Genomic DNA, 52700 nt, shown 5'->3' on the forward strand with positions numbered 1-52700 from the left:
CGGATCGTGTGGGCCTGGATCTTGACCATTCCGGCGGCGGCGGTGATCGCGGCGGTCGCCTACTTGATCACGCACGCGCTCGCACTCTAAGCGCAGGGAGGTCGGCCATGGCGGTGAAGCTGAGCGACGACGAGGTCGGACAGCGCCTCAAGGCCCTGGCGGGCTGGGCGCGCGAGGGCAATGCGATCCGCAAGAGCTTCAGCTTCGGGAAGTTCGCCGAGGGGATCCGGTTCGTGGACCGGGTGGCGGTGGCGGCCGACGCGATGGACCACCACCCCGACGTGGACATCCAGTACACCACGATCACGATGACGCTCTCGACCCACAGCGCCGGCGGCCTGACCGGCAAGGACTTCGACCTGGCGGAGCGGATCGAGCAGGCGGCGCGCTAGGCGGTCCCGCCGCTCTTGGCCGGGCCGTCGGCCGCGTCGAGCTTCACCATCATCGTGTCTCCCACGTAGCTCGTCACCGGCGCCTCGTCGAGGGTGGACAGGCGCTTCAGGTCCGCCCCGATGCGGTTGGCCATCTCGAGGATGGTCTCCACGCCGGCGCGATCTTCCGGGGAGAGATGGCTGGCGCCGGCCCGGAGCAGGCCCGCCTCGCCGATGATCGCCGCCAGCGCGTTGTTCACTTCGTGGCGGATCGTCACCGCCACCTCGCCGATCGCCGCCAGCCGCTCCGCCTTGATCAGGCGCCGGTAGAAGTCGTGCAGCTGCTGCGACAGCCACCCCACCGCGATCGCGAGCGCGCCGTAGGAGATGTAAGTCGGCAGTATGATGTCGGGGTTGACGGGCATCAGGTTGAGCTGCAGCACCAGCTGCACGGTGATGTAGAGGAGCGTCCCCGCCACCAGGCCCGACAGCGCCCCGAGCATGCCGTAGTGGAGCGAGAGGATGAAGGCCGGCGCCAGGGTCGTGAGCCACGAGAGCTCGCGGTACAGTCCCTCGCCCGGCGGCAGCCATTCCGTCACCACGATGGGGATGATGTAGGCCAGGGCGCAGTACAGCGCCCACCGCCGCGGCAAGGGAGGCCGGTGCGCCATCTGCGGGAAGCCGATGACGAACACCGGCCGGAGATACCAGGGCGTATGACGCGGGGCGTCCATCATCGTCACTCCGCGTGAAGGGTGAGCAGTCGGAGTTCGGTCATGTCCTCGATCGCGTAACGGACACCCTCCCGGCCCTGCCCGCTGGCCTTGGTGCCGCCGTATGGCATGCGGTCGATCCTCCACGTGGGAACCTCGTTCGCCATCACGCCGCCCACGTCGAGCCGGTCCCACGCCCGCATCAGTCGCCCGACGTCCCGGCTGAAGACGCCGGCCTGCAGGCCGTACGGCGACGCGTTCACGATCTCGAGCGCCTCGTCGAACGACCGGTACGCCGTGACGGTGGTGACGGGGGCGAAGACCTCCTCGCAGTTGACGCGGTGCTCGGCCTTGGTGCCGGTGAGCACGGTCGGCTGCAGCACGGCTCCCCGCCGCTCCCCACCCGCGACCACCGAGGCGCCGTCGTGCGCGGCCTCGGCGATCCACGCCTCGGCACGGCAGGCAGCGGCCTCGTCGATCATCGGCCCCACTTCCGTCGCGGGGTCGAGCGGGTCGCCGACCACGAGCTGCCTGACCCGCGCCGTGAAGCCGTCGAGGAAGTCGGCGTACACCCGCTCGTGCACCAGGATGCGTTGCACCGAGATGCACGACTGCCCCGCGTAGCCGTAGCCGCCGGCGGCGCACGACCGCACGGCGCGGTCGAGGTCCGCGTCCGGCTCGACGATGACGGCCGCGTTCCCGCCCAGCTCCAGCGTCACCCGCTTGGTGCCCGCGTCGGCGCGGATCGCCCAGCCGGCTCGCGCGCTGCCGGTGAAGCTGATCATCCGTATCCGCGCGTCGGTCACCAGCCGGCGCGCGACCGCGAGCTCGCAGGGCACGACGTTGACGCCGCCGGCCGGATAGCCCGACCGGGCCACCAGGTCTCCGAGCGCCAGGGGCGAGAGCGGGTCCTGCGGCGGCGGCTTCAGCGTCAGGGCGGCGCCGCAGGCGATGGCCGGCGCGATCTTGTGGGCCGCCAGGAGGACCGGGAAGTTGAACGGAGTGATGGCCGCGACCGGCGACAGCGGCCAGCGCCGCGTGAAGCCGAGCCGGCCGCGGCCACCGGGCAGCGCGTCGAGCGGCAGCACCTCGCCGCCGATGCGGGTGGCCTCCTCGGCTCCATCGCGGAACACGAAGACGGCGCGGTCGATCTCCAGCCGGGCCTGGGTGACGGGCTTGCCCGCTTCGCGCGCGACCAGCGTCGCCAGCACGTCGCGCTGGCGTTCCAGCCCGTCCGCGATCGAGCGCAGGCAGGCCGCCCGGTCGTACGCGGGGAGGTGCCGACACTCGGACGCCGCGGCCAGGTTGGCCGCGATCGCGGAGTCCAGGTCGGCCGGTGAGGCGAGAGGATGGGTGCCGACGTCGCTGCCGTCGTACGGAGAGCGGACGGTCGCCGTCGCGGTGCCGGCGCGCCGCTCGTTCCCGATGATCACCCTGCTACCATAGGCTCGCCGCCGGGCCGCGTCAACGCGATCGCGCCGCCCGGCGCGCGCGCCGGCGACGGGAGAAGCCCTACTCCACCGTCACGCTCTTGGCCAGGTTGCGCGGGCGATCCACGTCGCAGCCCCGGAGGACGGCGATGTGGTACGCCAGGAGCTGAAGCGGGATCACGGTGATCACCGGCGACAGCAGCCGGTGCGTGGCTGGTACGCGCAGCTGGCGCTCCACCAGCTCGCCGAGGTCGGCCGCGCCATCGCAGGTCACCGCGAGGATGCGTCCACCGCGCGACCGGACCTCCTGCATGTTCGAGCGGACCTTCTGGAAGATCTCGTCGTCGGGCGCGACGAACACGACCGGCATCTTCTCGTCGATCAGCGCGATCGGCCCGTGCTTCATCTCGGCGGCCGGATAACCCTCCGCGTGGATGTAGCTGATCTCCTTGAGCTTCAGCGCGCCTTCGAGGGCGACGGGGAAGTTCACGCCCCGGCCCAGGTACAGGGCGTTGGGCGCCTGCGCGTACGACCGGGCCAGCTGCTTGATGCACGGCTCGAGCGCCAGGGCCGCGCGCACCTTGGTCGGGAGGTCGGCCAGCGCGTGCACCAGCGTCCGACCCTCCTCGAGCGGCAGGCCGCGGTGGCGGCCGATGTACAGCGCCAGCAGGAGGAAGGCGACCACCTGGGAGGTGAACGCCTTGGTGGACGCCACCCCGATCTCGGGCCCGGCGTGCAGGTAGATGCCCCCATCGGTTTCGCGCGCGATCGTGCTGCCGACCGTGTTCACGATGCCCACGACCCGGGAACCCGCCCCGCGCGCGGCGCGAATGGCCTCCAGCGTGTCGGCGGTCTCGCCCGACTGGGACACCGCGATCGTGAGGGTCCCGGGCACCTTGAGTTGACGCCGGTAGCGGTACTCGGAGGCGTACTCCACCTGCGTCGGGACCCCGGTCAGCTCCTCGAGCACGTGCCGGCCCACGAGCCCGGCGTGCCACGAGGTGCCGCACGCCACGATCACGATGCGCGAGACCGCCCGGCACTCCTCCGCCGGCAGGCCGAGGCCGTTGAGCCGCGCCGTGCCTTCCTCGAACAGCAGGCGGCCGCGCAGCGTGCTGTGGACCGTCTCGGGCTGCTCGCAGATCTCCTTGAGCATGAAGTGGGCGTAGCCGCCGAGCTCGATCGCCTCGAGGTCCCATTCGATGTCGTCGACCGAGCGTACCTGCTCCCGCTCCTCGTGGTCGAGCACCCGGTAACCCTCGGGCGTGAGGACCGCGACGTCGCCGTCGTCGAGGTAGACGACCGTCCGCGTCTGGCCGAGCACGGCCGAGGCGTCGGAAGCGACGAAGTACTCTCCATCGCCCACCCCGATCAGCAGCGGGGACCCCTTGCGGGCCACCACGACCTTGTGCGGCTCGCGCGACGACATGACCGCCAGCCCGTAGGTGCCCTCGACGTGGGCCAGCGCGGCGATCACGCGCTCTTCGAGCTTGGCGCCGGGGGCTTCCTCGATGAGGTGCGCGAGGGTCTCGGTGTCGGTCTCGGACGCGAATTCGTGGCCACTGCGCTCGAGCCGGGTCCGCAGCGCGTCCGCATTCTCGATGATCCCGTTGTGCACGACGGCCAGCTCGCCCGAGCAGTCCTGGTGCGGGTGGGCGTTGCGCTCCGTAGGCGCTCCGTGCGTGGCCCAGCGGGTGTGCGCAATGCCGTTGACGCCCCGCACCGGCTCGGCGTTCAGCCGCTCGCGCAGCTTGACGACGCGCCCCGCGAGCTTGGTGACGATCAACCCCTTCCCGTTCTGGATCGCGACTCCGGCCGAGTCGTAGCCTCGGTACTCGAGGCGCGCCAGGCCCTCCAGCAGCAGCGGGCCCGCCTCGCGCTTGCCCGTATAGCCGACGATGCCGCACATGGATCAGGCCTCCTCGGGAGAGGTTTCGAGAAGGAGGCGCGTGTCGGAGGCGAGACCGAACCGCGCGAGCATCCTGAGCTTGTCGCGATACAGCGCAGCCGTCTCGTCGGACGGGAGCGTGGCTCCGCATCGCTCGCACCGCGACGGCGTCCCGTGGTAGACGGCCCCGACGCTCGATGCGCCAGCCCGGCCGGTGGATGTCATCGCCTCGAATCCGCACCAGCTGCACGGCATGATCGGCCTCCGTCCAGACCCGGGGAGTGGTGCCGCGCCGCGCCTGGAGGGGCACGTCACCTTGGCGCCGAGGGCATATCAAGAACGGGGCCGGGGGTCGCGGCCGGCCCGGAACGCCGGTCGCGAGCTTGTGGCTGAGCAACGACTTACCTGTGGTTCATCACGATCGCGGCGGGGCCGCTTGCGGGTCCCCGCGCGTTGCACGGTCGCGTCAAGAGAGCGACGATGTGTTGTCCCAGCGCAGCGATCCACCGTCCGGCAGGACGGATGGTGACATGGCAAGATGTTGGGATTCAACGACTTCCAAACATCGTCAAGCCGGCGCACGCATTCTGCTCCGTAGACACCCAACGGCCGGCGCCTTGTGTGGAGGCGCCTGCCGCCCCATGTTCGGGGCCCGAAAGGCCAACTTGTGGGACAACCGATGCCTGAGCGCATGCCGCATAGTCATCCTCCCCTCGTGCTGATCGCGAGCAGCCAGGAATGGCACGCCCGTTCCCTGGAGAGCATTCTCGGGCCGCATGGCTACGCGGTCGTCCGGGCCTATACGGGGAAGCAGACGCTGGAGCGCGCGCGCAGCGCGCGTCCGGATCTGGTGATCGTGGACGCCGACCTGCCGGACCTGGACGGGATCGAGGTCTGCCGCATCCTGCGGGACGAGCCGGCGATGAGCGCGAGCACCCCCATCCTGGTGACGGGCTCGGGGCAGCCGACCCGGCAGCAGCGGCTGGCGGCGCTGCGCGCCGGCGCCTGGGATTACCTCACGCTTCCGTTCGACGGACAGGAGCTGCAGTTGCGGCTGGACGCGTTCGTGCAGGCCAAGTTCGAGGCCGATCGCGCCCGCGAAGAGAGCCTTCTGGACGAGCTCACGGGGCTGTACAACATCCGGGGCCTGGCGCGGCGCGCCCGGGAGCTGGGGTCGCAGGCGTTCCGACATCACGAGCCGTTTGCCTGCGTCGTGCTCGCGCCGCACGTCGAGGGGACGGACGCCGCTGCCTCCGAGCTGGCGGTGACCGCCGCGGTGAGTCACATCGCCAAGACGCTGCGCACCAACGGCCGGGTCGCGGACGCGATCGGCCGGCTCGGTCCGACGGAATTCGGCGTGGTGGCGCAGGGCGCGGACGCCGAGGGCGTGCTCAAGCTCGCCCAGCGGCTGGTGCAGTCGCTGGAGTCTGGTGCGCTCGAGTCCGGCGGGGCCATACCGCCGTTCAAGGTGCGGGCCGGCTACGATGCGGTGTCGAACTACCACGAGGCCCCGATCGAGCCGGAGGACATGCTCGTGCGCGCCACCATCGCGATGCGGATGTCGGAGGGTGACGCCGGCGGCAAGTGGATTCGGCCGTTCGAGGGGCGCTTCAACAACTAGCGATCACTTTCGGGGCTGACCGCCGGACCCGATCCCAACGGGTCCGGCGTTCGTTTCGTTGGAGATCCTGCCCGCGCCAGATCGGCGGCCCATCGTCGAGGCACGTGGCCGGCGCCCTAGCGAAATCCCGCAAAAACCCTTATGGTGACTGTTGCGATGGCGCCACAGCCGCGCCGATTGCTCGCCGTCTGTCGTACCGACACAACAGAGTGCTGAGCGAGCCAGCATCCGGAGGAGCGCAGAATGGCCGCTTCGCTCAGAGCGCCCCAGTCACCAGCTGAAGGCACGGGAGACACCAGCCCCCTCGTCTCCGCGGATCTCTCGATCGGTCCGGCGGACAAGGCGAGTGTCCGCATCCTCGTGGTGGATGACGAGCGGACGCTGCGGGAGAGCTGCAAGAGCGTGCTCGAGGTGGACGGCTACCGCGTCGAAGTCTGCGGTCGCGGTGGCGAGGCGCTGGAGCTGGTGCGGCGCCAGATGTTCGACGTGATTCTGGTGGACCTGTACATGACCGAGGTCTCGGGCATGGAGCTGCTCGAGGCTGCCCTCGCCGCCCGCCCCGAGACCATCGTCATCGTGATGACGGGCAATCCCAGCGTCGCGTCCAACGTCGACGCGCTGCGCGCCGGCGCGTGGGATTACCTGCCCAAGCCGTTCTCGGCGACGCACCTGCAGATCCTGGTCGGGCGGGCGACGCACACGATCCTGGTCGGGCGGGAGTCGGGCGTTCGGACCGGGGCGCAGGAGGTGGAGGACGAGGGCGGCTCTCGCGACAAGCCCGCCGTCATCGGCGTGTCGCCGGTGTTCCGGAAGGCCATGGACCTGGCCCGGCGCGTGGCCCCGACCGATGCGTCCGTGTTCATCACGGGGGAGAGCGGGACGGGCAAGGAGATGATGGCGCAGTTCATCCACCAGCACAGCCGCCGGCGGAGCCGGCCAATGGTCGCCGTGAACTGCGCGGCGTTGCCCGAAGGGCTGCTGGAGTCGGAGATGTTCGGCCACGTGAAAGGCGCGTTCACCGGAGCCGTCAAGGACAAGCCGGGCCTGCTCGAGGCGGCCAATGGAGGCACGCTGTTCCTGGACGAGCTGATCGACATGCCCAAGTCGATCCAGGCGAAGCTGCTGCGCGTCATCCAGGACGGTGTGGTGCGCCGCGTCGGCAGCTCCGCCACCAACACGGTCGTGAACGTGCGGTTCATCGCGGCGGCCAACCGCGACCCGGAGCAGGCCACCAAGGACGGCCTGCTGCGCGAGGACCTGTACTACCGGCTCCGCGTCGTGCCGGTGCATCTCCCGTCGTTGCGCGAGCGCCAGCAGGACATCGTGCTGCTCGCCAATCACTTCCTGCAGCTGTTCTGGCGGCGCCATCGCGAGCCGTTCGCGGCGGCGCCCCGGCTCACCGAGAGCGCGGTCAGGGCGCTGTGCGCCCATCCGTGGCAGGGCAACGTGCGCGAGCTGCAGAACGCGATCGAGCACGCGGTCGTACTGCTGGAGCCCGGGCAGGACATCCAGCCCGAGAACATCCCCTTCATCAGCAGCCAACAGGCCGCCGACGCCGCCGAGGGCGTGGTCCCGGTCATGGCCGAAGGCATCCTGGAGGAGAGCTATCACGCCGCGCGGGAGCGCGTCATCGCGTCGTTCGAGCGGCGCTACCTCACCTGGCTCGTCAACCACGTGGGGGGCAACATGTCGAAGGCGGCGCGCGTGGCGGGCGTCGACCGCACCACACTTTACCGCCTGATGGAGCGGCACGGCTTGCAGCGCGAGACCATCACGGTGCTGCCCGAATGACGGGAGTGCCTCACCTGCGGCGCTCCGAACGCCGCGACGGCGCCGGGCACGTGCTGCCGGCCCGCTCGACGGAAACCGAGACCGCGGGCGCGGACCTGCGCCCGGTGCTCGAGGCGGCGGCCGCGCGGGTGCTGGGCGGCTGGCGCGACGACCGGGCCGACGCGCTCGACGCGAAGGACGTATCCGAGACAATCCACTGGCTGGTCGATGCCACGGTGGCGGCGCTCGCGGGCGAGGCGATTCCATCGCAGGGGCCGGCAGCGACCGTGCTGGGTCGCCGGCTCCTCGAGCTGTTGCGCGCCGCAGTCCTGGCGGAGCCGCGCGAGCCGCAGGCTCAGCTCGATCCCAAGGTGCTGGTCCTGGTCCTGCGCGCCGTCGAGCAGGTGCGCGAGGCCGTGGACCCCGATTGGTCGCAGGCGCTGTCGTCGCGCCTGTCGGCGCCGAGCGGGCTGGACCTGGTCGTCGAGGTGGCCCACGACCTCCGCTCGCCCATCACGTCGATCCTGTTCCTGGCCGAGACCCTGCAGCGCGGCCAGAGCGGGACGGTCAACGAGGTGCAGCATCGCCAGCTCGGCCTGATCTACGCCGCCGCCCTCGGGCTGAGCTCGATGGCGAGCGACGTCATCGAGCTGGCGCGCGGCGGCAAGCAGCTGGTCGAGAAGGAGCCGGCGCCGCTGTCGGTCACGGCCATTCTCGAGTCGGTGCGCGACATCGTGCACCCCATCGCCGAGGAGAAGGGGCTCTCCATCCTGCTGGTGCCGCCGGTCTCGGACCACCGCATGGGACGGCAGCTGGCCCTGAGCCGGGTGCTGCTCAACCTCACCACCAACGCGCTCAAGTTCACCGACGAGGGCTGCGTGGAGATCGCGGCCAGGCCGCGGGGGCTGACGCAGATGGAATTCTCGGTCCGGGACACCGGCCACGGGATCAGTCCCGAGGCCATGGACAACCTCTACCAGCCGTTCCGACGCTCGAGAGCCCGGGCCGGACGCAGCGGCTACTACTTCTCGGGAACGGGGCTCGGCCTGGCCATGTGCCGGCTCATCGTCGAGGCGATGGACTCGGAGCTCGAGTTCGAGACGGAGCAGGGCCGGGGAACCCGGTTCTTCTTCAAGCTGAACCTCCCGCCCGTCACCAACCTGTAGCGCGCTGTAGCGGCGATCCAACAGTAGCGGATTCCCCGCTACAACTTTAATCACAATCAAGAAACTCGTAAATTAGCTAAGCGTATTATTGACAAGTAGTTATAGCACTTTGGCGGGGTGCTCGGCAGCGCGCACGGTCCTTGCCAAACCAACGGCTACAGATGACCTCCCTCAGGATCAACGACCTACTTCTGCAGTGGCGCGAGCAGAGCGTCACGTACGGCATGTCCCGGGTGCGCCGCTACGAGGACAGCGCGCGTCGGGCGCTGAACGTGGTGGTGGCGAGCGTCGGGCTCGTCATCAGCGCCCCGTTGATGCTGGTGGTCGCAGCGCTGGTGAAGCTGACCTCCAAGGGGCCGGTCTTCTACCAGCAGACACGCGTGGGGCTCGACCGCCGTGCGCCGGACAGCGACCGCGGCAATCACCGCCGGGTGGCCGACCTCGGGGGCAAGCCGTTCACCATCTACAAGTTCCGGACGATGAAGGCGCGCGACGACGGGCGGCAGGTGTGGGCGGCCCCGGGTGACGCGCGGATCACGCGGATTGGCCGGGTGCTCCGGCAGTTCCGGCTGGACGAGCTGCCGCAGCTCGTGAACGTGCTGAAAGGCGACATGAACGTGGTCGGCCCGAGGCCCGAGCAGCCGCGCATCTTCGCGGACCTGCGGACCCAGGTCCACCGGTACACGGAGCGCCAGCGGGTTCGGCCCGGGATCACGGGGTGGGCGCAGATCAACCACCACTACGACGAGTCGATCGAGGACGTGCGGCGGAAGGTCGCCTACGACCTGGACTACATCTCGCGCCAGTCGCTGTCGCAGGACCTCAAGATCATGCTGCTCACCGCGCCGGCGATGGTACTGCGAAAGGGCGCCTGGTAGACTGAGAGCCGGGAAGCTCCCGGCTCATGAGGATGGAGTTCGTGGGGGAGAGCGCCGGCCCGAAGTGCATAGGGGCCGGCGCTCTTCGTTTCGGTATCCGGGGAGGTGGGCCCAGGCGGCGCTGCAGAGGGCCATCGTCGGGCCCGGTGGGCGATCCCGGCGGGCTCCCCTAGCCGATCGGGCCGGGCAGCGCCTCTCCCACGCGAGCCAGGGCGGCCTCGAGCTCCGTGGCGGGCGGACCGAAGCCGAACCGGATGAAGTGATCCATGCCGAACTGGTCCCCCGGCACCACCAGCACGCTTTTGGAGCGGCGCAGGCGCTCGGCCAGCGCGGAGGAGTTGACGTTGGACGTGTAGCGCGCGTAGCAGATCGCGCCCGCCTCCGGTGTGCGGTAGCGGAACTCGCCGCCGCGCGACGCGAGCCAGCGCTCGAGGGCCGGCCAGTTGGCGCGCAGGATGGAGCGGGTACGTTCGAGGATCCGGTCGCGCACGCCGGGTGCGAGGGCCCGGGTCGCCAGCCAGTCCGAGATCACGCTCGGTCCGATGGTCGTGTAGTCCTTGCGCGCCCACAGCTCGGCGACGAGCGGCGGGGGCGCGACGCACCAGCCGATCCTCAGGCCGGGCAGCCCGTACGCCTTCGAGAGGCCGTTCGTGACCAGGACCTTCTCGGTGCGTCCCCACGACGTCGGCGTGGCGGAGCGCTCCAGCTCGGCACCCTGGTAGACCTCGTCGGACAGGAGCCAGGCGCCGGCCTTGGCGGCCTGCCGGACGATCCGGCCGATCGCCTCCTCCGAAAGAACCGCCCCGGTGGGGTTGTTCGGGTTGGTGACCACGACCAGCCTCGTGCCCGGTGCGATCGCCAGGTCGATGTCGGCGGCTTGCGGCTGCCAGCCCAGCTCTTCCCGGAGCCAGATCGGCGCGATCTCGGCCCCGAACGTCCGCGCCAGCCCCCAGGTCTGCATGTACGTCGGCAAGACGATGGCGACGCGGTCGCCGGGTTGGATCAGGTGCCAGCAGGCACAGAAGTTCGCCTCGGCGCTGCCGTTGGTCACGAGGACGTGGTCGGCCGTGGCGCCGGGATAGAGGGCCGCGATGGCGGCGCGCAGCGGCTCACTGCCGTTGGACTGCGGGTAGCCGAGCCGGTGAGGGGCGAGGTCGTCGAGCGACAGGCCGGCGATCGCGAGCAGCTCGGCCACGGTCAACGGGTGGACGCCGCTCTCGGAGAGGTTGTACTCGACCCGGTTCTCCCAGGTGCTCTGCCAGCGCTCCATCGCGAACGGCTCGAACGACATCGCCCCTCCGACGTGGAGGGGCGATTGTAGTCGTGCCGGAGCGGCCGGGCAAGCCGCTAGAGCGAGCGAAGCCGGATGGAGCCGTTCACGGTCTCGATCTTGAGGTGGCGCCCCCCCTGGCCGATCCGCCCGTCGAGGTGCCGCCGGTTGATGCGCCCGGTCACCGTGATCGGGAAGTCCGTCTCGATCGAGCCGTTGACGGTCTCCGCCTCGAAATCGGCGCTGAGGTCCTTGGGCACCGACAAGGTGACCCCGCCGTTCACGGTCTCGAAGTGCAGCGGCGCGGTGCCCTGGCCGTGGACGACCGCGGTCACGCTGCCGTTGACGGTGTTGGCCGACGCGTCCCCGCTGGTGGTCTCCAGCCGCACGCTGCCGTTGACGGTGCTGGCGTCCACAGGGCCGGCGAGGCCGTTCGCCTCGACGTCGCCGTTCACGGTGCCACCGGAAAACGCGACGCCGGCCGGCAGCTGGGCGTGGAATTCCACCTCCACGTCGTTGTTGCGCGTGTTCATGCGGTAGTCGTCGCCGGCACCGCAGTGGTTCGAGGAGCCCGGATAGACCGCGCAGATGGTGACGCTGCCCTCGTGCTCGACGACCTCGATCCTGACGTCGTCCGCGTCGCCGTGGTTGTGAGCCCGCTTGGTCGCGGTGACCAGGACCTCGCCGCCGCTCGCGGCCTCGGCCGTGACGCCGCCGTTGACGCCCCGGATCGCGAGCGTCTTGCCGGAGGCGATGCGGCCATGCCAGCTCCACTGATCGCCCTGCGGCGGCGCGTGCCGCGGAGAGTGTCCCCAGCCGGGCGCCAGGGCCACGGCCGCCGCCGCCAGTCCGACCAATCCGTAGTTCATCGATCGCCTCCCCGCCGCGACGACGAGCCGCGGCGCAGGTAGATGGTGCCGCTGAACGAGGCCAGGATCAGCTTCGCGGCGCCGGTGCCGATGGTGAATTCCCATTCCCGGGGGTGCACGTACCCGCCGCCCGGGTTGATGGTCATGGGCCAGTCGGACTCGACGTCGCCGCTGAAGGTGCTGACGGAGACGCTGGCGCTGAGGTCGCCTTCCGGCTGCACGGTCACGTCGCCGGAGTGCGAGTGGAAGCCGTAGCGGCCGCCGTCGTGCACCGGCCCCGAAAAGCCGATGTCGCCGCTCACGGTCTCGGCCTGGACCTCCTGGCCGTCCACCCGCTCGAGGGTGACGTCGCCCGACACGCTGCGGGCGTTCACGTCGCCGCGCACGCCGCGTACCTCCACGTCGCCGCTGGTCGAGTTGATCTCGAGCCGCCCCCGTACGTCCGCCGCCTGCACGTCGCCGGAGACGCTCTCGACCTGCGACTCGCCGTTCGCGCAGCGCAGGGTCACCCCGCCCGAGATCGAGCCCACGGTCGCTTCCCCGCACACGCCGCTGACGTCGACGTCGGCGGAAATCGCGTGCACCTCGACGGCCGTGTTGATCGGGACGGTGATGGTGAAGTCCACGTCGCCTTCGCCGCGGCGCGGCTGGGTGCGCACGGAGACCCTGCTGCTCGAGGCCTCCACGTCGACCCGGGCGCCGTCGGCCTCGGCGACCACGTGGATCTGGGCGCGATTCCACGACTGGACCCGGACCGAGCCCGACACGCTGTTGAGCTCGAACCGCGCGCCGGATTGGACGGCGATCGTGGTATCCACGGACTGCGCGGCCAGTCCTCGCGCGGCGCCGGCGGCTGCGGCGATGGCCAGTACGGCAACGGTGCGTATCATGATCTCCCCTAGCTCGCCGCGGCCATGGTGGTGACCCGGCGGAGAACCTCGAGCTTGCGCCCCAGCGCCCGTTCGAGATGGCTGTTCAGGTACATGCTGTTCGGGTCCTGCGCGAGCGCGGCCTCCGCCTGGCGGACGGCGAGGTCGATGATGGCCAGGCTCTGCTGCACTGCGCGGACGGTCGCCGTGTCGAGCACCGACCGGCGCGCGTCGAGCGCGGCCTGCAGCTCGCGAATGGCGGCGTCGTAGGATTCGATTCCCTTGGCGGAGGCCAGGCCGGCGACCGGCTGCAGGGCCGCCGCGGGCGCGGCCGCGCCAACCGCCGCGGCGGTCCGGGCGCCCCGGGTGACGAGCAGCACCGAGCCGGCCGACACGGCCATCAGCACGACTGCCGCGGCCGCGAGCTGCGGGACCGAGAACGCCAGGCGGCGGCGCGGCGCGAGCGGCACGACCGTCGCCGATTCGCCCAGCCGCGCCGCGATACCGGGCCACAGGTCGCGCTCCGGCGGACGGTCGTCGAGCGCGCCAGCGTGCCGCTTGAGGCGCAGCAGGGCATCGTAGGCGTCGCGGCACTCGCCGCAGGCCACCAGGTGCGCCTGCGCCGCCGCGAGCGCCTCGCCCTCGACCTCGCCGTCCACCAGCGCCGACAGCTGCTCGCCCAGATGTGCGTCCATCGTCACCGCTCCAGTTGCGCGCGCAGCAGCATCCGCGCCCGGTGCAGCTGTGCCTTCGACGTACCTGCCGTGACCCCCATCATCGCAGCGATCTCCTCGTGCCTGAAGCCCTGCACGTCATGGAGCACGAACACCTCCCGCGCCCCCCGGGGCAGCTTCGCGATCGCCTTCTCGAGGTCCAGCGCCTCTCCGCCGCCGCCGGAGCGGGTCTGGTGCACCGACTCCACGTCCACCCAGTCCTCGGTGTAGCGCCGGCCGCTCGCCTCCGAGCGCCGCCAGTTGAGGATCGCGTTCACCGCCAGCCGGTGCAGCCAGGTGCTGAACGCCGCCTCGCCGCGGTACGTCCCCAGCCGCTCCCACGCCCGGACGAAGACGTCCTGCGTCAACTCGTCGGGGTCGCCGTCATCTCCCACCATCCGCCGCGCCAGCGAGTGGATGCGCGCGACGTGCAGGCGGTAGAGCCGCTCGAACGCCCTGTGGTCACCCGACGCGGCCAGTGCGACATCGGCCGCTTCGGACAGCCCTGGGCCAGCGGACCTATCGGGCGTCGGTGGACGGCTCACGCCATCCTCCGGGCGGCGCAACGCCCTTTCCATGTCACCCACTTGGACACACGGCCGGCGCCCGGGGTTGGAAACCCGCTCAGGGGTTGAACGCCGCAATCCCCTGCATCTGCTTGAGCTTGCGATGCAGGGTGGAGCGGTCGATCCCGAGTATCTCGGCCGCCCTCAGCTTGTTGCCGTGCGTGGTCTCGAGAACGCGCAGAATGTAGCGGCGCTCGACCTCGTGGAGCGGGAGCACCGGCTCCTGTTCCAGCAGGTCGGCGCCGGCGGCCGTCGGGGCCGTCCGGGTGACCTCGGGCGGCAGGTCCCGCAGGCCGATGCTCTGGCCGCTCCGCAACGCCAGCGCGCGGGCGAGCACGTTCTCCAGCTCGCGGATGTTGCCAGGCCAGGCGTACGCGGTGAGAGCGGCGACGGCCTCGGGGGCCAGCTCGGCCGAGGCCAGCTGGTAGCGGTCGGCCAGGCGCCCGACCAGCTGCTCGGCCAGCGCCGGAATGTCCACCGGCCGCTCCCGGAGCGGGGGGATCTGGATGTGCACGATGTTGAGCCGGTAGAACAGGTCCTCGCGCATCCGGCCGGCCGCGACCTCCTCGGCCGGCTCACGGTTGGTGGCGGCGATGACCCGCGCCGCGCTCTTGCGCGACGCAGTGTCGCCCAGGCGGCGAAACTCGCCGTCCTGCAGGAAACGGAGCAGCTTGGGCTGGGTCGCGAGCGGCACCTCGGCCACTTCGTCGAGGAACAACGTGCCGGCCGCGGCCACCTCCACCAGGCCCGCGTGATCCCGGTTGGCGTCGGTGAAGGCCCCCCGCTTGAACCCGAACAGCTCGGACTCGACCAGGTTGGGCGGCAGCGCCGCGCAGTTGAGGGCCACGAAGTTGTCCCGGCCGCTGGCGCCGTGTATGGCGCGTGCCACGACCTCCTTCCCGACGCCGGTCTCGCCGGTGATCAGGACCGGGGTCGCGCTCGGGGCCACCCGGATCGCAGTCTCGAAGATCTGCTGCATCTGCCGGGACACGCCGACGACGTCCGACGGCAATCCGACCCGGCGCCGCAGGCGCGCCAGCTCGCGCTTGGTCTGCGTGGCCTCGAGCGCCCGCCGCACCGTGATCTTCAGCTCGGGGAGCTTGATGGGCTTGGGGAGGTAGTGGTACGCGCCGGCGTGCAGCAGCTCGACGGCCGAGTCCACCGAAGCGAAGGCCGTCATCACGACGAACGGCACCTCCGGCCAACGCTGATTGACCAGGGCCAGCAGCGCGCGGCCGTCCATCCCGGGCATCATCAGGTCGGAGAGCACCACGTCGACGTCGCTGCTCTTCTCCAGCAGCTCGACCGCCGCGTCGCCGGAGCCGGCTTCGAACGTCGCCCAGCCGTCGGCTTGGAGAACGGCGACGAGGAGCTTGCGCTGGGCCTCGTCGTCCTCCACCACGAGTATGCGACCGGCTTCCGGCATCTGCGGCTCCGGCTGCGTAGGAGGTTGCTCCAGCAAGTGTGGCGAAAAACGACAATGGAGGCAATGCCTGGCCGGCTGTCAGCCGCGTACGAGCGAATCGGCTGAACCGGGTGCTCGCCAGCCGGAAGCGCCAGTGCCGGCCGCGTTCAGGCGGCCAGCGTGAGGAGCTCCGCGAAAGAGGCCAGGAAGTGGTCGGGCCGCTCGGCGGCGAGGACGGCCCGCTCGAAGGGGCCCCACAGGCAGGCGGCCGTGCGCGTGCCGGCGTCACGCCCTGCCGCGATGTCGTGCGGGGAATCGCCGACGAACAGCGCCGCGCCGGGTGTCTCGTCCAGGGCGGCCAGCGCGGCCGCGACCGGAGCGGGATCGGGTTTGCTCGCCTGGAGGTCGTCGGACGTCACCAGCGCGTCGAACAGCCCGCCGAATCCGCACCGGTCGAGCCCGAGCTGGACGCCGTGGCGGTTCTTGGAAGTGACGATGGCCAGCTTGGCGCCGGCCTGCTTGAGCGCGCGGACGGCCTCGGTCGCGCCGGGGAAGCCGCGAACCATGGCGTCGTGATGGGCCAGGTTCCACTCGCGGTACGTGGCGATCATCCGCTCCACCTCCTCGGAATCGTCGGTGAAGCGGCGGAACTGGACGCGGAGGGGCGTCCCGAGGCCGGCGATCCACTCGGCATCGGGCAGCGTATGGCCGCGGTGCACGCGCCAGGTGTGGTGGTAGGACTCGATGATCAGGCGGGTCGAGTCGATCAGCGTGCCGTCGAGGTCGAAGAGGATGGCCTTGAAGCGCATGGGCGGAAGATAGTGCCGCCCCAGACTCGCGTCTCGACGCCGGTCATCCGGTCGGGCATCTCGTGGCCAGCGCGATGGCCGCCACCAGCACCAGCCGCGGCGTTCCGTCGAGCGCGGGTGCGGCAGGGGGCAGGGCGGGGACGATGGCCTGCGCAACGGACGCCGCGAGGTGATCGTCGCGGTGCCCCTGCAGGAGCCTGCCGAGTCTCCGTTCCAGACCCACGGGAAGCTCGTACCGGAGTGCCGAGATGGCGAGCGCGACCGCGGCGGTGGCCGTGGCGTCGCGAGTCTCCTCCGTGCGGTGCGCCGCGTGGAGCAGCGCCTCGAGCGCACGGCGCCGGTTGGCGCCGGGAGCGTCTACGCCGTGCCGGGCTGCCGAGAGCATGAGTAGCTGGCCGCGCGCCTGGGACAGGACCGAGCCGAGGACGCACGCGAAGTCGACGGGAGTGGCGGGCAGAGTCTCGGACTCGAGCGCGCTGGTGGCGAGTCGCCCGAGCGCGATGGCGTCGGCGATGATCGCGCCGCTCGACGCCACGACGAACGGAAGGGGAATGCGGGAGCCGTTGGGCCATTCGAGGGCCAGCAGCAGTCCGACGGCAGGCGAAGCCTGGTCCGCCGCGAGGCCCGCCGCGATGAGTGGGCGCGCGGGCCTGGGTGGTGGCGCCGGTCCGAGGGTCGCGCGCCACCGATCGGCGGCCTCGAACGGCTCGATCAGTCGCCAGCTTTCGGCCTCGAGATCCGAGACGACGGGTGGCCTCCCGCCCACCCACCAGAGCGCTGCCAGCGGATCGGGTTCGACGCCCAGGAGACTCGGTCCGGCGTCCAGCTTGGCTCGCAGTGCGCGCAGCACGCCGGTGAGCTGGCGGAGACCTCCTGCCGGCAGCAGGTGGGCCAGCACCACGTCGGGGTGCAGGGCGCCGAGGCGGTCGACGCGGCCGATGCGCTGCATGACCCGGACCGGGTTCCACGGGAGATCGTAGTTCACGACCGCGGAGGCGTCCTGGAGGTTCATTCCCTCGCTCGCGACGTCGGTCGCGACGAGCACGCGGGCCTCGAGCAGCGGCCTGGCGCGCGCGCGCCGGGAAACAGGCGCGAAGGCATCCAATGCCTCGCGTCTGGTGAGCCGGTCCCGCCCCGCCCAGGCCGCGCTCCCCGTCACCGCCAGGACGCGGAAGCGTCGCCGCAGCCGGGCGGCCACGTACAACGCCGTGTCGCGGTACTCCGTGAACACGATGGCGCGCCGCTCCGCCAACTCGCTTGCGAGCAGCCGCTCGAGCGCGTCGAGCTTGGGGTCGCTCCCGTTGGCGGCGGCGTCCGTGATCTCGAGCGCGCGTTCCAGTGCGGCGCGGTGTTCCGCGAGGTCGGCCGCCGAAACGGCCTGCGGCTCGCCGAGCAGGTATGGGAGGAGGGAGAGCTGGGTGTCGTCTGCGTCGTGGCGGGGAAACATCGCGCGAAAGCTGCGGCGCGAGATGCGGCTGCCCGCGGCCGCCGCGGCCGACCATTCCGCGACGAAGTCGCGGTGGCGGCGCAGGCTGCGCTGCAGGGCGGCGCGGCTCGACTCGAGTCGGCGAACCAGGGCGAGGTGAAGCAGCGCGGCACCGCGATCGAGGTCGGGTGCCGTTTGCGCCACGCGGGCGAGCGCGGCCAACAGGGGCTCGAGCATGCCGCCGTAAGCGGTCGCCAGGTCGTACTCGGCGGCCGGCGCGAGGCGGCGCGAGGGAAAGGCGGCGCGGAGCGCGGGGAAGCGTGCTTGAACCAGGCGGCGCGAGCGGCAGACGGACATGGCGGCCAGCGCGAGCGCGGCTCGGTTGTCCCGGGCGACGAGCGCGGCGGGAAGATCGGCGACCCCGAACTCGCGGAACCGGTCGCGCCCCGAGAACAGCTGTACCAGCGCCGCGAGGTCGGCCGGGGAGTTGTTGAACGGTGTCGCGGTCAGCAACGCCAGCCGCCGGCCCGCGGCCAGGTCGGCGAGGCCCGCGTACCGGCGGGTCGCCGGATTGCGAAAGGCGTGGGCTTCGTCCACGAGCAGCAGGGTGACGTGCTCGCCGAGTGCGGGCACCTTCCGCGCGAGGCGGGTGTGAGTGAGAACCGGGATCCGGATCCCGGTGTCGTCCATCGCCTGCAGCCATTCCGGCCGCAGTGCAGCAGGCACTACCGCCACGGCGTCCCTGCCGTGCGTCCGCTCGAGCGCCGCGAGCGCGAGCGCGACGAACGTCTTGCCCAGGCCGACTCCATCGGCCAGGAGGACGCCGCCGAAGCGGCCCAGAATCGCCTCGCAGCGGCGCACGGCGTCGGCCTGGTGCGGCAGGAGCCAGCCCGGCAACGCGCCAGCCGGCAGCGGCGTGTCCACCGGCTCCAGCAGGCCCGCGAGCACGACCCGCGCGGCCTCGCCGGGGGGCACGGTGGCGGCGAGGGTCAGCGCCGGGAAGAGGGGATCAGCAATGCCTGCCAGCGTCTCGGCGCAGAGTGTCGCCCAGGTACTTGAGCTGCGCCGAGACGTCGGAGGCAAGGCCGAGCGCGAGAGTGGCAGGTGCGTCGAGGTCATTGGCCTCCCAACTCCCGCCGCCCATCGCCGTCGCCCCGATGTCCGCCAGGATCCGGACGGCCCGGCCTTGCGGATCGGACGGCAGTGGAAGGGCGCCGACCGTGGTGGCGCTGAACCGGTACGCCCCGCCGCTGGCGCGTTCGGCCATGGCGGCGGCGAGGTCGCGAATGGGTCCGCTGTTGAGGTACGCCGCGAGCCAGCAAGCGGTGTAGGCGTCGGCGACGGCGACGCCGTAGCAGGTATTGAGTGGGACCGGGGAGTCGGGCGCGCCGCGACACAGTGGCGCGGCCTCCAGGCGCGGCGCGATGTCGCGCCAGATCACCAGCCAGGGACCGCGCAACAGGTCGGTCCTGAACAGCGCCCACGGTGGGGCGTCGCGCGCATCGGACCGGCGCGCCAGGCGGGGGGCGAAGGGCGCCAGGAACGCGACCACCTCGTCGGGCGGGCGCTCGAGCGGCGCGCCCCGGGCGTCGATGGCGGCGAGCACCCAGTGGCTCGGGTGGGCCGCGAACGGCGAGACGTCGCGGCCCAGCACCGCCAGCCGGCGGCAGGAGCGCGGGAGCTCGTCCGCGCGGGGCAGGGATCGCAGGAAGACCTCGTTGGCGCCGGTCTTCACGCCGAGCAGCGGTCTGAAGCAGGCGCCGAGCCTGGGACCGGCGCCGAGCGCCTGGCGGACGGCGCGCGTGACGTCGGCCGGGAGCGCCAGCCACGGAGAACCGGGGGCGTCTTCGTCCAGGCCGAGGTCACGCTGCGTCGTGACGCCGCACACGACCTTGCCGGAGGCGCTCGCGAGGCTCACCTGCGCGGGCGCGTCGGTCGTGGCGGAGCCCTTCCGGAGCACCATCACCATCGGAAAGACGGTGGCGGCGAAGCCCGTGTCGGCGTCGTGCGACAGGTCGGCCACCGCCGCAACCTGCGCCGTGCGGCGGATCAGGGCCCGCAGCGGCCCCGCGTAGCCGGCGCGGAGCAGTTTGCTCGGAAGCAGGAAGCTCACCACGCCGCCCGTCTTCGCGAGGTCCAGTGCGCGCTCGACGAACGCGACCGACAGATCGGGGAGATGCGCGAAGCCCTTGCGCTCCGCGCCGGCGCGGAACGCCAGGTAGCGGCGCGCCAGGGCCTTGCGCGTGGAAAGCTGGAGCCGCTCTCCGCGTATCCAGGGCGGGTTGCCGACGACGAGGTCGAAGCCGCCCTCCGCCATGACCGGTGCGAAGTGAATCTCGTACGCGAAGAAGGGCAGCACGTCGTCGGAAGCAATGCGCCGCCGCGCCGTGATCAGCTCCCGCCGCTCGCGGCGCCAGACTGCGACCCGGCGGGCCATACCCGCCGTGCGCCGTGGCCGGCGGCCGAACAGGTCCCTGCCGGAGCCGGCCGCGGCGTCGGCCAGCCGGGACGTGAGCGAGGCGATGCCGGCGTCGGCCGCCTCGAGCGCGAGGCCGCGCTCGTCGGCGCGGATGGCGCGGGCCAGAGCCGCCTTGTCCCGGCCGAATGCACCAAAGTACGCGACGTGCCGCTCGGCGACCGCCCGCACCCGGGCGACGGCAGGACTCGACAGCCCGCGTGCCGCCTCGAGCGGCGACAGCAGGCTGTCGCCCTGGCGCAGGTTCTGGTCGAGGTTCGGCAGGGGCGCGACTTCCTCGAGGCGGGCGTCGTCGTCCACCAGCAGGGCGAGCCACAGGCGCAGCTCGGCCAGCCGCACCGCCATCGGGTCCAGGTCCACGCCGAACAGGTTGTCGCGCACGATGGATCGGCGGCGGTCGGCCGGACGCTCGCCGGCAACCAGCGGCCCCCGCGCGCGCTCGAGCCGTCGGAGCACCTCGAGCAGGAAAGCCCCGGAGCCTACGGCGGGATCGAGCACGCGCAGGCGCCTGACACGCTCGGGATCGGGGGCGGGGAAGGCTGCGTCGAGCGCGCGCCCGACCGTATCCTGGAGGAGGTGCCGCGGAGTGAAGTAGGTGCCCTGGTGCCGCCGCCGCTCGCGGACCATCAGGCCCTCGAAGACGCGGCCGAGCATCTCGGGGTCCACCGCGTCGGCGTCGTCGCGCTCCCGCACCGTGAAGTGGAAGCGCTCGAACAGCTCGTCAAACAACGCCCGCCACGTGGCGTTGTCGAGCGTCGCCGCCGGAAACCGGCGCTCGATGGCGTGACGCTCGAACAGGCCGCCGTTGAGGAAAGGAAGATCGCCGAGGAGCCGCGCGGCGCGGGTCCTCCGCTCGGGAGGCGCGTTCAGCGCACCGAAGCAGAGCGGCTCGAAGACGGTGCGGTGGAAGGGGTGGCCGCGACCGAGCGCTGTGTCGAGAAGCGACGGTAGGAAGTCGCTGCGGCCGGCGAGCCACCCCCGGCTCTGCACGAAGTAGAGAAACAGGACCCGCGTGAGGATCACGAGGGCCAGGTCGGATCGCTCCCCTTCGGTGCACCGCGGCATCCCGGTCAAGCGCGCCGCTGCCACGGCGTGAAACCGCGAAAAGTCGCGAAAGAACCGTCGCGTGAGCCCCTCCTCCTCGAGGACGCCCGTGGCACGCACCGCGAGCGTGGTCGCGCTGTCCCGGGGACGGACGGCGAGCCCGCCGAGGATCTCGGCCGAGACGGGGCTCGGCTGTTGCAGCGCGATGCGCAGTTGCCGCGCCGCGACGGTGTCGTGGCGCGGCGCGACGGCCGCCACCGCGAGCGTCGTGGCGGGCGCGTCGAGCACCAAGAGCAGCTGGTGGCTGCCCGGGGTGGCGCGCGCCAGGCGCTCGGTCGCCGCGGCCACCTGCGAGCGCGTCGGACCCGTCGCCACGAGTCCGTAGAGCTGGTAGGTGCCGTGTCGCCCGACGATCGCGGCGCGCCGGGTGCCGAGGGCGGCGCCGTCCAGGCCGAGCCTGCGGCGCGCCACCGTATTGAGCTCGTCGCCGCCGGGCTCGTAGCCCAGGGCGGCGGCCAGCTCGAGGAGGTCGTCGAGGGAGCCGAGACGAGCGAGCAGTTGCGGCGTGACAGCCACGCGGTGCGCTCCGACGGAAACGGCGCACACGATGGCAAGGACAACGGCCGGCGTGAGTCACCGGCCGTTGCACGACGGGGCGAATCGTTGCGCGGGCCCGGCGCCGCGCGCGGAGCGGCCTAGGCCTTCGCCGCGCCCCGCTCCAGCGCCCCGCCCTCCCGGCGGTCGGCCCGCAGCAGCAGGAGCGCGAAGACGAAGCCCACGGCGCCGAGCGACGCGAACATCACCATGCTCGCCGTGTAGGAGTGCGTCGCCACCCGGAGCCTGCCGTTGACGTAGGGGAACAGCGCGAGGCCGGCGTTCTGGATCATCGTCATCAGCCCGAACGCCGTGCCGGTGACGTTCTTCTCCACGATGAGCGGCACCGACGGCCACATCGCCGCCGGCACCAGGACGAAGGCCGCTCCCAGGAGGATCATCGGCAGGTAGGGCGGCGCCATCGTGAAGCCGAGCACCAGGTAGCAGGGGATCATCAGCAGCGCGCCCAGCACCATCAGCGACGCCCGGCGTCCGACCCGGTCCACCAGGCCGCCGGCGAACGCCGCCAGGCACATCGAAGCGAAGATGATGATCGAAGTCGTGCCGCCGGCAGTCGAGAACATGTGCGCGAAGTCGTTGAACACGGCGCCCAGGAAGCTGCCGCCGCTGTCCACGGTGAGTGGAAGGCCCCACTTCTCGTGGAAGAAGTCGGTCGACAACGCGGTGAACGGGAAGATCGCCGAGTAGAACGTCGCGCACAGTGCCACCACGTACCAGTACGACGCACCGAACTTCTTGACGTCCGCGAACACGATCTTGTCGCCGGCACCGGCCTCCGCGAGGCTGAGGGCGCGCTCGCCGTGACGGTCCAGCGCGAAATAGACGAGGTTGCACAGCAGGCTGAAGGCGCACAGCCCGGCCGCCACCCACAACGCGGCGTCGACGCCGAACCGGCTCGCGACCGACGAGATCCCGTTGAAGCTGAACAGCGTCCCGAGGCGCATGATGGCGAGCGTGACGCCGAAGGACAGCGCCAGCTCCTTGCCCCGGAACCAGCGGGCCAGGATCGCGCTCTGCGCCACGATCAGGGACTCGGAGCCCGCGCCGAAGACGAACCGGCCGGCCGCCGCGACGGTGATGCTCGGGGCGAGCGCCACGATACAGGCCCCCGCCACCACCAGGCCCGACAGGATGAGGCTGGCCAGACGGGTCCCGATGCGGTCGATCATCAGCCCGGCGAGAAAGACGCAGATGATCGCCGCGATGCTGTAGATCGTGTACAGGCCGCCGATCGCGCTCTGGTCGGTGTGCCACGCCTTCATCAGCGTGGTGGCCATGGCCCCGATGCTGTCGTACGCGAAGTAGCTGCCGAATGGCAGCAGCCCCACGAACAGCAGCACCGTGTAGCGGTAGGCCCCCCGGGAGGGGTGGAACCAGCCCGGCTCGGTGTGCGTCACGTCGGTCATTGAACCCCCGAACGAATCTGACAGCGTGGGGACACCATAACGACAGTTCTGTGAGAGGTTGGCCGTGAGAAGTGAGAAGCGAAAGGCCCCTCTCACCTCTCACGACTTCTCACGTCCTTGCCTCTCACTTCTCACCCAGGATCTTGATCACGACCCGCTTCTTCCGCTGGCCGTCCCACTCCCCGTAGAAGATCCGCTGCCACGGGCCGAGGTCCAACTGCCCCCCGGTGACGGGAACGATGACCTCGTGGCCCACCGTGAGGCTCCTGAGGTGGGCGGCGGCGTTGTCCTCTCCGGTCTCGTTGTGGTGGTAGCGGCCGGGTTCCCAGGGGGCCACCGTGTGCTCGAGCCAATGGAGAATGTCCCGCCACAGCCCGCTCTCGTGGTCGTTGACGAACACGGAAGCCGTGATGTGCATCGCGGAGACCAGGACGAAGCCCTCCGCGATGCCGCTCTTCTGGACTGCGCGCGCGACGTCGTCGGTGATGTCGATGATCTCCTGGCGCTGCTTCGTCTTGAACCACAGGTAGTCGGTGTGTGCGGTCATCGGCGGTCCGGCGCCCGGGGCCGGAGGATTGCTCCGGGGCCGCCTCGAATGCGAGATTCACGGCACTCCAACCGGGAGTCTCCACGGTGTCGAATGCACAGGGCGCCCCGCGCTGGGCGTTGATCCTGGGCGTGTCCAGCGGCTTCGGGGCCGAGTGCGGGATCGCGCTCGCGGGCGCCGGCTACGAGATCTGCGGCGTCCACCTCGACCGGAAGGCCTCGCTGCCGCAGGTCGAGGCGGTGAAATCGGCGATCGAGAAGCTCGGTCGCAGGGCGCTGTTCTTCAACGTCAACGCCGCCGACCCGGAAAAGCGCGCCGAGGTGCTGGACTGTCTCCAGGCCGAGCACGCCGACGTGGGGGTGGTGCTGCACTCGCTCGCGTTCGGCGCGCTGAAGGCGTTCGTCGGCGACGACGCGGTGAACGAGCAGCAGATGGACATGACGCTGACCGTGATGGCGCACAGCCTGGTCTACTGGACCCAGGAGACATTCCGGCGCGGGCTCCTCGCGAAGGGCGCCCGCATCTTCTCGATGACGTCGTCGGGCTCCACGCGCGCTATCGCCTTCTACGGCGCGGTGTCCGCGGCCAAGGCCGCCCTGGAGTCGCACACCCGCCAGCTGGCCTATGAGCTGGCTCCGCACGGGATCGCGGTCAACGCCATCCGGGCCGGCGTGACGGACACGCCTGCTGCTCGGAAGATCCCCGGCAGCGACAAACTGTTCGAGGGGGCCGCGCGCAAGAACCCGTCCAAACGGCTCACCACGCCCCGCGACGTAGCGGGCGCGCTCGTGGCCCTGTGCAGCCCCAACGCCGGCTGGCTGACGGGAAACGTGATCAACGTGGACGGGGGCGAAGAGGTGTCAGCGGGCTGAGCGGTCGCCGAGCATCCTCAGCTCGGCCTCGATGCCGTCCAGCTGCGCGAGCAGCTCCTGGACGTGGTCGGTGGTCGGCACGGGCACACCCTCTCGGCTGAACATCGTGGCCACCAGCGCGTCGGTGTACCCGACGACGGCGTTGGCCACGCCGCGGTCCAGCACCCGGTTGACGCGCAGCAGCGTCGGGAGCTGCTGCCGGGCGGGCAGGGCGACGAAGAGGTCCGCCAGGTCGCGGGTCAGGAGCTCCCGGAGGTACTGCAGCTCCTCGACCACCTCGCCTGCCGACAGACCCCGCACCGCCGCGAGCCGGCCGTAGAGCTCGGTCGCGGCGAACCAGGTCTCGTCCGCCTCGCGCCGCAGGGGGCCGCTCATGTGGGCCAGGAGATCCACGATGATCTTGAGGAGACGCTCGGTCGCCGGAAGGCCCAGCAGGACGGTTCCCGTCTGCCGTTCCTCGAGGAACCGGGACCACTTGGCCACGAGGCCATCCCGCAACGAGCCGATGCGCCGCCCGACGACGACGAGGGAAGGGGCTGACGTCCGCAGGGGATGGGTAGCCACCGGGCAGGGAAGTTAGTCCGGTGGGCACCCCCCGGCTAGCGTCCGTGCGCCTCGTCGGCTGCGACGGAGGTCCCCTCCGCCTGGACGTGCGGAGCGGGGCCCGGCCGGGCGAGGCGAGGCCGGCGATCGTCGTCTGCCACGGCTTCAAGGGCTTCAAGGACTGGGGGTTCTTCCCCCACGTGGCCGGGCGCCTGGCCCTCGCCGGTTTCACGGCCGTGTCCTTCAATTTCTCGGGTAGCGGCGTCGGAAAGGACGGACAGTCCTTCGACGAGCTGGATCGCTGGGGCCACCAGACCATCAGCGGCGACCTCGCCGACCTCGCGACGGTCGTCGACTGGGTGACGGACGGAGGGGCGTCGTGGGTGGGCCTGCTGGGCCACAGCCGGGGCGGCGGCACCGCGGTGCTGCAAGCGGCGCGCGACGGGCGGGTGAAAGCGCTGGTCACCTGGGCCGCCGTGTGTCGCTACCTCCGCTGGCCGGAACAGGAGCTCGAGGCGTGGCGTCGGGAAGGCAGACTCGAGGTCGTGAATCTCAGAACTGGCCAGGTGCTGCCGGTCTTCCGGGACATGCTGGACGACCTCGAGGCCAACCAGGCCGGGTCACTCGCCATCGTCGATGCCGCGGCCAGGATCACGGTCCCGTGGCTCATCGTGCACGGCGCCGACGACGAGTCGGTGCCGGTTGAAGACGGCCGGAGGCTGCAAGCGGCGTCACGGTCGGGAGCGGGGCGCGGCGAGCTGATGCTGGTGGAGGGGACGGGTCATACCTTCGGCGTGCGGCATCCTTGGGCCGGCGACAGCCCGGAGTTCGACCGCGTTCTCTCGCGCACGGTCGAGTTCTTCGCGGCCGCATTGTCCTGAGCTGAAACGCGAGGCGGCCCGGGCAGGGACCCGGGCCGCCGACGTCTGCGTGGACACGACAGCGCCTAGAAGCCCGCTTCCCTCAACTCCTCGAGGTCCCGGTCTTCCGGCAAGGAGACGCGGGCAAGCAGTTCTTCACGACGCCGCTTCCACAGCAGGCCGGCCGCAGCCAGAACTGCGACCGCCAACAGGCTGACACCGAAGATGCGGATACGCCCTCCCGGACTGGGTTCCTACAAATCTAAACAGTCGCGCAAGAGGGAACGTTTCGCGGAAACTTGTCCCGCAGCCGGACGACGCCGATACTTGGACTCGAGTGTAAGGTGGATCACACCTCGAGACTGTGAGATCCCATAGTGCCGTCTCTCGAGCGCCCCCTCCGGTGCCTCCGCGGACGCTGAACGACTTCGTTGAACGCCTGGGCGCCGCCCTGGCGTCGCGGGAGCCCGTGCGCGTCGACCGGCCCGGCGCGCGGCGCGCCGCGGTCGCGGTGCTGATCACGGCGGGCGCCGAGGCCGCCATCCTGTTCATCAAGCGGAAGGAGCGCGTCGGCGATCCCTGGTCGGGCCAGATGGCCTTGCCGGGCGGCTTCAGCGCGGCAGGAGACGACACGCTCGAAGCCACGGCGCTGCGTGAGACGGAAGAGGAAACGGGCATCGTGCTGGGCGCGGCGGGTGCCCGGCTGGGCGTCCTGGACGATGTCAGCCCGCGGACGCCCTACCTGCCGCCGTTGGTGGTGACCCCGTACGTCTTTCGGGTGGAGCGGGAGCTGCCGGCGAAGCCGGGTCCCGAAGCCGAGGAAACGGTCTGGCTCAAGGTGAAGGACCTGTTCGACCCTTCGCTGCGCCGGCCCTTCCGTCTCGCACTCCCACGCGAGACCCGTGAGTTCGAATCGATCGTGGTGGCAGGCTACACGATCTGGGGCCTGACCGAGCGCGTCCTGCACCAGCTCCGGATGACGGCCGCGATCTGAAGCTGCGCGGAGGTTCGCTCAGGAGCCCAGGGACTTCCGGGAGCGCTCCAAACCCGCGAGGAGCGCCGCCAGCCGCCGGTCACGCGCGTCCCCGATCTCGTCCAGCTTGGCGCCGTAGGCGCGCTCGATCTGGTTGGTCAGGGCCTGGATCTGCTCCGGCTCGAGCCTGGTCCAGTGGGCGAGACTCCCCCACCAGCCCTCGAACGACACGAGCAGTTGCTCCAGAAACGCCTTGACGCCGCCGTCGCCGGCGCCGAGGTGGTAGGTGAGATGCGGACCCGCGGCCGCCCAGCCCAGTCCGGGGCCGAGTGAGACCGCGCGGTCGATGTCGTCCACGTCGATCACCCCGGAGAGCACCAGATCGATGCACTCCCGCCACACCGCGGCCGCGATCCGGCCCACGGCGTTGCCGGGAACCTCGCGCTTGAGGACGATCGGGATGCGGTTGAGGGCGCGGAGCCACTCGCGGACGCTCTCGACCGCGGGTCCCGCCGTGAACTTCCCCGGTACCACCTCAACCAGCGGTATCAGCTCGGGCGGGTTGAGAGGGTGCGCCACGAGGCAGCATTGCTGGTCGCGCGCGTGGGCAGCGATCGCCGTGATGGGCAGCCCGCTGGAAGAGGAGGTGATGATCGCCCCGGGCCGGGCCACGTGGCCCAGGTTCTCGAAGACCCGCTGCTTGGTATGGAGGTCCTCCGGGACCGACTCGATGACCCAGTCCGCGTCGCTGCACGCCTGCAGCAGCGAGCGCCCCACCCGAAAGCGCTTGAGGCCCAGCTCGACCGTGTCCGGATTCGCGCGTCCCATGCCGGCCAGCGAGCGGGCGCGCCGGTGGATGGCCTCGCTGATCCGATCGATGCTGCGGGTGTCGGTATCGAACACGGCGCACGTCCATCCGGACGACGCGCACAGGGCGGCCCAGCCGCGGCCGATGGCACCGGCGCCGATGATGGCGACCCTGGGCGTAGCGGCCTCGGGCATGGTCATACCCGAGAAACTAGGGCAGGAAATCGCTCTCCGTAAGCCACGCGCCGAACAGATGCCGCAGGAGAAGGGCGTGGACGGCGGGAAGGGAAACGTCCCGGTAGACGGCGAGCGACGGGGCCGAAGAAGCCCCGGCGGTAATCTCCCCGCGACCGGCCTCCGCCGCCAAGTTGACGCGGAGGTGCATCCTCTCGGCGCGTCCCCAGGCCGGCTCCAGCGCCAGGGCCACCGCCAGCGGGTCGTTGATGACCGCGCCCGGCAACCCCTCGAAATGGTGGTGGAACCGGACGTAGAAGCCCAGGAGGCGGCCGAGCCACTGGGCCTGCGGATCGGTGGCCGCGGCCAGGCGCTCGACGGCCGGCGCCGTGATGACGAGCCGGCGCGTCACGTCCAGGCCCACGAGCTCGGTTCCGAGACCCGCGGCGAGGACCTCCGCGGCTGCCTCGGGGTCGCACCACACGTTGAATTCGGCCAGTCCGCCGGAGTTCCCCGCGGCGGCGATGTTCCCGGCCATCGCGACGTGACGGACGACGCGCGAGCGCACGAACGCGGCGTCGTGGCGCAACGCGAGCGCGAGGTTGGTGAGCGGTCCCAGCGTGACCAGCGTCGCGGGCTCCCCGGCCGCGCGCAGGGCGTCGAGAATGCTCGTCTGCGACGGAGCCACGGGCTCGGGGGCGGGAGCTTCGTTGTCGCCGAGGCCCTCGCCGCCGTGGGTTTCCTTGGCGGTTACCAGGGCGCGCGCCAGGGGGCGATCGGCACCGGGAAAGACGGGTACGGGGCGGGCGGTGCGCGCCAGCACGATCCGGGCGTTCCTCGTGGCGCGGTCCAGCGTGGTGTTGCCGTACGTGATCGAGACGGCCAGCAGGCGCGAGCGATCGGCGCGCGCGGCCAGCATCAGGGCCAGCGCGTCGTCGATGCCGGGGTCGGTGTCGATGACCAGCGGCAGCTTCACGTGCCCGCGAACAGGACTCTCGCCAGGAGGGCCAGCTCGGGCTGGGCGCCGGGAACCCAGCAGATGTCGTTGATCAGCGCGGAGGGCAGGCTGGTCCCGCCGATCCGCTTCGCGAGCCGCGGCACCTGCGCGGCGTCGAGCACCCAGGCGTCGACGTGGACGCTGGCGATCGCCATCTGGAGCGCCAGCCTGGCGTCGGCGCCGCAGGTGGCGCAGGTGGCGCTGACCAGCATCCGCACCGCCACGGGGTTCCGCAGCTCGGAGAGGACCTTCACGGTGGCGGGGGCGAGGCCCGTCTCGCCGCGGGAGACGTCGATGATGGCGGTCACGAGGATGGGGACTTCGTAGCCTGCCGGCGTGCCGGCGAAGTGGATCCCGCCGAGCGCCGCCCCTTTCAACGTGATGATGGGCGGCATGTCGTCGACCAGGTCGGGCAGGAGGGGGCCCGGGACCGTGACGACCCGCAGCTTGCGAGACAGGGCCGCCAGCTCGCCCACCAGCGCCGCCGCTCGTCGCGCCGCCCCCATCCCTTCCTCGTCGTGGGGATGGGGGGGCAGCGACAGCGTGATCTCCACCTCACCGGTGAGCTGCTGCTCGAGCGCGCGCGCCAGGCCGAGGCGGTCGAGCTCCGGAAGGACTGGCGGGGCGCTCACGTCCCTACCGCTTCAGTCCCCCGTGGGTGTTGATGTAGTCCTCGCGCCGCTGGTCCGCGGCGAACAGGTAATTGAGCTGATTGACGACCAGGCGCTCGACCAGGCCGTCGACCAGGCGACTCTTGTCGCCAGCCGCCGTCCGGCCGTAGAAGAGGTAGCGGTCCCACCACCAGTTCAGCGCGTCGTGCACCCGTGCGAGGCCTCGGCCCTCGATGATGTTGAAGGTGTCGACCGCGGCGCGGATTGCCGGGTCGCTCCGATCCTGTACGTAGCTCCACACCCGGCTGTCGGGGATGGTGTCGAAGTCGATCACCACGCCGAGCTTGTGCAGCTCGGGCACCGCGAACTCGCGGGTCAGGCGGTAGAGCGTCGCGCCTTCCTGGTAGCTCGAGTCGATGACCGTGTGGGAGATCAGCTCGCCGAACGGCGGATACCAGGTCTTCTTCGCGTTGGAGAGCACCAGCGCGTCGAGCACCCGCTTGAACTGCGGATCGCCCGTCCGCAGCTCGTCCAGAGCGCTGCGCATCGAGGCGGGGATGGAGTCCTTCCTGCCGGCCGAGTCGAGGCGCCAGGCCTGCTGCAGCTCCACCTGGAACAGCTTCTCCGACAGGGTGTGGTGGTTGGTGAGGATGTCGATCCCGATGCTGTTGCGCGACGGCGTGCTCCCGAACAGGCCGAACACGGTCGCCAGGCGGCTCTTCCAGTAGTCCCAGGTGGCGTCGGAGTAGAACTTCTCGATGCCGGCCTGCAGGGTGTGAATCTGGTTGCCGACGTCGGCGATGTAGTGCATCGCGTTGCCGGCGTAGAAGTAGCTCAGCAGCTCGCTGCCGCTGCCGCCCTTCAGCATCGCGAGGTAACTCAGGTCGGTGTAGAGCTGGGCGTTGTTCTCGGCGTACGATTCCACCGAGTCGGTCGGGTAGCCCAAGGCCACGACGAAGTTCCAGGGCGCTATCGACAGCGTGCCCGGATCGCTCGAGTGGCGTTCGTGGTTCAGGCCGAGGTGGGCGTGCGCCTGGCTCGACAGGCCCGTCAGGCGCCCCCAGTTCAGGGTCATCGGGTCCATCGGCACGGTGTCGCCCTTCGCCGTCAGCACCACGTGCCCGTCGGGCGAGCGGAACAGCCGGTCCTGGTTACGCCGGTCGATGTCCGGATACACCGAGCCCATCTCGAGCGCGGCCGCGATGGTCACCTTCTGGCCGGGTACGTAAGGCGTGGTCGGGTCCAGCGCGACGTCCGCCCGGGCCCGCGCACGGTACACTGCGGCGAACGAGTCGACGCCGAGCACCTGGGCCTGGGGGTTCATCATGAAGAGCGTCTTGAAGGCCGTGGCGTCGAACGATGCCGGGGTCGGATAGCGCTTGACCCACTCGCGGTGGACCGCGGCGTTCTTCACCGCGAAGGCGCGGTCGTAAAACCAGCGCCGGAACGCCGCGACGTCCGCGTCGGTCGCCCCCGAGGCCTGCTGGGTGCGAATCGCCGGGGCGACCGGGGACTTGAAGTCCTTGAGGGCCTCGACCGGGACGATGGAGTGGATCCAGATGCCGTACGCGAACAAGGCGGTCGGGGCGGCCATCAGGGCGGTGAACAGAGCGGCGCGCGCGAAGCGCGTGGACGGTGCAGACATGTGCTCCTCCTCAAGAACCGAATCCGGCGGTACACCGGGGTTCTCAGCAATCGGCGTACCAGCGACAGCAACTCCGTCGGTCCGCGGGGGAGCGCCGCGGTCCGAAGCCTGGGGGAAACTGCAGCATCGCGGCCCGGCGCGCCAATCTGGTGGCGGGAACGGCGCCGGCGCGGGCGACGGCGCGCAGCGAAACTGGCGGAGTGGACAGGGCCGCCCTATGTTGACGCCCATGGCCGACTACGAGCAGTTCGCGAGCGGCGAAGGCCGGCGCATCCTGGTCGTGGACGACGACGAGGCGGTGCTCAAGGGCTTGAGCGAGTATTTCGCTCGCCTTGGCTACGAGGTCGTTCGCGCGGGTACGGGCAAGCAGGGACTCGACGGATTCAAGTCGCAGAATCCGGACGTGACCATCCTGGACCTGAGACTTCCGGACATCGACGGGATGCAGGTGCTGGAGATCATGCGGGACAGGAAGGCGATGGTGATTCTGCTGACCGGGTACGGCGACATTCCCACCGCCGTGCGCGCGATGCAGCTGGGGGCCGAGAACTTCCTGACCAAGCCCGTGGACCTGCCGCACCTCGTCGCGACGGTCGAGCGGGCCATCGAGAAGCTCGACCTCAGGCGCGAGAACATCCGCCTGCGCCAGATGGTCCCGTCCACGCGCAAGCGCATTGCACAGGCGGTTGCCGTGGTGGTGCTCGCGGCGGCATCACTGCTGGTCGGGCGCTGGGTCGGCGGCATGGGCAGCGGTGTCCCGGCGGTTCAGCCCATCGCGCCGGTCCACACCTCGGGGATGGGGAGTGACACGGTGCGCGTGCGTGCGGATTCGGCAAGGCCCGTGACGGCGCCCGTGCAGGCGGCGCCTCGGCACTGAAACGATCCGCCGGCGTCGTGCGTAAGCGAGAGTGGGACGATGAAACAGCGTCCCGGTTCCGCAAGCAGAACGTTCCTCTTGACGATCTGGCCCGCCGCCCGGTGGGCCGTGCGGAAGCAGGCCCGGACAGCGATCCGGGAACGGTGACGGGGTTGGCGGCCTCCCAGGCTACCGGCCCCGTTCTGTTTCCGCGGCCAGCACCGCGCCCGGCGCCTGAGGTGCGTGACCAGCTCATCAAACTATCGCGACAGTGCCATGATACTGACTAGTCGCTCAACAGCTTGGTTCCTGGGCCGCTTTGTCGCGGTTGTGCTCGTTGCGTGCACCAACGAGTCCGCTCGCGCCCCTAATCCGACCAGCTACGCCTGGCCGGACCGGTTCAGCTACCGAGTGCAGTTCGTCGGCGAGACGGTGCGCGACACGCAGGTGGTGATGCGTTACGAGGAAACCAGGCTGCTGCTGTTCACGGTGCGGGACGACAGCTACCTGGTGTGGCACGACAGCCTTGCGAAGCGGATGTCCGCGCCTGGCGCGTCGCCGACCGGGGGTCGGTTGAACGCCGAGGACACGCTGCGCTACTACCTGCGGCTCACGCGGCTCGGGGCGTTCGAGCGCGTCGAGCCGGCGTGCGACCCGACCGTTCCGGAGTGTGCGGGAGCGCTTCCGTCCAGCCTGCCGCTGGAGCTGCGGCACGTGATTCCCCGGCTGCCGGTGTGGTGGCCGCCCAAAGGCCACGAGTGGGTCGACACGCTGGCATTCGACGACCTGCCCCGGCCCGGAGGGGCGCGTGGCCGGGTCGTGACCACGTACCGCGATCTGCGCGACACGGTGGTCGCGGGACACGGCTGCTGGATCGTCAGCTGGCGTTCTGTTCGCGAAGCCGAGCGGCCCGTGGGTGGCGCGATGGTGGCCGACGCGCCGGTCGAAGAGCGCGGCGACGTGCTGGTGGACAAGCAGCGACTGATCCCCGTGTTCGCCGGCTGGTACGGAGCGACGGCGGCGCCCCCGGCTCTGAAGGCCCTGGGCGTCACGGCGAACGTGCATCAGGGCCGGGCGTGGCTCGTTGGAGGCGTATTCGACTCCCTCCAGGCGGCGCGATGAACGAGCCTACCGCGGTGATGCTCGAGCGCCTGCTGGTGGCGCTCATGATCGGCGTGCTGATCGGTCTCGATCGGGAGCGCGCGGAGGTGCGGAAGGCGCGCCAGATATTCGCGGGCGTGCGGACGTTTCCGCTGGTCGCCCTCGCCGGGGCGATCCCGGTCCTGCTGGTGGATCGCGTGGGCCCGCTGCTCGGGGCGGTCAGCCTGCTGGCCATCGCCGCCATCGCCGTGGTGTCCTACGTCCGCTCCTCGGCCACCGGCGACGTCGGCGCCACCACCGAGGTCGCGGCGGTGGCGACCTTCCTGCTGGGCGCCCTGGCGGGTGCCGGGCAGCTGGTGGTCGCCGGCGCCTCGGGCGTGGCGGTCGCGGTGCTGCTGGTGGCCAAACCCAAGCTGGAGGCGTTTTCCCGGGCGCTCACGCCCGAGGAGCTCACCGCGGCCCTCGAGCTGGCGGTGATCTCGGTGATCGTCCTGCCGGTGCTGCCCAACCGTGGCTACGGGCCGTGGCACGTGCTGAACCCCCGCGAGATCTGGCTGGTGGTGGTGCTGGTCACGGCGCTGTCGTTCGTGGGGTTCGTGGCGATGCGGCTGCTGGGGGAGCGGCGGGGCATGCAGGTCACGGGTGCAGTGGGCGGCCTGGTGTCGAGCACGGCCGTCACGATGGCGATGGCCGAGCGATCGCGTTCGGACGAGCGGATGGGCCGGGCGGCCGCGACGGCGGCGGTGGTCGCCTCGTCGATCATGCCGCTCCGGATGGCGGTGCTGGCGGGCGCGGTGAATGCGGGCATCCTCCCGCGGCTGCTGCCCGTCATCGGGGCGATGGCCCTGGTCGGTCTCGTGGCGGCGTGGGTGTTGTCGCGGCGCCGGCCGGACGAGGCGGACGAAACGGGCACCAGGATCCGCAATCCGTTCAGCGTGATCGCGGCCCTGAGCTTCGCGGCGATCTACGGCGTGGTGCTGCTGGTGGTTCACGGGGCCGGCGCATACTTCGGTGCGGGCGGCACGTACGCGGCCGCCGGACTCTCGGCCGTCGCGGACGTGGACGCCGTCACGATCGCCTTCTCGCGCCTGGGCCCCGGCGCGGGCGGCTGGCAGACGCCGGCGGCGGCGGTGACGGTGGCAGCGGTCACGAACACGCTGGTGAAGCTGGGGATCGGCTTGGGGATGGGCGCGGGGCGGTTCCGGCGCTACGTCACGGTGTCGCTGGCGGCGATTGCGGCGGCCGGAGCGGCCGCCGGGGTGCTGGTCTACACGACGTTCTGACGCCGGGCGCCCGGGGCGCTCAGCTCGCCTTCGGCTCGTCGGGCTCCCACAGGCCGCTCATGTCCATCTCCCAGCCGGTGCCGCGGCGCTCGGGCGGCAGATTGGCCCGGTACATGATCACCTTGGCCCGCTCCAGGGTGATCAAACCACCCTCGATCATCTGGTCGATTTCGGGGAGAATGGCGGTGATCTTCTCCTCGGTCTCGACGCACTCGACGACGATCGGCAGATCGAGCGAGAGCACTTCGATCCGGTCGCTCCGGAGGTGCGCCGTGGCGCCGAAGCCCATCACGGCGCGAAACACCGTGGCGCCGGCGTAGTGCCTGGCTCGCAGGAGCTCGACGATGGCCTCGTAGAGCGGCTTCCCGTGGAACTTGTCCCGCTCGCCGATGTGGATGCGCATGAGCACGCGCTCGCCTTTGAAACCGTGCATGGGCTAGAGCCTCCGCCGCCAGTTGAGCACTTCCCTCGCCAGGCCGATCCCGATGAACGTCGCCGCCAGCGACAATACGACGCTGAGGCCGACGTACCAGGCGGCGCGATGGTAGGCGCCCTCCTCGATCAGGGCAACGCTCTCGTAGCTGAAGGTGGAGAAGGTGGTGTAGCCGCCGCACAGGCCAGCCGTGAGCAGCGCCCGGAACTCCGGGCCGATCGCCGGCGTCGCCAAGGCGTAACGCACCACGAAGCCGAGCACCAGCGAGCCCGTCACGTTGATGGCGAGGGTGCCTACCGGGAACGTCGATCCGGTCTTCTGCTGGATGAGGGTGCCCAGCAGGAAGCGCAGGACGCCTCCGGCGGCGCTGCCGATCGCGACCCAGACGTACAGAGGCATGAAAGAAGAAGCTCCCGCCCACGACGTGTCAGGTAGGAGTCATCAGCGAGCGACTCGCGGTTCCGGGTGAACTCCATCACCCCGCGGCCGGGGCCGCGCAGCTTCTGCCGAATACTACCGGGGCGGGGGCCCGGGGCCTAGTACGCTCTCACGTCGCGGACCTCGTCCAGGCGGACCACCATCCGCTCCCCGCTGTCGCGGCGCCGCGCCTCGACATAGTGCGTGCCGTCCTCGCGGTACCACGTCCGCAGAAGCACCTCGACCGGTCCCTGGTCCAGGACCAGCTGCACCAGCCCCCTGACGATGATCGCGGCCTCCAGCTTGTTGTACACGTGGGTGGGAAGGTCGCCGGCTGTCGTGGAGGGGCTCACGGCGTCGAGGGTCATGGTGGCGGTTCTCCCGGCTGTCGCGGTCGGGCGGGCGGCACGGATCGCCGCCGATATTGGGGACATACGGCCGACCGGTCGGTGAGGTTGGTCACGGCGGCTGCTTCCGCCTCGCGCCCGAGGTGCGGGACACTATACTTACCCCCACCATGCTCAGGGTCGCAGTGGGGCAGTTCAAGCCTGCGAAGGGCGACTACGCCGGGAACGTCAAGCGCGTCGGCACCTTGCTCGCCCAGCTGGGCGAGTGGCCGGAAGCGCCGGACCTCCTGGTCCTGCCGGAAGCGGCGATGTCGGGGTACCTGGTGGAGGGAGGGGTGCGGGACGTCGCGGTGACGGCCGGCACGCTCCTCGACGATCTCGTCGCGCAGCATCGACTGGCGGGCGCCCCCCCCGTGGACGTGGCCCTCGGCTTCTACGAGCGGTGGCGCGACCGGCTGTACAACTCCGCGCTGTACGCCTCGCTCGGGAGCGACCCGAAGATCCTGCACGTGCACCGCAAGGTCTTCCTCCCCACGTACGGAGTGTTCGACGAGGAGCGGTTCGTCGAGGCGGGCCACGAGGTCGGCACGTTCGCCACCAGATGGGGGAAAGCGGCCATCCTGATCTGCGAGGACGCCTGGCACTCCCTCACGCCCACGGTCGCGGCCCTGCGTGGGGCGCAGCTCGTGATCATCCCCTCCGCCTCGCCGGCTCGTGGCGCCGCGCCGCTGGAGGGGCGCCCGTCGCAGCCGGCCAACGTCGCCCGCTGGGAGCGCATCGCGCGCGATGTCGCCGAGGAGCACGGGGTGTGGGTGGTGGTGGCGCAGCTCGTGGGGTTCGAGGGAGGGAAGGGCTTCGCGGGAGGATCGGTCGTGGCTTCCCCGCGGGGCGACGTCGTGGTCCGGGGGCCGCTGTGGGACGAGGCGCTGATCGAGGCGCGGGTGGATCTCGGGGAGATCGCGCGCGCGCGTGCAGACCAGCCCCTCCTGGCCGACCTGGAAACGCACCTGCCGCACCTGCTGGCCTCACTGGAGGGGCGCGTGACGTCGGGCGCCCAATGGGAGCAGGGAAGCGGCGGGCCGCGGGCCGCGGCCACTCCGCCGACCCGCGGCGCGGGCCCGGCGCACGCCACGGCTCCCCCGGCCGATCCGTTGGCCATCGACTGCGCGCTCGTGGAACGGTGGCTGGTGGAGTTCCTGCGCGAAGAGGTCAAGCAGCGGCGGGCGTTCGAGCGGGTCGTGATCGGGCTGAGCGGGGGCGTGGACAGCGCGGTGACGGCATTCCTCGCCGCGCGCGCGCTCGGAGCGGACAACGTCTGGGCGTTCATGCTGCCCTACCGGACCTCGAGCCCCGAGAGCCTGGAGCATGCGCAGCTGGCGGCTCGCGCGCTCGGGATTCACTCGCGCACGGTGGACATCACGGCGGCGGTGGACGGATACGTGGGCCAGGCGGAGCCGGATGCGGACGCGTCGCGCCGCGGCAACGTGATGGCCCGGGTGCGGATGATCGTGCTGTTCGATCAAGCCTCCAAGCTGCATGCCCTGCCGCTGGGGACGGGCAACAAGACCGAGCGGCTGTTCGGGTACTTCACCTGGCACGCCGACGATTCTCCCCCGATCAATCCCCTCGGCGACCTGTTCAAGACCCAGGTCTGGGCGCTGGCCCGTCACCTCGGCGTGCCGGAGCCGATCATCGACAAGCCGGCCAGCGCCGACCTGATCCGCGGGCAGACCGACGAGGGCGACCTCGGCGTCTCGTACCTGAAGGCGGACCGGATCCTCGCCGCGCTGCTGGCCGGCGTGAAGCCGGCCGAGATCGTGAGGGTCGGATACACGGAGGAGGAGGTCGGCGTGACCGCGCGCCGGCTGGCCTCGACGCACTGGAAGCGGCGCCTGCCGACGGTCGCGATGGTCAGCCCGACCGCGATCGGCGAGTCGTACCTGCGGCCGGCGGACTTCTGAGCGATGGAAGGCCGCGCGCCGCGCCTCTCGCACACGACCATCGCCGAAGTGATGATGCCGCACATGGCGAATCTGCTCGGCAACGTGCACGGCGGCGTGATCCTGGGGATGCTCGACCGGGTCGGGGCGGTGAGCGCGATGCGCCACGCGCAGCGCACCTGCGTGACGGCGTCGGTGGACCGGGTGGATTTCCGGCAGCCGATCCACCTCGGCGAGCTGGTGACGATGTACGCCAGCGTGAACTACGCGCACCGCACGTCGATCGAGGTCGGGGTCCGGGTGGAGGCGGAGAACCTGCTCACCGGTGCGCGCCGGCACACCAACACCTGCTACCTCACCTTCGTGGCCCTGGACGAGGCGGGCCGGCCGGCGTCGGTTCCGCCGGTGGCACCGGAGACCGACGAGGAGCGGCGCCGCTTCGCCGAGGCGCAGGCGCGCAGGGCGCAGCGGGTGGCGGCACTCGAGCGGCGGGAGGCCCGGTGACGATCGAGCCCGAGCGGGTCGTCCTGGTCCTGTCCGGGGGCGGGATGAAGGCCATGGCGCAGGTCGGCGTGCTGCGCGCCATGGACGAGGCGGGGCTCACGCCGTCGGAGATCGTGGGCACGTCGGCCGGAGCGCTGGTGGGAGCGCTGGTGGCGTCCGGCCTGTCCTACGAGGAGATCGTGCCGCGGGTCTTCAGCGTCGGCCGGCACGAGCTCGCGTCGCTGGCCCGCTGGTCGGTGCTCGCACGGGGCCTCGGCGCGCCCAGCGTGCTGCGGCCGGAGCCGATGCGGGCGTTGCTGCGGCGGCTGCTGCCGGCGCACTCGTTCGCGGCGCTGCGCCTCCCGCTGCGGATCGCGGCGGTGGATGCGGACGCGGGTGAGCTGGTGGTGTTCGGGGCAGGCGGCCGCACCGACTGCACCGTCGTCGAGGCCGTGATGGCGTCGATGGCCCTGCCGCTGTACCTCCCGCCGGTGTCGATCGACGGGCGCCGCTTCGTCGACGGCGGGCTGCTCGCGGTGCTGCCGCTCGAGATCGCGGCCCCCATCGCCGCCGATCTGGTGGTGGCGGTGGACGTGGGGCCGGTGGCGGCCGCTCCCCCGGCACTCACCCCGCTCGGGCCGGCGCTGCTCGCGGCGCACGACCGCGCGATGGCGATCGTGATGGCGAGCCAGCGCGCGCGCGCGGTGGCGGCGTGGAGGTCGGCCGAGCGCCGGCCGCCCCTGGTGCTGGTGGAGCCGGAGGTGGATCCGTACGGCACCTTCGCCTTCGACCGGACCGGGGAGTTCATCGAGGCGGGCTACCGCGCGGGTCACGCGGCGCTGGCGGGGCGGGGACGGGGGGATCGCCAGCCGGGGCCGGCTCGCGAGCGCGGGACGCGGGGAACGAGCCCGGTCCGCGGCGCCGGGACGCGCTGACGTGGCGGACATCAAGGTGTTCACCGTGGAGCAGGCCAACCGCGCCCTGCCGCTGGTGCGGCGCATCGTGCAGGACATCGTCGCCGAGCACCCGCAGTGGAAGGACCTGGTCTCGCGCTACGAGCTGGCCGCCGCCGGAGCGCGCCCGGAGTGGGGTGAGTCGCTGGAGCAGTTGAAGCTGCGCGGCGAGATCGACGTGCTGGCGCGGCGCATCAACGGGTACGTCGATGAACTCGCCGGAGTGGGCTGCCTGTTGAAAGGCTTCGAGGAAGGGCTGGTGGATTTCTACGGCTATCAGGAGGGCCGCCTGGTGTTCCTGTGCTGGCGGCTCGGCGAAGAGCGCGTGACGCATTGGCACGACCTGGACGCGGGATTCGGCGGCCGCCGGCCCATCGCGCCGGAGTTCGCCGCGACGGAGGAGGGGTAGTCATGAGATACGGCACGTCGCTCCTGGCCGCCCTGCTGCTGGCGGGCTGCGCCCACCACTGGCCGGTACGGGAGGCGATCCACCCGCAACCCAACCGGCCGTACAGCCAGGCGGTTCGGGTCGGCCGCTCCTACTACTTCGCCGGGAAGATCGGCGTCACCGACTCGACCCGCGCGCTCACGACGGGGCGGACGGCCGCGGAGACGCGGAACGTCCTAGAGTCGTTCCGCGCGCTGTTCGCCGAACTGGGCCTGACGCTGGGCGACGTGGTGCAGGCGACCGTGTATCTGGCCGACATGGCGGACTACGACGAGATGAACCGCGTCTACGCGGAGTACTTCCCGGCCGGCCCGCCGGCGCGCGAAACGGTCGCGGTCAGCGGCATCGTCTCGGGTGCGCGGGTCGAGATCTCGTTCATCGCGGTTCGAGAGCGGAGGTAAGTCGGATGCTGCGTTTCCTGCATTGGGTCGGCATCGCGGTGTGGCTCGGCGCCCAGCTGACCTTCATGGTCTGGGGTCCGCAGACGCGGGCCGCGGGCCTCGAGGCGTGGGCTCACACCTGGAAGACGCTCGCCAGGGTCCAGGGCCTGCTGATTGCGCCGGCCGCGGCGATGGCGACCATCACCGGGATCGTGATGACGATGCAGCTGGTCGGCCTGCACGCCGACGAGACGGTGGCCCTGGAGCTGATGCAGGGCTTCGGGCTGGTGGCCGGCGTGATCGCGGTCGCGGTGGTGACGCCGCTGGCCAACCGGGTGGCGTACTACGCACAGGTCAGCGTGGAGAAGGGCGCGAAGGACCCGCGCGCCGAGCGCGCCCGGGTGCTGCTGGCGTGGGCGGGTTCGCTCACCGGCGTGGCGATTCTGCTGGCGCTGTACTTCGGCGCGCAGACGCCGCGGATGCTGCCGTGAGGACCAGCCGGCGCGACTTCATGCGGAGCGCGGCCCTCGCCGGGGCCGCGTTCGCGTTTCCGGGGGCCGGGTGGCTGGACGCCGCGGGGCAGCCGGGCCCGGCGGAGCCGTTCCGCCCGCTGCCGCCCGACGCCGTGGACGACGAGGTGTACTGGCGCCGGGTGCGAGACCAGTTCCTCCTGTCGCCCGGCGGCATCTACCTCAACACCGGCACGGTCGGCGCGTCGCCGCGGATGGTGCTCGACGCGGTGGTGAACCACATGACGGCGCTCGAGACGGTGTTCGACGCCCGTGGCGTGGACCTCGAGGCGCTGCGCCGCTCCGTCGGCACCCTGCTCGGCGCTCCGGCCGCGACGCTCGCCTTCACGCGGAACACCACGGAATCGATGAGCTGGATCGCCGGAGGCCTCGACCTGCAGCCCGGCGACGAGGTGCTCATGACCACCCACGAGCACGTCGGCGGCATGTGCCCGTGGCAGGCCGCCGCCAGGCGGCGCCACCTGGTGCTGACGCAGATACCGCTGCCGGTCCCTCCCACCAGCAGCCGGGAGATCGTGGACACCTGGCGGCGCGCGATCGGTGAGCGCACCAGGGTGATGATGATCAGCCACGTGCTGTTCACCAACGGCCTGATCCAGCCGGTGAAGGAGCTGTGCGCCCTGGCGCGCGAGCGCGGCATCGTCACCGCGATCGACGGCGCGCATCCGCCGGGCATGCTGCGGTTCGGCCTGACGGACCTGGGGTGCGACTTCTACGCCTCGAGCCCGCACAAGTGGCTGCTCGCCCCGAAGGGAAGCGGGCTCCTCTACGTGAGCGAGGCGTGGGTCGACCGGCTGTGGCCCACGATCGTGAGCGGCGGGTGGGACGCGCTCCAGGACAAGGCGGTGCGGTTCGACCGCAAGGGAACCGTCAACGAGTCGCTGCTCGCCGGCTTCCAGGCGGCGGTGGACTTCCACACCCTGATCGGGCCCGAGCGCGTGGAGCGCCGCATCCGGTGGCTCGGCGACCGCCTCTACGACGGCCTCGCCCGCCTTCCCGGCGTGGAGCTGAAGAGCGCGACCGACGCGGGGCTTCGCGCCCCGATGGTCTCCTTCACGGTGCGGGGGCTGAGCGCCGACGACCTGATCCGGGCGCTGTGGGAGCGCGGCACCGTGCGGGTCCGGCACGTAGCGGAGTACGACTACCACTGGGTGCGGCTGTCGACGCACGTCTACAACACGCCCGACGAGGTGGATCGGGTCGTGGCATTGGTAGGGGAGTTGGCGGGGGGCAGAAGCTAGAGCGCAGAGCAGTTGTGAGACGCTGAGTGGCGAGTGGCTACGAGTTGGCGAGATACCAGGAGCAGTCACTGCTTACCGGACACTGAGCGCACTTCGGGGCTCTGGCCGTGCAGACCAGGGCCCCGAGCTCCATCAGGGCCTGGTTAAAGGCCCAGATGGTCGCGCGGCGCCTCGGCTGTAGTAGCTGAGCCATGTTCCTGGTGGTCTTCGCCGTCTGACAGCCGAACACTCGACCGAGAACCCGGGCCACATTCGTGTCCACGGCGGGCGCGGGCTTCTCGTAGGCGAAGCTGGCCACCGCGCCGGCGGTGTAGGGTCCGACGCCCGGCAGCGCCTCCAGCTCCACGGGGTCCGAGGGCACGGTGCCGGCATGACGCCGGACCACCTCCCGCGCGAGGCGGTGCAGGTTGGCGGCGCGGCGGTAGTAGCCGAGGCCCTCCCATGCCTCGCGCACCGCGCGCGGCCTGGCGCGGGCCAGCGCCTCGAGGTCCGGGTAGCGCTCGAGGAACCGCGGGTAGAACTCGAGCACGCGCGACACCTGGGTCTGCTGCAGCATGAACTCCGACACCAGGACGCGATACGGGTCGCGGGTGCGCCGCCAGGGCAGGTCGCGGCCAGCGGTGCGGAACCACGCGAGCAGCCTGCGCCGGAAGGCGGCCGCGTTTCTCGGGGTGGACTGGAAGCGCATGGGAGGCGAGAATATAAGCCGGCAGGGGTTTGGGTATTGGGGGTTGGGGTTTGGGGCCGCCGCCCCTCCCCACGGTACGCTGATCACTCCCCAGGCCCCAACCCCCAAGCCCCAAACCCATGGATCAACTCACCACCACCGCCGAGCTTCCGGTTCCGATCAACGCCGCGCGCGCAGTGGCGCGCCCGGTGCTGTCGGCCCTGGAGAACGTGGGCCGGTTCGGCATGATGCTGGTGGAGCTGGTGCGCGCGCTGCCGGAGTGGCGGGCCTGGCTTCCGCTCACGATCGAGCAGTGCCGGCAGGTGGGGTACGGCAGCCTGATGATCGTGATCCTCACGTCCGCATTCGCCGGCGGGGTGACCGCCTTCCAGGCCGGTTACCAGTTCACCGGCAGCATCCCGCTCTACCTGCTCGGCGCGGTGATCGCCGAGAGCATCATCCTGGAGCTGGGACCGGTGATGACCGGGCTGCTGCTGGCCGGGCGCATCGGCGCGCGCTACGCCGCCGAACTGGGGACGATGCGCGTCACCGAGCAGATCGACGCCATGGAGTCCCTGGGCCGCAACCCGGCCTCGCACCTGCTGCTCCCGCGGGTGCTGGCCGGGCTGATCATGCTGCCCGCGCTGGTCGTGATCGCCGACGCGACCGGGATGGTGGCGGGCTTCCTGGCCTCTCGGCAGTCCATCCACATCACCGCCGCGGATTTCGCGTACGGTACCCAGCGCTTCTACCACAGCTTCGACCTGTGGTACTCGGTCATCAAGGCCGAAGCGTTCGGCGCGGTGGTGACGATCATCCCCTGCTACGTCGGTTACGAGGCCGCGGAAGGCGCGGAGGGCGTCGGCCGGGCCACCACCACCGCGGTGGTCACTTCGTGCGTGCTGATCCTGCTGCTCGATCTCCTGCTGGCGAAGCTCCTCCTGTAGCGCCGTGATCGAGCTCCGGAACGTCCACAAGAGATTCGGCCGCCACGTGGTGCTGGACGGCGTGGACTTCAGCGTGGCGGACGGGCAGACCGTGGCCCTGCTGGGCCCGTCCGGAAGCGGGAAGAGCGTCCTCCTCAAGCACATCATCGGCCTGATGCGGCCCGACCAGGGCGACGTGATGGTGGACGGGGAATCGGTGACCCAGCTCGGCCGGAAAGCGCTGGCGGCGCTCCGGGGCCGGATCGGCTACGCGTTCCAGACCGGCGCGCTGTTCGATTCGATGACGGTCTACGAGAACATCAGGCTCGGCATCACCGACGACGCCTGTTACCGGGACCGCGACTTCTGCCGGCGTCGGGTGGCCGAATGCCTGCGCCTGGTGAACCTCACCGACGACGTGGGCAAGCTGATGCCGGCGGAGCTGTCGGGCGGGATGCGCAAGCGCGTCGGCATCGCGCGGGCGATCGCCGGGAGGCCGAAGTATCTTCTGTACGACGAGCCCACGTCGGGCCTCGATCCGGTGAACGCGGACGCGATGGACGCGCTGATCGAGCGCCTGCAGAACGAGCTGCACGCCACCAGCGTGGTGGTGAGCCACGACGTGCGCGGGTCGTTCCGGGTCGCGGACCGCATCGCGCTGCTGCACAACGGGCGGATCCGGGCAGTGGGGACGGCGGAGGAGTTCATGGCGGCGAAGGACACCGTGGTGCGCGAGTTCCTGGAGCGCGACGTGCAGTTCGCGGCGGAGGGCTGATGGAGCTGCGCTACCGGCGGGAGGCGGCGGTCGGGCTGTTCCTGGTCGTCGCCACCGTCATCTTCGTGTTCGGGATGGTCTGGCTGCGGGGCAAGTCCATCCGCAGCGGCGACCTGGTGGAGACGACGTTCTCCGACGTGGCCGGCCTGAAGGTGGGCGACCCGATCCGCACCTCCGGCGTCGCCGTCGGCCAGATCAAGGACATCCGCCTGCTCAAGCCGGGGCAGGTGCTGGTGGTGATGGACCTCAAGGGCGGGCAGCGGCCGCGCAGCGACGCGCGCGCCGTGGTCCGCTCCCTCGACCTGTTCGGCGCCCAGTACCTGGACTACGATCCCGGCGCCGCGCCCCAGCCGCTGGCCAAGGGCGCGGTCATCCCGGGCGAGCGGGAGCAGAGCGTCGCGGAGCTGGTGTCGGGCCTCACCGGCCCGGGCCGGCAGGCCCTGAACAACGCGGGGCAGTTCCTCTCGCCGCAGAACGCCACGGAGCTGCATGCGCTGCTCGTCGAAACGCGGCGGGCGGTCACGCAGCTGGGGACCTCGGCCGACGCGCCGAGCCGGGAGGCCGCGACGGCGCTGCTCGCGCTCCGCGGGCTGCTGCAGCGGCTCGACCTCATGGTGGGCAGCAGCTCGGCCCAGCAGACCGTGGACAACCTGCGCGACGCCACCCACAACCTGGCCCAGGTGACGGCAACGCTGCAGCGCACCAGCGCGTCGCTCGATTCGATCCTCCTCAAGGTGAACGCGGGCCGCGGGTCGATGGGGAGGCTGGTCAACGACACCACTCTGGTGAGCGACCTGCATGCCGCCAGCACGGCGCTGACCGCGCTGCTGACGGACCTCAAGGCCAACCCGGGCCGCTACGTCAACGTGCACGTGTTCTAGCTTGCTGAAGCTTCTGTTCCTCGGCACTTCGGCGGCGCGGCCGACGGCCGAGCGGAACGTCAGCGCCCTGGTGCTGACCCGCGAGGGCGAGACGCTGCTGTTCGAGTGCGGCGAGGGGACGCAGCGCCAGATGATGCGCTACGGGGTCACCTTCGCGCTCAACGAAGTGTTCTTCACGCATTTCCACGGCGACCACTACCTCGGCATCATCGGGCTGGTGCGCACCCTCGGACTGCAGGGCCGCACCGAGCCGATGCGCCTGGTCGGGCCGCGGGGAGCGGCCAAGCTGCTGGGTCAGGCGCTGGCCCTGGGTGTGGAGCGGGCGGTCTTCCCGGTGGAGATCGTCGAGGTCGAGCCGGATCAGGTGCTGGCGCGGGACGGCTACGACCTCAAGGTGTTCGGGGTGGAGCACGGCGGCGGCGCCGTCGGCTACGCGCTCGTGGAGCGGGAGCGGCTCGGCCGCTTCAATCCCGATCGTGCGCGTGAGCTGGGGGTGCCGGAGGGGCCGCTGTGGGGCAAGCTGCAGCGCGGCCAGGCGGTCCGCCTCGACGACGGGCGGGAGGTCACGGCCGAGACCATCGTCGGGGCCCCGCGACCCGGGCGGAAGCTGGTCTACTCGGGCGACACGCGGCCGTGCAATGCCACGGTCGAGGCGGCCCGGGGGGCCGACCTGCTGGTGCACGAGGCCACGTTCGGCGAGGAGGAGAAGGACCGGGCGAAGGAGACCGCGCACGCCACGGCGCGGGAGGCGGCCGAAGTGGCGAGGCAGGCCGGGGCCCGCCGGCTGGTCCTGACCCACCTGTCCGCGCGCTACTCGCGCGACCCGGCAGTGCTCCTGGAGGAGGCGCGCGCGGTGTTCGCCGAGACCGTGGTGGCCAAGGACGGGTTCGAGGTGGAGATCGCGTACCCCGACTGACCTCGCGGCCCGGATGGGATGGGGCAGCCCGGGTTCGGGTTGAGGTAATGACTGGGCCCGGCTAGGTTTCGGCCCGCGCGGGGCTGTAGCTCAGCTGGGAGAGCGCCTGGATCGCACCCAGGAGGTCAGGGGTTCGAGCCCCCTCAGCTCCACTGCGTTGGTTGTGGTTCTTGTCTTTCTGGCAACTTGCCGTCTGGCAACTCGCAACCAGCTCTTTGCCCCTTGGTGTAATTGGCAACACGCCTGACTCTGGATCAGGAGAGTCCTGGTTCGATCCCAGGAGGGGCAACTCGGAAGCGCGGCACTACGATGAGTGGTGTCGCGCTTCGCCGTCATGACGATGGCGAGCGTGGGAACTGGCACCCGCTACGTCTTCACTTGGGGCCGACTGCGGCTGGTCAGACCCTCGACATCTGAAGCAGCTTCTTCCACTGCGCGCCGGTCGCCGGGACGACCGACAGCCGCGGCATCCTGACCAGCGCCAGGTCCTTCAGTGCCGGCTCCTTCCGGATCTCGCCGAGCGTGACCGCGCGCGGCAACGCCTTCCCCGCCTCGATGTCCACCACCGCGAGCCTCGCGTCCTCGGGGTCGGGGTAAGGCGCGGAGGCCACCGTGGCCAGGCCGACCACGGCCTTCTCGTCGCCGGTGTGGTAGATCATCAACTCGTCGCCCCGCTGCATGGCCCGGATGTTCTTGAGCGCCACCGGATTGGTGACGCCGTCCCAGCGCGCGGACTTCTCCCTGACCAGGCGGTCGAAGGCGTACGCCGAAGGCTCGGTCTTCAGGATCCAGTGTGCCATGGTGGCGGTGCGAGACAATCTACTCGGTCCACCGGGCCGGGGGACATGCCCCGGGCGGCCGTGCACCGCGGCCTGAACAGAGCTGCGCCTCCGGACCAGGGGAGTCTGGTTCGATCGCAGGTGCCCCGGGCGACGTCCTTACGCGTTGGTGTGTTGGAACTCTGTGCGCGCGTTCCATCACCGCGACGGCCGCACGGCGTCCAGGTCGTCGCGGACTCGTTGCGGCTCCTTTTCGAGCGGCAGGTTCGCCGCGTCGTGCACGCCGTCGAGCGCACCAGGCGGATCGGCGTCGAGCGGCGCGAACAGCGCGTCGAAGTCGCTCGGCGCGTCGCCGCGAGCCGAGATCAACTCGAACGTCTTGCGAAGCGCCTTATCCGAGCCGAGGGCGTGAACCAGGACCTCGGCGATCTGGCGTCGGGCCACGGCGCCGTCGCTGGGATCGCCCGCGTGGCGCGTGTCGCCCTGCAGAAGCACGAGCTGGTGCTCGTCCGGGCCGTTGTAGTCGAACCAGCCGGGGCGCACGACCGTGTAGGGCAGGCCGCTTGCGCGCACCAGCCTCTCGGAACGCCGCTTCCAGTCGTGGCCCCCGGTCGAGCGGTTGTAGGCGCTGGCGCGGTTGGTGACGCCGATGGAGGTCATCAGCGAGATACGCGCCTTGCGCGAACCGAGCGCGTTCAGGACGTTGCGGACACCGCCATAGTCCACGCCTTCGGCTCCCGCTTTGCCGGCGCCCTCCGAGCCGTGCGTGAACACGACGGCATCCACGCCGGACACGGCGGCGGGCAGCGTCTCCGGGCGGGTGAGGTCGCCAACGACCACCTCCGCGTCGGGCGGAAGCGACCGCGCCTTGCGCTGATTGCGCACCAGGGCGCGCACGACATGGCCCCGTCGTATGGCCTCTTCGACGACGAGGCGCCCGATGCTGCCGGTCGCACCGACGACGAGCACCATCATACGGGACTTGGTCATCATCTCTCCTCGCTCTTCTCGGTTGCCGCACGGGCCACTCGCATGCCTCCTCCGGCTCAGAACGCGATCATCACCTTGATCGCCTTGCGATCGTTCATCGCCCGATACCCGTCCGGCACGCCCTCCAGGCTCGTCACCCGGTCGAACACGCGCCCCGGCTGGATGCGGCCCTCGAGCACGTCGGGCAGCAGCTCGGCGATGTAGGCGCGCACCGGCGCCGGCCCACCACTCACGGTCACGTTGTCGTAGAAGCTCTCCTGCGCCCACGGCGTCGCCCCGTAGTGCGGCACGCCGACGCGGCCGACCGCCCCGCCGGGGCGCGCGATGCGCATGGCCGTCAGCATCGCGGGCTCCGAGCCCACGCACTCGAGGACACTGTGGGCGCCCAGGCCCCGGGTCAGCTCGCGCACGCGCTCGATGGCCGCATCGCCGCGCTCGCTCACGATCTCCGTCGCGCCGAACTCGCGGGCCAGCGCGATGCGGTCGGCATGCCGCCCCAGCAGGATGACCGACTCGGCACCCAGGCGGCGGGCGGCGATGACGCCGCAGAGTCCGACCGCACCGTCGCCGATCACCGCCGCCGTCTTGCCGGGGCCCGCGCGCGCGGCTCGCGCCGCGTGGTGGCCGGTGCCCATCACGTCCGAGAGCGTGAGCAGCGACGGCATCAGACCGTCGTCCGGCCCCACCGGGAGTTTGACCAGGGTGCCGTCGGCATGCGGCGCGCGAACCGCCTCACCCTGGCCGCCGTCCTGCTCAATGCCGCCCCACCAGCCGCCGTGCAGACACGACGTCTGCAGCCCCTCCCGGCAGAACTCGCAGGTTCCGTCCGAGATGGCGAACGGCGCCACGACCACGTCGCCGCGCTTCACCGTGCGCACCTCGGCGCCGACGTCCTCCACGATGCCGACGAACTCGTGGCCCATGCGCACGCCCGTGGCGCTCGGCTCCATCTCCTTGTACGGCCAGAGGTCGCTGCCACAGATGCACGCCCGCGTCACGCGGACGAGGGCGTCGGTCGGCACCTTGATGCGGGCGTCGGGGACGTGCTCGACGCGGACGTCACCCGCACCGTACATGATGGTTGCGCGCATTCTGACCGCCCTGCTCGTTTGAACCTGGTTAGCGCCGGGCCTGCAGCCCGCGCTGGTATTCGTCGTCGCGCACCTTCTCCATCCACTCGACGGCCTTCCCGTCGAGGGCCTCCTGGATGGCGATGTGCGTCATCGCCGTCGTTGGCGAAGCCCCGTGCCAGTGCTTCTCGCCCGGCTCGAACCAGACCACGTCTCCCGGGCGGATCTCCTCGATCGGCCCGCCCGCGCGCTGGACCCAGCCGCAGCCGAAGGTGACGATGAGGACCTGGCCCAGCGGGTGCGTGTGCCACGCGGTACGCGCGCCGGGCTCGAACGTCACAGAGTTGCCGGCGCCGCGGGCCGGAGCGTGCGCCTGGAACAACGGGTCGATCCGCACGGTGCCGGTGAACCAGTCCACCGGTCCCCTCGCGGAAGGCTGCGAGCCACTGCGTGTGATTTCCATCAGAGACCCGTCCTCTTCTCCAGGTGTTCGGGATAACGCGCCCCCTGGATCGCGATCTTCGCAGCGGCGCCATCGATCTCCCGCAGATCGCCCGGCGTCAGTTCGACGTCCGCGGCGCCGATATTCTCTTCGAGCCGGGTGAGCTTCGTCGTGCCCGGGATCGGCGCAATCCACGGCTTCTGCGCGAGCAGCCAGGCCAGCGCGAGCTGCGCCGGGGTGGCGCGCTTGCGGGCGGCGAACCGCTTGAGCCACTCGACGAACGCGAGGTTCGCCTTGCGATTCTCGGCGGTGAATCGCGGCACGACGTTCCGGAAGTCCGATTTGTCGAACGTCGTCGTTTCGTCGATCTTGCCGGTCAGGTAGCCCTTGCCGAGCGGGCTGAACGGCACGAAGCCGATGCCCAGCTCCTCGAGGGTCGGGATGATCTCCTCTTCCGGCGTCCGCCACCACAGCGAGTACTCGCTCTGCAGGGCCGCGACCGGCTGCACGGCGTGCGCGCGGCGGATGGTCTTCGCACCGGCCTCCGACATTCCGAAGTGCCGCACCTTGCCGGCCCCGATCAGGTCCTTCACCGCACCGGCCACGTCCTCGATCGGCACGGCCGGGTCCACGCGATGCTGGTAGAACAGGTCGATCGCATCCACCTTGAGGCGCTTGAGCGAGGCGTCGGCGACCGCCTTGACATGCTCGGGACGACTGTTGGTCCCGCTCTGACCGCCGCCGGGCCCGAACTCGAAGCCGAACTTGGTCGCGATGACGACCTGGCCCTTGAACGGCGCCAGCGCTTCGCCGACCAGCTCCTCGTTGGCGTATGGTCCATACGCTTCCGCTGTGTCGAAGAAGGTCACGCCGCGCTCGACCGCCCCGCGGATGAGGGCGATCATCTCCGTCTTGTCTGCCGCCGGACCGTAGCCGTAGCTCATCCCCATGCAGCCCAGGCCAAGCGCCGAGACCTCGAGACCGCTCTTTCCCAATGTGCGCTTCTGCATCGCTCCTCCCGCTGTGGCGATTACCGAACTCACAGTACCCCGCCGCCCAATCCGCCGGGTAGCTGGCAGAATCGGCATAGGTCTGTGAATATTGTTCATAAATGGCTCGCGACGATCTCAACGTGTTGTCGGCGCTCCTCTTGGTGGCGGAGGAGCGCAGCTTCACGCGGGCGGCGAAGCGGCTGGATGTGTCGCCCTCCGCCCTGAGCCATGCGATTCGCTCGCTGGAAGAACGGGTCGGAGTACGCCTGCTTGCGCGCACGACACGCAGCGTCGCCCCGACGGAAGCAGGCGAGGAGTTCCTCGCTCGCCTTCGCCCGGCACTCGGCGACATACGGGGGGCGCTGGACCTCCTGTCGGGCCGTCGAGATCTGCCAGCGGGACGCGTGCGGCTCCTGGTGGCCCCCATCGCCGCGATGACGGTGCTCGCGCCGAAGCTCGGGCGGTTCGCGCGGGAGTACCCCGATGTCGTACTGGACGTCACGACCGACGAGAACCGCATCGATCTCGTCGCCGGACGCTTCGATGCGGGAATCCACCTCGGCGAGTTCATCGAACGGGACATGATCGCGATCCGCGTGTCCCGCGAGCTCACGCCGGCCATCGTCGGCTCGCCCGGCTACTTCAAGTCGCACCCGAAGCCGGCGTCCCCGCGCGACCTGACGAGCCACCGGTGCATCAATTTCCGACACGGATCCGGCCCCGTGTACCGCTGGGAGCTCGACAAGGAAGACGAGTCCCTCTCCGTCGCGGTCAGCGGCCCGCTCATCGTCGACGACGTCGACGTGATGCTGCGGGCGGCGGTGGACGGCGTGGGGCTCGCGTACACGACGGTGGAGCACGCCGGAGAGCAACTCGCGAGCGGGAAGCTCCTCCGGGTGCTCTCCGACTGGTGCCCACCCTTCCCGGGCTTCTACCTCTACTACCCCAGCCGGCGGCAGCTGCCGGCGGCGCTCGCGGCGCTGATCGAGACCCTGCGCCTGTAGCTGAAGCGGGGGAAGGTGGGCTGCGCCAGGTGATTGGGCGGCGGTGCCATCGCAATGCCGTGCGACCGTTGCTTCATGCCGGGCATCTTACGGGCGGGAGTTCGGTGCGTCTCCCTGCACGGAAGGGCGCAGGAGCGTGAAGCGCATCATCGCCGTTCTTGGAGTGGTGGTCGCGGCCGCCGGCGTGGTCGCGGTGCTGGCGTCGCGCGGCCGCACCGCACGCGCGCCGTCGTACCGCACCGTGCCGGTGGAGAGGGGCGACATTGCCGTCACGGTCAACTCGACAGGCACGCTGACCGCGGTGACGACGGTGAATGTCGGCGCGCAGGTCTCTGGCCAGATCATCGGGCTGTACGCCGACTTCAACAGCCGCGTGAAGAAGGGGGAATTGATCGCGCGCCTCGATCCGGGGCCGTCGGAGCTGGAGGTGCGCACCGCCGAGGCTGCGGTGCAGCGCGATGCGGCGGACTCGCTGCTGAAGGCCTTCACGCTGACGCAGGCGATCTCCCTCCACGACGCGCGGATGATGACCGACAACGATTTCGTGGCGGCGCGGACGGCCTTCGAGGCGTCGAGCGCGGGCCTGAAGGCGGCGCGCATAGGCCTGGCGCGGGCTCAACAGGACCTGGCCTACACGTACGTCTACGCGCCGATCGACGGGGTGGAGGTGGAGCGCGACGTGCAGGCGGGCCAGACGGTGGCCGCCGGCTTCGCTGCGCCTCAGCTCTTCGTGATCGCGAGCGACCTCAGGTGGATGCAGATCCTCGCGTCGGTGGACGAGGCCGACATCGGTACGATCCGCGCCGGCCAGAAGGTGCAGTTCGCGGTGACGGCGTACCCGAGCCGGACGTTCACGGGCACGGTCCAGCAGGTGCGCATCCAGAATGCGGTCAGCCAGAACGTGGTGGATTACACCGTCGTGGTCGCGGTGAGCAATCCCGACGGGGTGCTGGTGCCGGGGATGACGGCGACGGTGAACTTCGAGGTGGCCAGGGTTGCCGACGTGCTGAAGGTGGCGAACGCGGCGCTGCAGTTCGAGGCGCCCGCGTCGCTCGTGGCGCAGTACCGCCTGGCGCACCCGGGGTGGCCCGTGCCCGCGGCCGTCGCCGGCGGCAGCGGGGCGCGGCTCTGGCACCTCGACACCGCCGGCCAGCCCGCGGTGCTGGCGGTGCGCACCGGCCTCACCGACGGTCAGAGTACTGCGATCGAGGGCGCCGGGCTCAGCGCCGGGCTGCGTGCCATCGCGGGGGTGGAGTCGAGCAGCGCGACGGCGACCGGCGTCGCGAGCCCGTTCCAATCTCAGCAACAGCAGATGGGGCCGCCTCCGGGGCCGCCCCCCCCACCGCCCCCGGGAGGCCGGTGAGAGCGCTGGAGCCCCTCGCTCGGCCCGAGTCGTCGATCTCTTGGTAGGCGAGCCTTGACGCCCGTCGCCTTCAAGCTCGCGAACACCTCGAGCCCCTGCGGAAGGTCCTTTCGCGCAGGCCGGGACCAGGCCTAGAGCAGCAGGCCGAG

General features: G+C 70.9%; 52 protein-coding genes, 2 tRNA genes and 1 riboswitch. Of the genes, 26 read left to right on the forward strand and 28 right to left on the reverse strand.

All coding sequences use genetic code 11. From position 1 onward, the window contains the following. Window positions 1–107 precede the first annotated feature (107 nt). The gene (locus tag VMF70_06280) at window positions 108–392 is read left to right on the forward strand and encodes a 4a-hydroxytetrahydrobiopterin dehydratase (protein HTT67618.1); all 285 of its coding nucleotides are present in this window, start codon (window positions 108–110) and stop codon (window positions 390–392) included. Here VMF70_06280 and VMF70_06285 read toward each other — a convergent pair. The 3 genes from VMF70_06285 to glmS all read right to left on the reverse strand — a co-directional run bounded on the left by VMF70_06285 (window position 389) and on the right by glmS (window position 4423). After that, window positions 389–1108, reverse strand: a complete 720-nt coding sequence (locus tag VMF70_06285; GenBank protein ID HTT67619.1) for a hypothetical protein — start codon at window positions 1106–1108, stop codon at window positions 389–391. The genes VMF70_06280 and VMF70_06285 overlap by 4 nt on opposite strands. A 2-nt stretch (window positions 1109–1110) precedes the next feature. Next, window positions 1111–2517: an aldehyde dehydrogenase family protein gene (locus VMF70_06290; GenBank protein HTT67620.1), complete on the reverse strand. Its 1407-nt coding sequence runs from the start codon at window positions 2515–2517 to the stop codon at window positions 1111–1113. Window positions 2518–2596: 79 nt separating this feature from the next. After that, window positions 2597–4423: a glutamine--fructose-6-phosphate transaminase (isomerizing) gene (glmS, locus tag VMF70_06295; protein HTT67621.1), complete on the reverse strand. Its 1827-nt coding sequence runs from the start codon at window positions 4421–4423 to the stop codon at window positions 2597–2599. Window positions 4424–5081: 658 nt separating this feature from the next. Between glmS and VMF70_06300 the strand changes: the two genes are divergently transcribed. The 4 genes from VMF70_06300 (at window position 5082) to VMF70_06315 (ending at window position 9837) form a co-directional block, all read left to right on the forward strand. Further along, entirely contained in the window at window positions 5082–6023 is a 942-nt protein-coding gene (locus VMF70_06300; GenBank protein ID HTT67622.1) for a response regulator, read from the forward strand. Window positions 6024–6266: 243 nt separating this feature from the next. Further along, complete coding sequence (locus tag VMF70_06305) at window positions 6267–7814, forward strand: sigma-54 dependent transcriptional regulator (GenBank protein ID HTT67623.1); 1548 nt, start codon at window positions 6267–6269, stop codon at window positions 7812–7814. After that, window positions 7811–8959 carry a HAMP domain-containing sensor histidine kinase gene (locus VMF70_06310; protein ID HTT67624.1) on the forward strand — a complete coding sequence of 383 codons (1149 nt, stop codon included), beginning with the start codon at window positions 7811–7813 and terminating at the stop codon, window positions 8957–8959. Before VMF70_06305 ends, VMF70_06310 begins: the two co-directional genes overlap by 4 nt. A gap of 161 nt (window positions 8960–9120) precedes the next feature. Beyond that, window positions 9121–9837 (forward strand): sugar transferase, encoded by a 717-nt coding sequence (locus VMF70_06315; GenBank protein HTT67625.1) that lies wholly within the window; start codon window positions 9121–9123, stop codon window positions 9835–9837. A 169-nt stretch (window positions 9838–10006) separates the two neighbouring features. Here VMF70_06315 and VMF70_06320 read toward each other — a convergent pair whose 3' ends face one another. The 11 genes from VMF70_06320 to VMF70_06370 all read right to left on the reverse strand — a co-directional run bounded on the left by VMF70_06320 (window position 10007) and on the right by VMF70_06370 (window position 23852). Further along, window positions 10007–11128: an aminotransferase class I/II-fold pyridoxal phosphate-dependent enzyme gene (locus VMF70_06320; GenBank protein HTT67626.1), complete on the reverse strand. Its 1122-nt coding sequence runs from the start codon at window positions 11126–11128 to the stop codon at window positions 10007–10009. Window positions 11129–11184: 56 nt separating this feature from the next. Continuing rightward, window positions 11185–11976, reverse strand: coding sequence for a DUF4097 family beta strand repeat-containing protein (locus VMF70_06325; GenBank protein ID HTT67627.1), 792 nt, complete (start codon window positions 11974–11976; stop codon window positions 11185–11187). Beyond that, a complete protein-coding gene (locus VMF70_06330) occupies window positions 11973–12866 on the reverse strand; it encodes a DUF4097 family beta strand repeat-containing protein (protein ID HTT67628.1) in 894 nt (297 codons plus the stop codon). The genes VMF70_06325 and VMF70_06330 overlap by 4 nt, the downstream gene beginning before the upstream one ends. An 8-nt stretch (window positions 12867–12874) precedes the next feature. Then, window positions 12875–13540 (reverse strand): zf-HC2 domain-containing protein, encoded by a 666-nt coding sequence (locus VMF70_06335; GenBank protein HTT67629.1) that lies wholly within the window; start codon window positions 13538–13540, stop codon window positions 12875–12877. 2 nt (window positions 13541–13542) lie between these two features. Continuing rightward, window positions 13543–14103 carry an RNA polymerase sigma factor gene (locus tag VMF70_06340; GenBank protein ID HTT67630.1) on the reverse strand — a complete coding sequence of 187 codons (561 nt, stop codon included), beginning with the start codon at window positions 14101–14103 and terminating at the stop codon, window positions 13543–13545. Between the two features lie 79 nt (window positions 14104–14182). After that, the gene (locus tag VMF70_06345; GenBank protein ID HTT67631.1) at window positions 14183–15550 is read right to left on the reverse strand and encodes a sigma-54 dependent transcriptional regulator; all 1368 of its coding nucleotides are present in this window, start codon (window positions 15548–15550) and stop codon (window positions 14183–14185) included. A 146-nt stretch (window positions 15551–15696) separates the two neighbouring features. Beyond that, complete coding sequence (locus VMF70_06350) at window positions 15697–16338, reverse strand: HAD-IA family hydrolase (GenBank protein HTT67632.1); 642 nt, start codon at window positions 16336–16338, stop codon at window positions 15697–15699. A gap of 43 nt (window positions 16339–16381) precedes the next feature. Next, the gene (locus tag VMF70_06355) at window positions 16382–18739 is read right to left on the reverse strand and encodes a DEAD/DEAH box helicase (protein ID HTT67633.1); all 2358 of its coding nucleotides are present in this window, start codon (window positions 18737–18739) and stop codon (window positions 16382–16384) included. A gap of 34 nt (window positions 18740–18773) precedes the next feature. Continuing rightward, a complete protein-coding gene (locus VMF70_06360; protein ID HTT67634.1) occupies window positions 18774–21860 on the reverse strand; it encodes an N-6 DNA methylase in 3087 nt (1028 codons plus the stop codon). Window positions 21861–21979: 119 nt separating this feature from the next. Continuing rightward, the gene (locus VMF70_06365) at window positions 21980–23305 is read right to left on the reverse strand and encodes an MFS transporter (GenBank protein HTT67635.1); all 1326 of its coding nucleotides are present in this window, start codon (window positions 23303–23305) and stop codon (window positions 21980–21982) included. A 124-nt stretch (window positions 23306–23429) separates the two neighbouring features. Beyond that, on the reverse strand, window positions 23430–23852 hold the full coding sequence (locus tag VMF70_06370) for a secondary thiamine-phosphate synthase enzyme YjbQ (protein HTT67636.1): 423 nt from the start codon (window positions 23850–23852) through the stop codon (window positions 23430–23432). A gap of 86 nt (window positions 23853–23938) precedes the next feature. Between VMF70_06370 and VMF70_06375 the strand changes: the two genes are divergently transcribed. Beyond that, the gene (locus tag VMF70_06375; protein HTT67637.1) at window positions 23939–24724 is read left to right on the forward strand and encodes an SDR family oxidoreductase; all 786 of its coding nucleotides are present in this window, start codon (window positions 23939–23941) and stop codon (window positions 24722–24724) included. Here the strand turns inward: VMF70_06375 and VMF70_06380 are convergent. Next, on the reverse strand, window positions 24713–25207 hold the full coding sequence (locus tag VMF70_06380) for a hypothetical protein (protein ID HTT67638.1): 495 nt from the start codon (window positions 25205–25207) through the stop codon (window positions 24713–24715). The genes VMF70_06375 and VMF70_06380 overlap by 12 nt on opposite strands. Window positions 25208–25332: 125 nt before the next feature. Between VMF70_06380 and VMF70_06385 the strand changes: the two genes are divergently transcribed. Together VMF70_06385 and VMF70_06390 are read left to right on the forward strand one after the other, a co-directional pair. Beyond that, complete coding sequence (locus VMF70_06385; GenBank protein ID HTT67639.1) at window positions 25333–26148, forward strand: alpha/beta fold hydrolase; 816 nt, start codon at window positions 25333–25335, stop codon at window positions 26146–26148. Between the two features lie 382 nt (window positions 26149–26530). After that, complete coding sequence (locus VMF70_06390) at window positions 26531–27121, forward strand: CoA pyrophosphatase (GenBank protein HTT67640.1); 591 nt, start codon at window positions 26531–26533, stop codon at window positions 27119–27121. An 18-nt stretch (window positions 27122–27139) separates the two neighbouring features. Here VMF70_06390 and VMF70_06395 read toward each other — a convergent pair whose 3' ends face one another. The 4 genes from VMF70_06395 to VMF70_06410 are packed head-to-tail and all read right to left on the reverse strand — an operon-like array spanning window position 27140 to window position 31334. Further along, on the reverse strand, window positions 27140–28108 hold the full coding sequence (locus tag VMF70_06395) for a 3-hydroxyacyl-CoA dehydrogenase NAD-binding domain-containing protein (GenBank protein ID HTT67641.1): 969 nt from the start codon (window positions 28106–28108) through the stop codon (window positions 27140–27142). Window positions 28109–28118: 10 nt separating this feature from the next. Then, window positions 28119–29057, reverse strand: a complete 939-nt coding sequence (locus tag VMF70_06400; GenBank protein HTT67642.1) for a nucleoside hydrolase — start codon at window positions 29055–29057, stop codon at window positions 28119–28121. Then, window positions 29054–29710 (reverse strand): hypothetical protein, encoded by a 657-nt coding sequence (locus tag VMF70_06405; protein HTT67643.1) that lies wholly within the window; start codon window positions 29708–29710, stop codon window positions 29054–29056. The genes VMF70_06400 and VMF70_06405 overlap by 4 nt, the downstream gene beginning before the upstream one ends. A 4-nt stretch (window positions 29711–29714) precedes the next feature. Further along, the gene (locus VMF70_06410) at window positions 29715–31334 is read right to left on the reverse strand and encodes a hypothetical protein (protein HTT67644.1); all 1620 of its coding nucleotides are present in this window, start codon (window positions 31332–31334) and stop codon (window positions 29715–29717) included. Between the two features lie 229 nt (window positions 31335–31563). Here VMF70_06410 and VMF70_06415 point away from each other — a divergent pair, with 229 nt between their 5' ends. From VMF70_06415 to VMF70_06425, 3 genes are all read left to right on the forward strand, one after another. Continuing rightward, window positions 31564–32211: a response regulator gene (locus VMF70_06415; GenBank protein ID HTT67645.1), complete on the forward strand. Its 648-nt coding sequence runs from the start codon at window positions 31564–31566 to the stop codon at window positions 32209–32211. Window positions 32212–32466: 255 nt separating this feature from the next. After that, window positions 32467–33312, forward strand: a complete 846-nt coding sequence (locus tag VMF70_06420; GenBank protein ID HTT67646.1) for a hypothetical protein — start codon at window positions 32467–32469, stop codon at window positions 33310–33312. Next, window positions 33309–34574 (forward strand): MgtC/SapB family protein, encoded by a 1266-nt coding sequence (locus VMF70_06425; protein ID HTT67647.1) that lies wholly within the window; start codon window positions 33309–33311, stop codon window positions 34572–34574. Before VMF70_06420 ends, VMF70_06425 begins: the two co-directional genes overlap by 4 nt. A gap of 19 nt (window positions 34575–34593) precedes the next feature. Here VMF70_06425 and VMF70_06430 read toward each other — a convergent pair whose 3' ends face one another. The 3 genes from VMF70_06430 to VMF70_06440 all read right to left on the reverse strand — a co-directional run bounded on the left by VMF70_06430 (window position 34594) and on the right by VMF70_06440 (window position 35792). Then, window positions 34594–35007, reverse strand: a complete 414-nt coding sequence (locus VMF70_06430) for a DUF190 domain-containing protein (protein ID HTT67648.1) — start codon at window positions 35005–35007, stop codon at window positions 34594–34596. A 3-nt stretch (window positions 35008–35010) separates the two neighbouring features. Then, complete coding sequence (crcB, locus tag VMF70_06435) at window positions 35011–35406, reverse strand: fluoride efflux transporter CrcB (GenBank protein HTT67649.1); 396 nt, start codon at window positions 35404–35406, stop codon at window positions 35011–35013. 26 nt (window positions 35407–35432) lie between these two features. Then, a riboswitch (Fluoride riboswitch) is annotated at window positions 35433–35496 on the reverse strand. A 47-nt stretch (window positions 35497–35543) separates the two neighbouring features. Further along, window positions 35544–35792 carry a hypothetical protein gene (locus VMF70_06440; GenBank protein ID HTT67650.1) on the reverse strand — a complete coding sequence of 83 codons (249 nt, stop codon included), beginning with the start codon at window positions 35790–35792 and terminating at the stop codon, window positions 35544–35546. A 149-nt stretch (window positions 35793–35941) separates the two neighbouring features. Between VMF70_06440 and VMF70_06445 the strand changes: the two genes are divergently transcribed. The 7 genes from VMF70_06445 to VMF70_06475 are packed head-to-tail and all read left to right on the forward strand — an operon-like array spanning window position 35942 to window position 41746. Then, a complete protein-coding gene (locus VMF70_06445) occupies window positions 35942–37732 on the forward strand; it encodes an NAD+ synthase (protein ID HTT67651.1) in 1791 nt (596 codons plus the stop codon). A 3-nt stretch (window positions 37733–37735) separates the two neighbouring features. Further along, the gene (locus VMF70_06450) at window positions 37736–38215 is read left to right on the forward strand and encodes an acyl-CoA thioesterase (GenBank protein HTT67652.1); all 480 of its coding nucleotides are present in this window, start codon (window positions 37736–37738) and stop codon (window positions 38213–38215) included. Further along, entirely contained in the window at window positions 38212–39129 is a 918-nt protein-coding gene (locus VMF70_06455) for a patatin-like phospholipase family protein (protein ID HTT67653.1), read from the forward strand. The genes VMF70_06450 and VMF70_06455 overlap by 4 nt, the downstream gene beginning before the upstream one ends. 1 nt (window position 39130) lies before the next feature. Next, a complete protein-coding gene (locus VMF70_06460; GenBank protein HTT67654.1) occupies window positions 39131–39556 on the forward strand; it encodes a DUF2203 domain-containing protein in 426 nt (141 codons plus the stop codon). Between the two features lie 2 nt (window positions 39557–39558). Continuing rightward, window positions 39559–39996 (forward strand): Rid family hydrolase, encoded by a 438-nt coding sequence (locus VMF70_06465; GenBank protein ID HTT67655.1) that lies wholly within the window; start codon window positions 39559–39561, stop codon window positions 39994–39996. 5 nt (window positions 39997–40001) lie between these two features. Beyond that, window positions 40002–40466, forward strand: coding sequence for a hypothetical protein (locus tag VMF70_06470; protein HTT67656.1), 465 nt, complete (start codon window positions 40002–40004; stop codon window positions 40464–40466). After that, complete coding sequence (locus VMF70_06475) at window positions 40463–41746, forward strand: aminotransferase class V-fold PLP-dependent enzyme (GenBank protein HTT67657.1); 1284 nt, start codon at window positions 40463–40465, stop codon at window positions 41744–41746. The genes VMF70_06470 and VMF70_06475 overlap by 4 nt, the downstream gene beginning before the upstream one ends. Before the next feature lie 37 nt (window positions 41747–41783). On the opposite strand, the gene VMF70_06480 is transcribed toward VMF70_06475, so the two are convergent. Further along, on the reverse strand, window positions 41784–42434 hold the full coding sequence (locus VMF70_06480; protein HTT67658.1) for an A/G-specific adenine glycosylase: 651 nt from the start codon (window positions 42432–42434) through the stop codon (window positions 41784–41786). A 119-nt stretch (window positions 42435–42553) separates the two neighbouring features. On the opposite strand from VMF70_06480, the gene VMF70_06485 reads away from it, so the two are divergent. The 6 genes from VMF70_06485 (at window position 42554) to VMF70_06510 (ending at window position 46200) form a co-directional block, all read left to right on the forward strand. Beyond that, window positions 42554–43360, forward strand: coding sequence for an ABC transporter permease (locus tag VMF70_06485; protein HTT67659.1), 807 nt, complete (start codon window positions 42554–42556; stop codon window positions 43358–43360). Between the two features lie 4 nt (window positions 43361–43364). Further along, on the forward strand, window positions 43365–44114 hold the full coding sequence (locus tag VMF70_06490) for an ATP-binding cassette domain-containing protein (protein HTT67660.1): 750 nt from the start codon (window positions 43365–43367) through the stop codon (window positions 44112–44114). After that, window positions 44114–44995 carry an MlaD family protein gene (locus tag VMF70_06495; protein ID HTT67661.1) on the forward strand — a complete coding sequence of 294 codons (882 nt, stop codon included), beginning with the start codon at window positions 44114–44116 and terminating at the stop codon, window positions 44993–44995. Before VMF70_06490 ends, VMF70_06495 begins: the two co-directional genes overlap by 1 nt. Before the next feature lies 1 nt (window position 44996). After that, the gene (gene rnz / locus VMF70_06500) at window positions 44997–45911 is read left to right on the forward strand and encodes a ribonuclease Z (GenBank protein HTT67662.1); all 915 of its coding nucleotides are present in this window, start codon (window positions 44997–44999) and stop codon (window positions 45909–45911) included. A gap of 79 nt (window positions 45912–45990) precedes the next feature. Further along, a tRNA-Ala gene (locus VMF70_06505) sits at window positions 45991–46063 on the forward strand. Window positions 46064–46127: 64 nt separating this feature from the next. Continuing rightward, window positions 46128–46200, forward strand: a tRNA-Gln gene (locus tag VMF70_06510). A gap of 109 nt (window positions 46201–46309) precedes the next feature. Here the strand turns inward: VMF70_06510 and VMF70_06515 are convergent. From VMF70_06515 to VMF70_06535, 5 genes are all read right to left on the reverse strand, one after another. Next, window positions 46310–46711, reverse strand: coding sequence for an EVE domain-containing protein (locus tag VMF70_06515; GenBank protein HTT67663.1), 402 nt, complete (start codon window positions 46709–46711; stop codon window positions 46310–46312). A gap of 177 nt (window positions 46712–46888) precedes the next feature. Beyond that, window positions 46889–47680 carry an SDR family oxidoreductase gene (locus tag VMF70_06520; GenBank protein ID HTT67664.1) on the reverse strand — a complete coding sequence of 264 codons (792 nt, stop codon included), beginning with the start codon at window positions 47678–47680 and terminating at the stop codon, window positions 46889–46891. A gap of 56 nt (window positions 47681–47736) precedes the next feature. Further along, window positions 47737–48771 carry a zinc-dependent alcohol dehydrogenase family protein gene (locus VMF70_06525; GenBank protein ID HTT67665.1) on the reverse strand — a complete coding sequence of 345 codons (1035 nt, stop codon included), beginning with the start codon at window positions 48769–48771 and terminating at the stop codon, window positions 47737–47739. Between the two features lie 28 nt (window positions 48772–48799). Then, entirely contained in the window at window positions 48800–49168 is a 369-nt protein-coding gene (locus VMF70_06530; protein ID HTT67666.1) for a cupin domain-containing protein, read from the reverse strand. A 44-nt stretch (window positions 49169–49212) separates the two neighbouring features. Continuing rightward, the gene (locus VMF70_06535) at window positions 49213–50301 is read right to left on the reverse strand and encodes an aldo/keto reductase (protein ID HTT67667.1); all 1089 of its coding nucleotides are present in this window, start codon (window positions 50299–50301) and stop codon (window positions 49213–49215) included. A gap of 2 nt (window positions 50302–50303) precedes the next feature. Here VMF70_06535 and VMF70_06540 point away from each other — a divergent pair, with 2 nt between their 5' ends. Together VMF70_06540 and VMF70_06545 are read left to right on the forward strand one after the other, a co-directional pair. Further along, complete coding sequence (locus VMF70_06540) at window positions 50304–51188, forward strand: LysR family transcriptional regulator (GenBank protein HTT67668.1); 885 nt, start codon at window positions 50304–50306, stop codon at window positions 51186–51188. A gap of 136 nt (window positions 51189–51324) precedes the next feature. Beyond that, window positions 51325–52551: an efflux RND transporter periplasmic adaptor subunit gene (locus VMF70_06545; GenBank protein ID HTT67669.1), complete on the forward strand. Its 1227-nt coding sequence runs from the start codon at window positions 51325–51327 to the stop codon at window positions 52549–52551. Window positions 52552–52700: the final 149 nt, after the last annotated feature.

This window comes from Gemmatimonadales bacterium (assembly GCA_035502185.1).
Lineage (GTDB): Bacteria > Gemmatimonadota > Gemmatimonadetes > Gemmatimonadales > JACORV01 > Fen-1245.

Coding starts and splice junctions, on each gene's coding strand:
- VMF70_06280 (HTT67618.1), top strand. CDS start 108: ATGGCGGTGAAGCTGAGCGACGACGAGGTCGGACAGCGCCTCAAGGCC.
- VMF70_06285 (HTT67619.1), bottom strand. CDS start 1,108: ATGATGGACGCCCCGCGTCATACGCCCTGGTATCTCCGGCCGGTGTTC.
- glmS (HTT67621.1), bottom strand. CDS start 4,423: ATGTGCGGCATCGTCGGCTATACGGGCAAGCGCGAGGCGGGCCCGCTG.
- VMF70_06300 (HTT67622.1), top strand. CDS start 5,082: ATGCCTGAGCGCATGCCGCATAGTCATCCTCCCCTCGTGCTGATCGCG.
- VMF70_06305 (HTT67623.1), top strand. CDS start 6,267: ATGGCCGCTTCGCTCAGAGCGCCCCAGTCACCAGCTGAAGGCACGGGA.
- VMF70_06310 (HTT67624.1), top strand. CDS start 7,811: ATGACGGGAGTGCCTCACCTGCGGCGCTCCGAACGCCGCGACGGCGCC.
- VMF70_06315 (HTT67625.1), top strand. CDS start 9,121: ATGACCTCCCTCAGGATCAACGACCTACTTCTGCAGTGGCGCGAGCAG.
- VMF70_06320 (HTT67626.1), bottom strand. CDS start 11,128: ATGTCGTTCGAGCCGTTCGCGATGGAGCGCTGGCAGAGCACCTGGGAG.
- VMF70_06325 (HTT67627.1), bottom strand. CDS start 11,976: ATGAACTACGGATTGGTCGGACTGGCGGCGGCGGCCGTGGCCCTGGCG.
- VMF70_06330 (HTT67628.1), bottom strand. CDS start 12,866: ATGATACGCACCGTTGCCGTACTGGCCATCGCCGCAGCCGCCGGCGCC.
- VMF70_06335 (HTT67629.1), bottom strand. CDS start 13,540: ATGGACGCACATCTGGGCGAGCAGCTGTCGGCGCTGGTGGACGGCGAG.
- VMF70_06345 (HTT67631.1), bottom strand. CDS start 15,550: ATGCCGGAAGCCGGTCGCATACTCGTGGTGGAGGACGACGAGGCCCAG.
- VMF70_06350 (HTT67632.1), bottom strand. CDS start 16,338: ATGCGCTTCAAGGCCATCCTCTTCGACCTCGACGGCACGCTGATCGAC.
- VMF70_06365 (HTT67635.1), bottom strand. CDS start 23,305: ATGACCGACGTGACGCACACCGAGCCGGGCTGGTTCCACCCCTCCCGG.
- VMF70_06370 (HTT67636.1), bottom strand. CDS start 23,852: ATGACCGCACACACCGACTACCTGTGGTTCAAGACGAAGCAGCGCCAG.
- VMF70_06395 (HTT67641.1), bottom strand. CDS start 28,108: ATGACCATGCCCGAGGCCGCTACGCCCAGGGTCGCCATCATCGGCGCC.
- VMF70_06410 (HTT67644.1), bottom strand. CDS start 31,334: ATGTCTGCACCGTCCACGCGCTTCGCGCGCGCCGCTCTGTTCACCGCC.
- VMF70_06415 (HTT67645.1), top strand. CDS start 31,564: ATGGCCGACTACGAGCAGTTCGCGAGCGGCGAAGGCCGGCGCATCCTG.
- VMF70_06420 (HTT67646.1), top strand. CDS start 32,467: ATGATACTGACTAGTCGCTCAACAGCTTGGTTCCTGGGCCGCTTTGTC.
- VMF70_06425 (HTT67647.1), top strand. CDS start 33,309: ATGAACGAGCCTACCGCGGTGATGCTCGAGCGCCTGCTGGTGGCGCTC.
- VMF70_06430 (HTT67648.1), bottom strand. CDS start 35,007: ATGCACGGTTTCAAAGGCGAGCGCGTGCTCATGCGCATCCACATCGGC.
- crcB (HTT67649.1), bottom strand. CDS start 35,406: ATGCCTCTGTACGTCTGGGTCGCGATCGGCAGCGCCGCCGGAGGCGTC.
- VMF70_06440 (HTT67650.1), bottom strand. CDS start 35,792: ATGACCCTCGACGCCGTGAGCCCCTCCACGACAGCCGGCGACCTTCCC.
- VMF70_06445 (HTT67651.1), top strand. CDS start 35,942: ATGCTCAGGGTCGCAGTGGGGCAGTTCAAGCCTGCGAAGGGCGACTAC.
- VMF70_06450 (HTT67652.1), top strand. CDS start 37,736: ATGGAAGGCCGCGCGCCGCGCCTCTCGCACACGACCATCGCCGAAGTG.
- VMF70_06465 (HTT67655.1), top strand. CDS start 39,559: ATGAGATACGGCACGTCGCTCCTGGCCGCCCTGCTGCTGGCGGGCTGC.
- VMF70_06470 (HTT67656.1), top strand. CDS start 40,002: ATGCTGCGTTTCCTGCATTGGGTCGGCATCGCGGTGTGGCTCGGCGCC.
- VMF70_06480 (HTT67658.1), bottom strand. CDS start 42,434: ATGCGCTTCCAGTCCACCCCGAGAAACGCGGCCGCCTTCCGGCGCAGG.
- VMF70_06485 (HTT67659.1), top strand. CDS start 42,554: ATGGATCAACTCACCACCACCGCCGAGCTTCCGGTTCCGATCAACGCC.
- VMF70_06495 (HTT67661.1), top strand. CDS start 44,114: ATGGAGCTGCGCTACCGGCGGGAGGCGGCGGTCGGGCTGTTCCTGGTC.
- VMF70_06515 (HTT67663.1), bottom strand. CDS start 46,711: ATGGCACACTGGATCCTGAAGACCGAGCCTTCGGCGTACGCCTTCGAC.
- VMF70_06520 (HTT67664.1), bottom strand. CDS start 47,680: ATGACCAAGTCCCGTATGATGGTGCTCGTCGTCGGTGCGACCGGCAGC.
- VMF70_06525 (HTT67665.1), bottom strand. CDS start 48,771: ATGCGCGCAACCATCATGTACGGTGCGGGTGACGTCCGCGTCGAGCAC.
- VMF70_06535 (HTT67667.1), bottom strand. CDS start 50,301: ATGAACAATATTCACAGACCTATGCCGATTCTGCCAGCTACCCGGCGG.
- VMF70_06540 (HTT67668.1), top strand. CDS start 50,304: ATGGCTCGCGACGATCTCAACGTGTTGTCGGCGCTCCTCTTGGTGGCG.